48 protein-coding genes and 2 tRNA genes (1 of these 50 only partly in view) are annotated in these 57,460 nt (G+C 65.9%); 33 read left to right on the top strand and 17 right to left on the bottom strand.

What is annotated here, in order from left to right; translation table 11 throughout:
• Both HMPREF3088_RS04630 and HMPREF3088_RS04625 read left to right on the top strand, forming a co-directional pair.
• Window positions 1–277: the 3' portion of a DoxX family protein gene (locus HMPREF3088_RS04630; RefSeq protein WP_070758646.1), read on the top strand. 146 nt of this gene lie to the left of the window's left edge; 277 of the gene's 423 nt are visible here — the last part of the coding sequence; the start codon falls outside the window, past its left edge; the stop codon is at window positions 275–277.
• A 79-nt stretch (window positions 278–356) separates the two neighbouring features.
• A complete protein-coding gene (locus tag HMPREF3088_RS04625) occupies window positions 357–1,172 on the top strand; it encodes a zf-HC2 domain-containing protein (RefSeq protein WP_070758645.1) in 816 nt (271 codons plus the stop codon).
• Window positions 1,173–1,201: 29 nt separating this feature from the next.
• Here HMPREF3088_RS04625 and HMPREF3088_RS04620 read toward each other — a convergent pair whose 3' ends face one another.
• Complete coding sequence (locus HMPREF3088_RS04620) at window positions 1,202–2,704, bottom strand: dolichyl-phosphate-mannose--protein mannosyltransferase (RefSeq protein ID WP_246818051.1); 1,503 nt, start codon at window positions 2,702–2,704, stop codon at window positions 1,202–1,204.
• 125 nt (window positions 2,705–2,829) lie between these two features.
• Between HMPREF3088_RS04620 and rsmI the strand changes: the two genes are divergently transcribed.
• The 10 genes from rsmI (at window position 2,830) to HMPREF3088_RS04570 (ending at window position 15,744) form a co-directional block, all read left to right on the top strand.
• Window positions 2,830–3,762 carry a 16S rRNA (cytidine(1402)-2'-O)-methyltransferase gene (gene rsmI / locus HMPREF3088_RS04615; RefSeq protein ID WP_371441297.1) on the top strand — a complete coding sequence of 311 codons (933 nt, stop codon included), beginning with the start codon at window positions 2,830–2,832 and terminating at the stop codon, window positions 3,760–3,762.
• 182 nt (window positions 3,763–3,944) lie between these two features.
• A complete protein-coding gene (locus tag HMPREF3088_RS04610) occupies window positions 3,945–5,888 on the top strand; it encodes a BCCT family transporter (protein WP_070758643.1) in 1,944 nt (647 codons plus the stop codon).
• A gap of 108 nt (window positions 5,889–5,996) precedes the next feature.
• Complete coding sequence (gene metG, locus HMPREF3088_RS04605) at window positions 5,997–7,832, top strand: methionine--tRNA ligase (protein WP_070758642.1); 1,836 nt, start codon at window positions 5,997–5,999, stop codon at window positions 7,830–7,832.
• Window positions 7,833–7,853: 21 nt separating this feature from the next.
• On the top strand, window positions 7,854–8,711 hold the full coding sequence (locus HMPREF3088_RS04600) for a TatD family hydrolase (protein ID WP_070758641.1): 858 nt from the start codon (window positions 7,854–7,856) through the stop codon (window positions 8,709–8,711).
• 306 nt (window positions 8,712–9,017) lie between these two features.
• On the top strand, window positions 9,018–10,178 hold the full coding sequence (locus tag HMPREF3088_RS04595; RefSeq protein ID WP_070758640.1) for a resuscitation-promoting factor: 1,161 nt from the start codon (window positions 9,018–9,020) through the stop codon (window positions 10,176–10,178).
• A 94-nt stretch (window positions 10,179–10,272) separates the two neighbouring features.
• Window positions 10,273–11,241, top strand: coding sequence for a 16S rRNA (adenine(1518)-N(6)/adenine(1519)-N(6))-dimethyltransferase RsmA (gene rsmA, locus HMPREF3088_RS04590; protein WP_246818046.1), 969 nt, complete (start codon window positions 10,273–10,275; stop codon window positions 11,239–11,241).
• A complete protein-coding gene (locus HMPREF3088_RS04585; RefSeq protein WP_070758638.1) occupies window positions 11,238–12,290 on the top strand; it encodes a 4-(cytidine 5'-diphospho)-2-C-methyl-D-erythritol kinase in 1,053 nt (350 codons plus the stop codon). Before rsmA ends, HMPREF3088_RS04585 begins: the two co-directional genes overlap by 4 nt.
• A 57-nt stretch (window positions 12,291–12,347) precedes the next feature.
• Window positions 12,348–14,192: an ABC-F family ATP-binding cassette domain-containing protein gene (locus HMPREF3088_RS04580; protein ID WP_070758637.1), complete on the top strand. Its 1,845-nt coding sequence runs from the start codon at window positions 12,348–12,350 to the stop codon at window positions 14,190–14,192.
• 58 nt (window positions 14,193–14,250) lie between these two features.
• The gene (locus HMPREF3088_RS04575; RefSeq protein ID WP_070758636.1) at window positions 14,251–14,574 is read left to right on the top strand and encodes a putative quinol monooxygenase; all 324 of its coding nucleotides are present in this window, start codon (window positions 14,251–14,253) and stop codon (window positions 14,572–14,574) included.
• A gap of 84 nt (window positions 14,575–14,658) precedes the next feature.
• The gene (locus tag HMPREF3088_RS04570) at window positions 14,659–15,744 is read left to right on the top strand and encodes a 3-hydroxyisobutyryl-CoA hydrolase (RefSeq protein WP_070758668.1); all 1,086 of its coding nucleotides are present in this window, start codon (window positions 14,659–14,661) and stop codon (window positions 15,742–15,744) included.
• Window positions 15,745–15,750: 6 nt separating this feature from the next.
• Here HMPREF3088_RS04570 and HMPREF3088_RS04565 read toward each other — a convergent pair whose 3' ends face one another.
• On the bottom strand, window positions 15,751–16,437 hold the full coding sequence (locus tag HMPREF3088_RS04565; protein WP_070758635.1) for a TetR/AcrR family transcriptional regulator: 687 nt from the start codon (window positions 16,435–16,437) through the stop codon (window positions 15,751–15,753).
• 331 nt (window positions 16,438–16,768) lie between these two features.
• Between HMPREF3088_RS04565 and ppk2 the strand changes: the two genes are divergently transcribed.
• The gene (gene ppk2 / locus HMPREF3088_RS04560) at window positions 16,769–17,644 is read left to right on the top strand and encodes a polyphosphate kinase 2 (protein WP_070758634.1); all 876 of its coding nucleotides are present in this window, start codon (window positions 16,769–16,771) and stop codon (window positions 17,642–17,644) included.
• A 49-nt stretch (window positions 17,645–17,693) separates the two neighbouring features.
• Entirely contained in the window at window positions 17,694–18,359 is a 666-nt protein-coding gene (locus HMPREF3088_RS04555) for a hypothetical protein (RefSeq protein WP_070758633.1), read from the top strand.
• Between the two features lie 107 nt (window positions 18,360–18,466).
• Here the strand turns inward: HMPREF3088_RS04555 and HMPREF3088_RS04550 are convergent, their stop codons facing one another.
• Window positions 18,467–20,113: a peptide chain release factor 3 gene (locus HMPREF3088_RS04550; RefSeq protein ID WP_070758632.1), complete on the bottom strand. Its 1,647-nt coding sequence runs from the start codon at window positions 20,111–20,113 to the stop codon at window positions 18,467–18,469.
• Window positions 20,114–20,204: 91 nt separating this feature from the next.
• On the opposite strand from HMPREF3088_RS04550, the gene HMPREF3088_RS04545 reads away from it, so the two are divergent.
• Complete coding sequence (locus HMPREF3088_RS04545; RefSeq protein ID WP_070758631.1) at window positions 20,205–21,179, top strand: hypothetical protein; 975 nt, start codon at window positions 20,205–20,207, stop codon at window positions 21,177–21,179.
• 150 nt (window positions 21,180–21,329) lie between these two features.
• Window positions 21,330–22,817 (top strand): glyceraldehyde-3-phosphate dehydrogenase, encoded by a 1,488-nt coding sequence (locus tag HMPREF3088_RS04540; RefSeq protein WP_070758630.1) that lies wholly within the window; start codon window positions 21,330–21,332, stop codon window positions 22,815–22,817.
• An 89-nt stretch (window positions 22,818–22,906) separates the two neighbouring features.
• Here the strand turns inward: HMPREF3088_RS04540 and pth are convergent, their stop codons facing one another.
• The 7 genes from pth to HMPREF3088_RS04505 form a co-directional block, all read right to left on the bottom strand.
• A complete protein-coding gene (gene pth / locus HMPREF3088_RS04535) occupies window positions 22,907–23,554 on the bottom strand; it encodes an aminoacyl-tRNA hydrolase (protein WP_070758629.1) in 648 nt (215 codons plus the stop codon).
• Window positions 23,555–23,691: 137 nt separating this feature from the next.
• Entirely contained in the window at window positions 23,692–24,330 is a 639-nt protein-coding gene (locus HMPREF3088_RS04530; RefSeq protein ID WP_012359831.1) for a 50S ribosomal protein L25/general stress protein Ctc, read from the bottom strand.
• 376 nt (window positions 24,331–24,706) lie between these two features.
• Window positions 24,707–25,666, bottom strand: a complete 960-nt coding sequence (locus tag HMPREF3088_RS04525; RefSeq protein ID WP_070758628.1) for a hypothetical protein — start codon at window positions 25,664–25,666, stop codon at window positions 24,707–24,709.
• A 181-nt stretch (window positions 25,667–25,847) separates the two neighbouring features.
• A complete protein-coding gene (locus HMPREF3088_RS04520; RefSeq protein WP_070758627.1) occupies window positions 25,848–26,819 on the bottom strand; it encodes a ribose-phosphate diphosphokinase in 972 nt (323 codons plus the stop codon).
• A gap of 163 nt (window positions 26,820–26,982) precedes the next feature.
• Complete coding sequence (glmU, locus tag HMPREF3088_RS04515; protein WP_256374470.1) at window positions 26,983–28,455, bottom strand: bifunctional UDP-N-acetylglucosamine diphosphorylase/glucosamine-1-phosphate N-acetyltransferase GlmU; 1,473 nt, start codon at window positions 28,453–28,455, stop codon at window positions 26,983–26,985.
• A gap of 205 nt (window positions 28,456–28,660) precedes the next feature.
• Window positions 28,661–30,010 carry an MFS transporter gene (locus tag HMPREF3088_RS04510; RefSeq protein WP_246818045.1) on the bottom strand — a complete coding sequence of 450 codons (1,350 nt, stop codon included), beginning with the start codon at window positions 30,008–30,010 and terminating at the stop codon, window positions 28,661–28,663.
• A 1-nt stretch (window position 30,011) separates the two neighbouring features.
• A tRNA-Gln gene (locus HMPREF3088_RS04505) sits at window positions 30,012–30,083 on the bottom strand.
• A 157-nt stretch (window positions 30,084–30,240) separates the two neighbouring features.
• Here HMPREF3088_RS04505 and mfd point away from each other — a divergent pair.
• The 4 genes from mfd (at window position 30,241) to HMPREF3088_RS04485 (ending at window position 37,171) form a co-directional block, all read left to right on the top strand.
• Window positions 30,241–33,990, top strand: coding sequence for a transcription-repair coupling factor (gene mfd / locus HMPREF3088_RS04500; protein ID WP_070758625.1), 3,750 nt, complete (start codon window positions 30,241–30,243; stop codon window positions 33,988–33,990).
• Between the two features lie 47 nt (window positions 33,991–34,037).
• Window positions 34,038–35,558 (top strand): MazG nucleotide pyrophosphohydrolase domain-containing protein, encoded by a 1,521-nt coding sequence (locus HMPREF3088_RS04495; RefSeq protein WP_070758624.1) that lies wholly within the window; start codon window positions 34,038–34,040, stop codon window positions 35,556–35,558.
• A 10-nt stretch (window positions 35,559–35,568) separates the two neighbouring features.
• The gene (locus HMPREF3088_RS04490) at window positions 35,569–36,252 is read left to right on the top strand and encodes a metal-dependent transcriptional regulator (RefSeq protein ID WP_070758623.1); all 684 of its coding nucleotides are present in this window, start codon (window positions 35,569–35,571) and stop codon (window positions 36,250–36,252) included.
• A 151-nt stretch (window positions 36,253–36,403) separates the two neighbouring features.
• Entirely contained in the window at window positions 36,404–37,171 is a 768-nt protein-coding gene (locus HMPREF3088_RS04485) for a lytic transglycosylase domain-containing protein (protein ID WP_070758666.1), read from the top strand.
• A 31-nt stretch (window positions 37,172–37,202) separates the two neighbouring features.
• Here the strand turns inward: HMPREF3088_RS04485 and HMPREF3088_RS04480 are convergent, their stop codons facing one another.
• The gene (locus tag HMPREF3088_RS04480) at window positions 37,203–37,838 is read right to left on the bottom strand and encodes an 8-oxoguanine DNA glycosylase OGG fold protein (RefSeq protein ID WP_070758622.1); all 636 of its coding nucleotides are present in this window, start codon (window positions 37,836–37,838) and stop codon (window positions 37,203–37,205) included.
• A 198-nt stretch (window positions 37,839–38,036) separates the two neighbouring features.
• Between HMPREF3088_RS04480 and eno the strand changes: the two genes are divergently transcribed.
• From eno to HMPREF3088_RS04455, 5 genes are all read left to right on the top strand, one after another.
• Window positions 38,037–39,314, top strand: coding sequence for a phosphopyruvate hydratase (gene eno / locus HMPREF3088_RS04475; RefSeq protein ID WP_070758621.1), 1,278 nt, complete (start codon window positions 38,037–38,039; stop codon window positions 39,312–39,314).
• A 25-nt stretch (window positions 39,315–39,339) separates the two neighbouring features.
• Entirely contained in the window at window positions 39,340–40,053 is a 714-nt protein-coding gene (locus HMPREF3088_RS04470; protein ID WP_070758620.1) for an FtsB family cell division protein, read from the top strand.
• A 74-nt stretch (window positions 40,054–40,127) separates the two neighbouring features.
• Entirely contained in the window at window positions 40,128–40,727 is a 600-nt protein-coding gene (locus HMPREF3088_RS04465) for a DUF501 domain-containing protein (RefSeq protein WP_070758619.1), read from the top strand.
• A gap of 4 nt (window positions 40,728–40,731) precedes the next feature.
• The gene (locus HMPREF3088_RS04460) at window positions 40,732–41,733 is read left to right on the top strand and encodes a Ppx/GppA phosphatase family protein (protein WP_070758618.1); all 1,002 of its coding nucleotides are present in this window, start codon (window positions 40,732–40,734) and stop codon (window positions 41,731–41,733) included.
• Between the two features lie 30 nt (window positions 41,734–41,763).
• Window positions 41,764–41,837: transfer RNA gene (locus tag HMPREF3088_RS04455), tRNA-Leu, on the top strand.
• Between the two features lie 85 nt (window positions 41,838–41,922).
• Here HMPREF3088_RS04455 and HMPREF3088_RS04450 read toward each other — a convergent pair.
• Window positions 41,923–42,846: a PPK2 family polyphosphate kinase gene (locus HMPREF3088_RS04450; RefSeq protein WP_246818044.1), complete on the bottom strand. Its 924-nt coding sequence runs from the start codon at window positions 42,844–42,846 to the stop codon at window positions 41,923–41,925.
• Window positions 42,847–42,921: 75 nt separating this feature from the next.
• Here HMPREF3088_RS04450 and HMPREF3088_RS04445 point away from each other — a divergent pair, with 75 nt between their 5' ends.
• Window positions 42,922–43,674, top strand: a complete 753-nt coding sequence (locus tag HMPREF3088_RS04445; RefSeq protein WP_070758616.1) for an SDR family oxidoreductase — start codon at window positions 42,922–42,924, stop codon at window positions 43,672–43,674.
• A gap of 119 nt (window positions 43,675–43,793) precedes the next feature.
• On the opposite strand, the gene HMPREF3088_RS04440 is transcribed toward HMPREF3088_RS04445, so the two are convergent.
• Window positions 43,794–45,392 carry a succinic semialdehyde dehydrogenase gene (locus HMPREF3088_RS04440; protein WP_070758615.1) on the bottom strand — a complete coding sequence of 533 codons (1,599 nt, stop codon included), beginning with the start codon at window positions 45,390–45,392 and terminating at the stop codon, window positions 43,794–43,796.
• Between the two features lie 274 nt (window positions 45,393–45,666).
• Between HMPREF3088_RS04440 and HMPREF3088_RS04435 the strand changes: the two genes are divergently transcribed.
• Window positions 45,667–46,563: a Bax inhibitor-1/YccA family protein gene (locus HMPREF3088_RS04435; protein ID WP_070758614.1), complete on the top strand. Its 897-nt coding sequence runs from the start codon at window positions 45,667–45,669 to the stop codon at window positions 46,561–46,563.
• A 212-nt stretch (window positions 46,564–46,775) separates the two neighbouring features.
• The gene (locus HMPREF3088_RS04430) at window positions 46,776–48,737 is read left to right on the top strand and encodes a BCCT family transporter (RefSeq protein WP_070758613.1); all 1,962 of its coding nucleotides are present in this window, start codon (window positions 46,776–46,778) and stop codon (window positions 48,735–48,737) included.
• Window positions 48,738–48,847: 110 nt separating this feature from the next.
• On the opposite strand, the gene greA is transcribed toward HMPREF3088_RS04430, so the two are convergent.
• A complete protein-coding gene (greA, locus tag HMPREF3088_RS04425; RefSeq protein ID WP_012359850.1) occupies window positions 48,848–49,372 on the bottom strand; it encodes a transcription elongation factor GreA in 525 nt (174 codons plus the stop codon).
• 227 nt (window positions 49,373–49,599) lie between these two features.
• Window positions 49,600–50,076 carry a DUF4307 domain-containing protein gene (locus tag HMPREF3088_RS04420; protein WP_246818043.1) on the bottom strand — a complete coding sequence of 159 codons (477 nt, stop codon included), beginning with the start codon at window positions 50,074–50,076 and terminating at the stop codon, window positions 49,600–49,602.
• 134 nt (window positions 50,077–50,210) lie between these two features.
• Here HMPREF3088_RS04420 and mca point away from each other — a divergent pair, with 134 nt between their 5' ends.
• From mca to HMPREF3088_RS04405, 3 genes are all read left to right on the top strand, one after another.
• Window positions 50,211–51,188 carry a mycothiol conjugate amidase Mca gene (gene mca, locus HMPREF3088_RS04415; protein ID WP_070758612.1) on the top strand — a complete coding sequence of 326 codons (978 nt, stop codon included), beginning with the start codon at window positions 50,211–50,213 and terminating at the stop codon, window positions 51,186–51,188.
• 70 nt (window positions 51,189–51,258) lie between these two features.
• Window positions 51,259–51,738, top strand: coding sequence for a hypothetical protein (locus HMPREF3088_RS04410; RefSeq protein ID WP_070758664.1), 480 nt, complete (start codon window positions 51,259–51,261; stop codon window positions 51,736–51,738).
• Between the two features lie 45 nt (window positions 51,739–51,783).
• Entirely contained in the window at window positions 51,784–52,572 is a 789-nt protein-coding gene (locus tag HMPREF3088_RS04405; RefSeq protein WP_246818048.1) for an isoprenyl transferase, read from the top strand.
• A 68-nt stretch (window positions 52,573–52,640) separates the two neighbouring features.
• Here the strand turns inward: HMPREF3088_RS04405 and coaA are convergent, their stop codons facing one another.
• Window positions 52,641–53,588: a type I pantothenate kinase gene (coaA, locus tag HMPREF3088_RS04400; protein WP_070758610.1), complete on the bottom strand. Its 948-nt coding sequence runs from the start codon at window positions 53,586–53,588 to the stop codon at window positions 52,641–52,643.
• Window positions 53,589–53,764: 176 nt separating this feature from the next.
• On the opposite strand from coaA, the gene glyA reads away from it, so the two are divergent.
• Together glyA and HMPREF3088_RS04390 are read left to right on the top strand one after the other, a co-directional pair.
• The gene (gene glyA, locus HMPREF3088_RS04395) at window positions 53,765–55,066 is read left to right on the top strand and encodes a serine hydroxymethyltransferase (RefSeq protein ID WP_070758609.1); all 1,302 of its coding nucleotides are present in this window, start codon (window positions 53,765–53,767) and stop codon (window positions 55,064–55,066) included.
• Between the two features lie 2 nt (window positions 55,067–55,068).
• On the top strand, window positions 55,069–55,743 hold the full coding sequence (locus HMPREF3088_RS04390; RefSeq protein WP_070758608.1) for an isochorismatase family protein: 675 nt from the start codon (window positions 55,069–55,071) through the stop codon (window positions 55,741–55,743).
• A 123-nt stretch (window positions 55,744–55,866) separates the two neighbouring features.
• On the opposite strand, the gene HMPREF3088_RS04385 is transcribed toward HMPREF3088_RS04390, so the two are convergent.
• A complete protein-coding gene (locus tag HMPREF3088_RS04385; RefSeq protein WP_070758607.1) occupies window positions 55,867–57,036 on the bottom strand; it encodes an acyl-CoA dehydrogenase family protein in 1,170 nt (389 codons plus the stop codon).
• Window positions 57,037–57,460: the final 424 nt, after the last annotated feature.

Raw genomic sequence — 57,460 nt, 5'->3', positions numbered from 1 at the left:
GGGGATCCCGCAGCCCGAGCTCTCCGCCTGGCTGGCCACCGGGCTGGAGCTCATCGGGGGAGCGCTTCTGGTCGTGGGCCTGCTGGCGCCGCTGATGGCTGGCCTGCTGATCTTGCACATGATCGCCGCGATGTACCTGGTGCACTGGTCCCAGGGGCTCTTCGCCGCCGATAACGGCATCGAGCTGCCGCTGGTGCTGTGCGCGGGGCTGCTGGCGATCGTGGTCTTCGGTTCCGGGCGGGCCAGCCTGGACCGGGCATTCTCCCGCTTCGGGTGAGCCGTCGGGTGAGCGGGGTGGAAAGGGCTAGCGCCGCCTCTGCTTGGCAGCGCGAGGCTTTTAGGGGAGCATAAGGTCTGTGGAATGCGCAGAAGTTCGGGCAGCGCTCTCGGCGCGGCTAGACGGCGAGGACGCCGCGGTGCCGGGAGAGATCGTGGACGCCCACGTGGCTCAGTGTGAGGAGTGCCAGGCGTGGTACGCGCAGGTGACCGCGATCGGGCGCGACCTGCGGCTGCGGGCCAACCCGCCCGCGCCGACCCAGGGGGCTGGTGCGGATCTCGCGGCCAAGGTGCTGCAGGTGGCCGAGGAAACCCCCGAGGTTGGTGGCGACATTCGTCGGCGGCAGCTGCCGTTGCTGGGGGCCCGCATCGCGCTGGCGGTGCTTGCGGTCGTCTATTTCCTCTGGGCGATCCTCCTGTTTGCTGGCTCGACCGCGGGTACCGCGGATCCCGCGCAGCTCTACGAAGCCATCCGGCCGGGGGAGGGGCCGCAGGCGGGGGCCGCGGACCCGGAGCTCGCGAAATACATGATTGATGCGGCCATCAGCCGCTTCGCCTTGGGCGCGGGCCTAGCCTGGGCATCCTGGGCGCCTCGCGCTGCCGGCGGGCTGCTGCCCGTCTACCTGGGGATGTGGGCCTTCGGCGGGGGCTTCGCCACCCGAGACATCATTATGGGGCTGGCGGGTGGCACCGGGGTCGATCCGGCACTCATCGGCAACCTCGCCATTCACCTCGCTGCGGTGATCGCGCTGGTGACCTGCTGGCTCTCCCGGCACCATACGATTCGGCCGCTGCGCGATTCCTGGCACGTGCTCTCAGCCAAGCCGATGAACTTTTCCGCGGTGGATGCCGAGGAGCATTCTCGCTACTATCCCGGCGATCATCGCCGCCACTAGCCGACCGATTGCCCTAGTTCCAGGAAGCCCTAGTGCCAGGAAGGCAGCCACATGCGGGCTGCCCACTCGGCGGGGCTCAGCGGCATGGCCGTGTACAGCGGCAGGAAGAATAGGAAATTCCACACCGCAAAGCCCATGTAGGCCACGACCAGTACCAGGCCGGCGTGGGACTGCAACCATGCCACCGGGCGGTGCGTGCTGCCGGGCGCCATGCGCCACCCCAAGACACGGCCGCAGATCAGCGCCAGGCCGATGATGAGGAAGGGCGCGAGGTTCAGCGCATAGAAGAGGTACATCTGGCGGTCGGTGTTCAGCAGCCACGGCAGGAATCCTGCGGCGAAACCCACGACCGGCACGACCCACACCAGATCCCGGAACCGGGCCAGGCGGTAGCAACCATAGGCCAGCACCAGCACGGTGGGGAACCAGATCGCCGGCGTCCCAACCAGTAGCTCCACGGTGCGGGTGCCGTCCTCGTGGCTGGGGTTGTAGTACATCAGGCCGCGGGTGGAGGCCAGCCAGGACCAGGGCTTCGACTCCCACGGGTGGTTGTGGCCGTTCGAGTTGGTCAGCTCCGAGTGAAAGCGAAGCACCGACACGTGGTAGTAGAGGAAGTTCAGGACAGAATCCGGCAGGAATCCCAGCGGGGATTCGGCCAGCGCGGTGGCGTCCTCGACGAGGCCAGATTCCACCGCGTGCCGGTACACGGAGGTCTCGCTGCCGAACCACGCCCGCCAGGACAGCAGGTAGCAGCACACCGGGATGATGACGACCGCGAAGAAGTGCGGCGGGGCGTCCCGAAGCAGCGCACCCAGCAGCGGGCGGCGCACGCCATAACGCCAGCGACGGTGCGCATCCAGGGCCACGAGGACCACGCCGAAGAAGGCCATGTAGTAGAGCCCGGACCACTTGATCGCCAGCGTGCCACCGAGCGCGATGCCGGCGGCGAAGCGCCACCAGCGGAAGCCCGGCCGCGGCCCAGCCGGGAAGTCCCCGATTCGGCCCTCACGAAACACGGCCCGGTAGCGGCGCTCCATCTCCTCGTGGTCGCGGACCAGGAAGTACACCGCGGCCACCAGGAAGAGCGTTTGGAAGTGATCCAGCATTCCGGAACGGCTGGTCAGCAGCAGAATGCCATCGGAGAGGGCGAGCACGCCGGCCAGCAAGCCGACCAGATCCGAGCGGGATAACCGCCGGGCGATGCCCGCGATCAGGCAGACCACCGCCACGCCCGCTAGCGCGGAGCACACCCGCCAGCCGAAGGGGGTGTAGCCAAAGACCCCCATTCCGGCGGCCATGATCTCCTTGGCCAGCGGCGGGTGCACGACCAGCCCATAGCCGGGGTTATCCTCGATGCCTCCCAGCACCAGGTGGTCCCAGCCGCGCAGGATCTGCCAGGCCTGGGGGACGTAGTGCTTTTCGTCGAAGACCGGGGTACCGCCGTCAGTGGGGGAGCCCAGATTGACCATCCGAAGGAGGGCAGCGAAGGCGGCCAGCAGAAGCTGAATGAGAGCCCAACGGCGTTGGTTCATCCGCTGCTTCGGCTGGCCCACGCGGGGCTCGGCTGGCCCGGTGGTCGGCGCCGGGGTGGTCTTCGTTGTCACAGGGAAAGCTTATCCGATGTGGATTTTGCTTTAAGCGGTGCCATGCTGGTGGCATGAGCTCCGCACCGACGCACTCCCGCACCATTGACGCCCCAGCCCCGGACTTCGGCCACCTGTGGGAACAGGCCTGTGCCAATCCGCCGCTGCCGGACGGTGGCATCATTCTGGCTGCCACGCCCCTGGGCAACCCGCAGGATGCGTCGATCCGGTTGCTCCACGCCCTGGCCACCGCAGACGTGATCGCGACGGAGGATACCCGCCGCAGCCGGGCGCTCGCCGACGCGCTGGGGGTCAGCATCCGTGGCAAGGTGCTCTCCAATTTCGACCACAACGAGGAGCACCGCGCCGAGGAGCTCGTCGAAGCCGCGGCCACCGGCCAGCGGGTGCTGGTCATCACGGACGCGGGCATGCCCTCCGTGTCGGACCCGGGTTTTCCTGCCGTCGTCGCAGCCCACCAACGCGGCGTCCCGGTGACCTGCCTGCCGGGTCCGTCCGCTGTGCCGACGGCACTGGCGCTCTCCGGGATCGGGGTCGGTCACTTCCGCTTCCTGGGTTTTGCGCCGAGGAAGGACGGCCAGCGCCGCCAGTTCTTCGACGCCGCCCGCAGCGGGGACGAGGCCGTCTGTTTCTTCGAGTCACCCCACCGGCTGGCCTCGACGCTCGGGATTGCCGCCGAGGTGCTGGGGCCGGAGCGTTCGGCGGCTGTGTGCCGGGAGCTCACCAAGACCTTCGAGGAGGTCAAGGCGGGCACGCTCGGTCAGCTCGCCGAGTGGGCGGAGGCCGGGGTCAAGGGGGAGATCACTGTTGTGATCGAGGCGACCGCGGCCACCGCGGAGGTCGCGCCCGAAGACGTCGTGGGCGAGGTCGAGGAATTGGTATCCCAGGGGCAGCGGCTGAAGGCCGCCGCCGGGGAGGTGGCTGCCTCCCACGGTCTCGGAAAGCGGGACGTTTACGAGGCGGTACTGGCCGCCCGGGCGGAAAAATAGGCCACAACCTGCGCATCAAAGCGAATTTGTTATCAGATTGTTATCTCTTGGTAGGGAAGAGCGCCCTGAACAGCGCTATAACAATTCTGGCAGCCACCTAGAAAACCGCTGTGAGCCCGTTGCGAGCTCGATAACGGCGCCAAAAACTAGCAAAACGCAAAAATCCCACGCACAGTGGGGCAATGAGCAATTCTGAGAACACCCTTGACCAGCTGAAGGAAGGCAGTATCTCGCCGCAAGAGGCCCAAGACGCCGCGCGGCTGAGTGAACCCGCGGATAGTGCCGCGGCCAAGGACGAGCGCGCAGGCATCGACTGGGTCGTCACCGGCCCCGCCGCCGCGCTCGTCCTCGCCGTGGTGGCCTGGGGGCTCGTGGGTTCCGAGTCCTTCGCCAACTTCGCCAGCCAGGCGCTGGACTACGTCGTCGTCGACTGGGGTTGGCTGTTCGTCCTCGCCTCGACCGTGTTCGTCTTCTTCGTGCTCTTCGTGGCCTTCTCGAAGTTCGGCCACATCAAGCTCGGCAAGGATGATGAACAGCCGGAGTTCTCAACATTCTCCTGGGTTGCGATGATGTTCGCCGCCGGCATGGGCATCGGCCTGATGTTCTACGGCACCACCGAGCCGCTGACCCACTTCCGCACCGGCGTGCCGGGCCGCCCGGAGGGCAACGTGGGCGAGGCCTTCGCCTCCACGCTCTTCCACTGGGGTCTGCACCCATGGTCGCTGTACGCCATCGTCGGCCTGGCCATCGCCTACGGCACGTTCCGTCTGGGCCGCAAGCAGCTGCTGAGCTCCGCGTTCATCCCGCTGATCGGCCACCGCCTGGCCGAGGGCTGGCTCGGTAAGCTCATCGACATCCTGGCTATTTTCGCCACCGTCTTCGGCACCGCCGCCTCCCTGGGTATTGGTGCTCGCCAGATCGCCTCGGGCATGGAAATCGTCGACTGGGTCGATAACCCCGGCAACACCCTGATCGTTGGCATCATCGTCGTGCTCGGCATCGCCTTCCTGATCTCCGCCGCATCCGGCGTAGGCAAGGGCATTCAGTGGATCTCGAATACGAACATGGTGCTGGCATCGATCATCGCCCTGTTCGTCCTCGTTGTTGGCCCGACCGTCGTCATCATGAACATGGTCCCGACGACGCTGGGCAACTACCTGCAGGACTTCTTCGCCATGGCCTCCCGCACCGCCCAGTCCTCCGAGGACGCCGGTGACTGGCTGTCTAGCTGGACCATTTTCTACTGGGCATGGTGGGTCTCCTGGTCCCCGTTCGTGGGCATGTTCCTGGCTCGTATTTCCCGCGGCCGTACCGTCCGCGAGTTCATCATGGTGATCCTGCTCGTCCCGACTTCCGTGACGATCCTGTGGTTCTCCATCTTTGGCGGCACCGCGATCCACCTCGAGGAGACCGGCAAGTCCATCTGGGGCGACGGTGATGCCACCAAGATGCTGTTCAACCTGCTGTACGAGTACCCATTCGGCGCGGGTGTGTCCATCATCGCGATGCTGCTGCTTGGTACCTTCTTCATCACCTCGGCGGACTCCGCCTCCACGGTGATGGGCAGCATGTCTCAGCGCGGCCGCCTCGTCGCATCCCCGGTTGTCACCGTCCTGTGGGGTGTTCTCACCTGCGCCATCGCGGTGATCATGCTGACCACGGGTGATGCGGACTCGCTGGATAACCTGCAGAACATCACGATTATCGCGGCCTCCCCATTCGTGTTCATCATCATCGCCCTGATGTTCGCCGTGGTGAAGGCCCTGGGCGACGATCCGCTTTACCTGGACCAGAAGAACCAGCGGAAGATGGTGCTGCGCGTGGCCCGCGAATACCGGGAACGCGAAAACCGCGAGCTCGTGAAGCGCGCCCTCCGCACGAAGAACCGTCGCGAGGACGTCACCGGCACGACGGCAGCCACCGCACCGCACGCCCCGGCGACGGCAGACGCCGAGGCCGCGGTCGAGGACTCCACCGCCGCTCAGTCCTACGTCGCCGAGGACCTCGACGGCCTGGAGACGATGAGCGTCTACGACGGCGGGAAGGTCGTTGAGGTCGTCGACGCCGAAGACGTCGCCGACTACATCAACAACCGCAACGGCGAGGACGCCAGCGGACGCAGCTAAGCCGCCACGGTCCCTCGCAGAACTCAGCCCCACCTACCCGGTCGGAACTAGCCCCGGGAGGTGGGGCTTTGTTCGCGCAGCAGGCACGGATCTAATAGGGTTTAAGGCATGTCAAAGCGCGTACTCACCTCTGTTGCCTGGCCCTATGCCAACGGCCCCCGTCACATCGGCCACGTCGCCGGCTTCGGCGTCCCGTCCGACGTTTTTGCCCGTTATCAGCGAATGATCGGCAACGACGTGCTGATGGTCTCCGGCACGGATGAGCACGGCACCCCGCTGTTGGTGCAGGCGGATAAGGAAAACACCACGGTCCGCGAGCTCGCAGACCGCTACAACCGCATCATCGTCGAGGACCTCGTGGGACTGGGCCTGTCCTACGACCTGTTCACCCGCACCACCACCCGCAACCACTACGCGATCGTGCAGGAGCTGTTCCGCGGGCTCAACGACAACGGCTACATGCTCAAGCAGACCACCCGTGGTGCCGTGAGCCCGTCCACCGGCCGCACCCTCCCGGATCGCTACATCGAGGGAACCTGCCCGCTGTGTGGCGCCACCGACGCTCGCGGTGACCAGTGCGATAACTGCGGCAACCAGCTGGACCCGGCCGACCTGATCGACCCGCGCTCCAAGATCAACGGCGAGACCCCGGAGTTCGTCGACGCCGAGCACTTCATGCTCGACCTGCCCGCCCTGGCCGAGGCGCTGGAGGAATGGCTGAAGGGACGCGATGACTGGCGCCCCAACGTCCTGAAGTTCTCCCTGAACCTGCTGAAGGACATCCGGCCCCGCGCGATGAGCCGCGACATCGACTGGGGCGTGCCCGTCCCGATCGAGGGCTGGCAGGATAACAACGCCAAGAAGCTCTACGTCTGGTTCGACGCGGTCGTCGGCTACCTCTCCGCATCCATCGAGTGGGCCTGGCGCACCGGCGACCCGGAGGCCTGGCGCAAGTGGTGGAACGACCCGGAGGCCGTGTCCTACTACTTCATGGGCAAGGACAACATCACCTTCCACTCCCAGATCTGGCCAGGCGAGATGCTCGGCTACGCCGGCAAGGGGAGCAAGGGCGGCGAGCAGGGCGAGCTGGGCGAGCTGAATCTGCCCACCGAGGTCGTCTCCTCCGAGTTCCTGACCATGTCCGGCTCCAAGTTCTCCTCCTCCAAGGGCGTCGTGATCTACGTCCGCGACTTCCTCAAGGAGTTCGGCCCCGACGCGCTGCGCTACTTCATCGCCGTCGCAGGCCCCGAGAACACAGACACGGACTTCACCTGGGACGAGTTCGTTCGCCGCATCAACTCCGAGCTGGCCAACGAGTGGGGCAATCTCGTTAACCGCACGGTCTCCATGGCGCACAAGAACTTCGGCGAGATCCCGCAGCCGGGCGAGTTCACCGCCGAGGATCAGGAGCTGCTGGACGAGGCGAAGCAGGCCTACACCGTGGTCGGCGACGCGCTGCAGCTCTCCAAGTTCAAGGCAGGAATGACCGAGGCCATGCGCATCGCAGCGCGAGCCAACCAGTACATCGCCGCCCAGGAGCCGTGGAAGCTGGCGAAGGACGAGACCCAGCGCGAGCGCCTGGCTACCGTCCTGTACGTTGCCCTGCAGGTTGTCGCGGACGTCAACACCCTGATGACCCCGTACCTGCCGTTCTCCGCTCAGAAGGTCTTCGAGACCCTCGGTGGCGAGGGGATCTGGGCAGCCCAGCCGGAGATTGTTGAGGTCAAGGACGAATCCCCGCGCACCCCGGTCGGTGTGGGCCTGCCGGAAGAGGGGAGCACCTACCCGGTCATCATGGGTAACTACACCGAGCAGCAGGCCACCTGGCAGCGCATCGAGCTGACCCCGGGCACCCCGCTGAGTAAGCCGAAGCCGCTGTTCCAGAAGCTGGACCCGGAGCTGGCGGAGACCGGCCCGGAGTGGGCGCCGGTCGCCAAGGACTAGCTGACCGGTAGCGTGGGGGATATGTCTAAAAAGAAACGCCCCACGCCTGTCCTGCCGGAGAGCATCGGAGCTCTCTTCGACTCCCACACCCACCTGGCCTCCACCGTCGCCAAGGGGGCACGGGAGGGGCAGGATCGCCGTGCTGCTACCGCGGAGATCGTCGCCCGCGCCGGACAGGCCGGGGTGGAGCGGATCTGCACCGTCGGTGATGGACTGGCCGAGACCGAGCTGGCGCTGGCGGCGGCCCAAGAGTTCGACAATGTCTGGGCCGCCTGCGCGATCCACCCGACCCGCGCCAACGAGCTGGATGAGGCAGCCAAAACCAGCCTCATCGAGATGGCCGCCAACGAGCGTTGTGTGGCGATCGGGGAGACCGGCCTGGACGCGTATTGGATCAAGCACGACGACACCACGCCCTCGCTCGAGGTACAGGAAGCCGCGCTGCGCTGGCACATCGACCTTGCGGTCAGCGCGCGCAAGCCGCTGATGATCCACAACCGCGAGGCGGACGAGGATCTGATGCGCATCCTCGCGGATGCCCCGCAGCCCACCGACGTGATCCTGCACTGCTTCTCCTCTCCGCTGGACGTGGCCCGCGAGGCCATCGACCGCGGCTACGTTCTCTCCTTCGCGGGCAATGCGACCTTCAAGCGCAATGAGGAGCTCCGGGAGGCTGCGCGCCTGGCCCCGGCCGAGCAGATCCTCGTGGAGACCGACGCCCCCTATATGACGCCCGAGCCCTTCCGTGGTGCGCGCAACGAACCCGGGTTCGTGGGATACACAGCCCGGGTGCTCGCGGAGGCGCGCGGCCAGTCGCCGGCCGAATTCGCGGAACTGGCGTGGGCGAATGCCAACCGCGTCTTCGGCCTCCCTGGTTAGGGGCGAGCCAAGCCACGTTATCTTCAGGTCGGGCTCCCCGGATCAGGGCGAGTCAAACCCCGTTATCTTCCTACGCGACCCAGGGAACCGCAGGCGCGTCCGGCGCTTACGGTCCTGGTGCGCAAGCGTGCTGCCGTTGCGCGTGTGACGGCCTGTTATTGCTGTTACAGTGCGCATTCCCCGACCTGGGGTGATTTTGCCCACGTCTCTGGATTCTTCTGGCTTTAACTTCATCGTTATCGTATTGTGATAAAGGTTCAGCCCCGCTGGGGGCGAAGCGATCACAAGAAAATCGAGAGGTTTCGAGTGTCTCCTAAGAAGAAGTCCAGCCTGCACCGCATCAACAACACCAACTCCACGCCACTGCGCCTGGCCACCGGCGGCATGCTGGCGACCCTGGTTGTTGGCGGTGGCGTTGCCGCGGCGGCGCACAAGAACATCACGCTGGACGTCAACGGCGAAATCATCGAGGCCAGCTCCGTCACTGGCAACGTCGGCGACATCCTGGAGAAGAACGGCGTCGAGGTCAACGCCAAGGACCTCGTCAGCCCGGCACCGTCCGAGTCCGTCTCCAACAACGACACCATCAAGGTGCGCTCCGCCAAGCAGGTCGCCCTGATCATCGACGGCAAGCGCGAGAACGTCGACACCACCTCCGTCACCGTCGAGGAGATGCTGCGCCAGGTCGGCAAGTACGACGAGATCGCCACCGGCTCCCTCTCCGCCGGTATGAACACCAAGATCCCGGCTGAGGGCATGGATCTGGACGTCACCACGTCCAAGTACTTCACCCTCAACGACGGCGGCAAGCAGGGCCGCATGAAGCTGCCGGCCCGCACCGTCGCCGACATCTTCGAGCTGCGCGGCACCCCGCTGGGCAAGGACGACATCGTCACCCCGTCTGCTGATACCCCGCTGCGCGAGGGCATGCACATCGACGTCGTCCGCGTCTCCAAGAAGGATCACACCTTCGAGCGCGCTGTGAGCGCACCGGAGCGCGAGATCGAGGATGCCAACCTGCCAGAGGGCGAGCGCAAGGTCGTCAAGGAGGGCAAGGACGGCAAGGAGCGCGTCAAGCTGCTGGTCACCCGCCACAACGGCAAGGTCACCGACCGCAAGGTTCTGGAGCGCGAGGAGCTCGAGGCCCCGGTTGAGGCAGTGGTCAAGGTCGGCACCAAGCCGAAGAAGCCGGCTGGCCCGGATGCCCCCGCAGTCGCGAACGGCTCCGTGTGGGACGAGCTCGCGCAGTGTGAGGCGACCGGCGACTGGTCCATCAATACCGGCAACGGATTCTCCGGTGGCCTGCAGTTCACCCCGTCCACCTGGGCTGGCTTCGGTGGCACCGAGTACGCTCCGGCAGCCCACATGGCCACCCGCGAGCAGCAGATCGCCGTGGCAGAGCGCGTCCAGGCCGCGCAGGGCTGGGGCGCTTGGCCTGCCTGCACCGCGAAGATGGGCCTGCGCTAAAGCCCAGCGTTCGCAGAACACAAGCACTCACCGGCAGCCGTAGCGGGGGAAGCATTTTCGCCCGCTACGCTGCCGGTCGTTTATATTCGAAGGCGTGAATGATGACGTGCGTGCCCAGGATGCCCCGGCGCTAGACGGGGGAGTATCGCTGCTCGGGCCGGTGGAGATCCGCCAGCTCGCTGAGGAGCTGGGGGTTAACCCCACCAAGAAGCTCGGCCAGAACTTCGTCCACGACCCAAATACGGTTCGTAAGATCCTGCACGCCGCGGATGTCGGCCCGCAGGACCACGTGATCGAGGTTGGCCCCGGGTTGGGCTCCCTGACGTTGGCGCTGCTGGGCGCGGTGGGGGAGGTCACCGCCGTCGAGATCGACCCGCTGTTGGCAGGACGGCTGCCGCACACCGTCGCCGAGCAGGCCGCTCCGGTCGCCGATAAGCTCCACCTCATCCTCCGCGACGCCCTCCAGGTCACCGCCGCTGATTGGGCTGAGCAGGGGCTGGCGGCACCCACCGCGCTGGTGGCGAACCTGCCCTATAACGTCTCCGTCCCGGTGCTGCTGCACCTGCTGGAGCAGTTCCCCACGATCAGTCGGGTGCTCGTGATGGTGCAGCTGGAGGTCGCGGACCGGCTGGCCGCCAAGCCGGGCAGCAAGATTTACGGGGTGCCCAGCGTGAAGGCCCGTTACTACGGCGATACCTTCCGCGCCGCGACGATCGGCAAGAACGTCTTCTGGCCCGCCCCGAAGGTGGACTCCGGGTTGGTGCGCATCGACCGCTGGGGTGTGGGGGACAAGCCGGCTGCGCCGTGGGCCGAGGCCGTTGCCGCGTCCGGATTCGCGGAGGAGGACGTGCGGCGGGAGACCTTCGCCCTGGCGGACGCGGCCTTCCTGCAGCGGCGCAAGACCCTGCGCGCCGCCCTCTCCGGACACTTCGGTGGTGGACAGCAGGCCGAGGAGGTCTTGCGTGCGGCGGGCATCGACCCGAAGCAGCGTGGGGAGAAGCTCGGAGCCGAGGAATTCGTGGCGCTTGCCCTCGCCAGCCTCGTCAGCAAGGAGGGGCAGTGAGCACGCAGCGAACCGGTGACGAGCGCGGGGACACCCCGCGCATCAGCGTGGCCGCCACCGCGCACGGCAAGATCAACCTTCACCTGGCAGTCGGCGACGTCCGGCCGGACGGCTACCACGAGCTGGAAACCATCTTCCAGTCCGTGAGCCTTAAGGAGACCGTGACCCTCACCGCGGTTCCGCGCGGAGAGGAACCCGAGCTCACGGTCGCGGGACCGGATGCCCACCTCGTGCCGCGCGACCCCAGCAACCTCGCCTGGCGGGCCGTCGAGCTCGTCCGCGACCTGTGGTGCGAGCGCGCCGGGCTGCTGGAGGACCCAGCCGCGGACCCGACGACCCGCGCGCCGTCGGTGAGCATCCACATCGATAAGAATGTGCCCGTGGCCGGCGGGATGGCCGGTGGCTCCGCGGACGCCGCAGCCGCCCTCGTCGCCGCCGTGGAGTTCTACTTCGGCCGTCAGCCCCTGCCGTATCCCACCCCGCGCAAGGCCGCGGCGCCCAGCCAGGCGGAGTTACTGCAGATCGCCGGCACCCTGGGCGCCGACGTGCCCTTCTGCGTGCTCGGCGGCACCGCGCTCGGGACCGCCCGCGGGGACGAGCTGATCAGCATTATGTCCCAGGGGCCCTACCACTGGGCGATCGCCACCGATAAGCGCGGGCTGTCCACCCCGGAGGTCTTCGCGCAGCTGGACCGCCAGCGGGAGGCCGCGCGCACCAGCAACCGGCCGGATATCCGCGCCCAAGGCACCGAGGAGTTGATGCGCGCGCTGGTGACCGGCGACCCCCATCAACTCGCCCCGCTGCTGGTCAACGACCTGCAGGCGCCCGCGATCAGCCTACTGCCGAGCCTGCGGCAAACGCTGGCGGTGGCCAAGGAGGCCGGCGCGCTCGCTGCCATCGTCTCCGGCTCCGGGCCATCCATCGCCATGCTGTGCGAGGACGAGGCCAGCGCCGTGGAGGTCGCCACCGCCGTATCCGTGGCGGGCAAGGCCAGCGCCACGGTCGTGACTAGTTCGCCCGCGCCGGGGGCGCGCGTAGTCCGCAGCTAGCCTGGAAAACACAAGAAAAACAGCACAACAGAAATTAAAGGAGAGCGAAAACCCACCGTGGTGAACCTCATCAACCTGGAAAACGTCGAGAAGTCCTATGGCCTGAAAACCCTGCTGGACAAGGTCAGCCTCGGAGTCAACGAGGGCGACCGCATCGGCGTCGTGGGCCTCAACGGTGGCGGCAAGTCCACCCTCCTGAAGGTGATTTCCAAGCAAGTGCCTGCCGACGCGGGGCGGGTGTCCCATAACAACGATCTCCGCCTGGCGATGGTCACCCAGGACGTCCTCCGGGAGTGCCTCACCGACCCGGAGAAGAAGGACCTGACGGTCGGGCAGGCTGTCCTCGACCCGCTGGGCATGGAGACCTACGAGTGGGCCTCCCAGCCGAAGGTGCGCCGCGTGCTGCACGGCCTGGGCATCGTGGAACTCGGCCTCGACACCCCGGTCTCGCAGCTCTCCGGCGGTGAGCGCCGCCGCACCGGCCTGGCCGCCGCACTGGTTCAGGACCTCGACCTGCTCATCCTTGACGAGCCCACCAACCACCTCGACGTCGAGGGCGTGCAGTGGCTGGCCGAGCACATCCTGTCCCGCAACACCGCGCTGCTCGTCGTCACCCACGACCGTTGGTTCCTCGACACCGTCGCCACCTACACCTGGGAGGTCCACGACGGGAAGGTGGACGTTTACGAGGGTGGCTACAACGACTGGACGTTCGCCCGAGCCGAGCGCACCCGCCAGGCCAACGCCGCCGAGCAGCGCCGCCAGAACCTCGCCCGCCGCGAGCTCGCCTGGCTGCGCCGCGGGGCACCCGCCCGCACCTCCAAGCCGCGCTACCGCATCGAGGCCGCCGAGGCCATCATCGCGGACGTCCCGCCGCTACGCGACAGCGTGGAGCTGATGAGCTTCGCCGTCCGCCGGCAGGGTAAGAAGGTCATCGACCTGGAGGATGCCAGCATCAGCACGCCGGACGGTCGGCGCCTCATCGAGCACCTCACGTGGCGTCTGGGGCCCGGTGAGCGCATCGGCCTGGTGGGGGTCAACGGCTCCGGCAAGACCACCCTGCTGCGCACCCTGGCGGGCGACTACCCGCTGGACTCAGGCAAGCGCATCGAGGGCAAGACCGTGCGCATCGGCTGGCTCCGACAGGAACTCGACGACCTTGACCCGGAGCGACGCCTGCTGGACACCGTCACGGACGTGGCCAGCTACGTAACGATCGGGGAGAAGGAGATCTCCGCCTCCCAGCTGGCCGAACGGTTGGGATTCAGCCCGAAGCGGCAGCGCACGCCGGTGAAGGACCTCTCCGGTGGTGAGCGCCGCCGTCTGCAGCTGACCCGAGTGCTCATGAGCGAACCCAACGTGCTGCTGCTCGACGAGCCCACCAACGACCTGGACATCGACACCCTCCAGGAACTGGAGACGCTGCTGGACAACTGGGCTGGCACCCTCGTGGTCATCTCCCACGACCGCTACCTCATCGAGCGGCTCTGCGACTCCACCTGGGCGCTCTTCGGCGATGGGGAGCTCACAAACCTCCCCGGCGGCATCGAGCAGTACCTTCAGCTGCGCGCCGAGCAAGCCAAGGCCGACGGCACGGATGAAAACTCCATGAACCTGGGTGGCCAGGGCGGCGACGTCGAGAAAGCAGAAAAGAAGGAATCTAGCGGCCTGAGTGCCCAGGAGGACCGCGAGCTGCGGAAGCAGATGAACGCCGCGGAGCGGAAGATGGCGAAGCTGGCCGAAAAGATCGCGGGGCTCGAGGAGGAGATGGCCAAAGCTGCCGAGGCCATGGACCACGAGAAACTCGCCGAACTCAACGAGGCGCTGCAGGCAGCCAAGGACGAGCACGAGGAGCTCGAGATGGAGTGGCTGGAGGCCGCGGAGCGCCGCGAAAACGCCTAGCCGGGTGGGGAAATAAAAACCTGGCGAGGGTCGCGGCTGCATGGCTAGCATTGGGGTCATGATTCTCATTAACGTTCGATTCAAGCCCCTGGACGAGCACGTCGAGAACTTCCGCGAGCACGTCGCGGAGTTCACCGAGGCCACCCGCAAGGAGCCGGGTTGCCTGTGGTTCGACTGGTTCCGCAACACGGACGACCCGAGCGAGTACATCCTCATCGAGGCCTTCGAGGACGACGCTGCGGAGGCGCACGTGAACTCCGAGCACTTTAAGAAGGCCACGGAGCTCTTCCCGACGATCCTCAAGGAGACCTCGCAGATCATCAACACGCAGATCCCGGGGAAGACCGAGTGGGACCGCATGGCGGAGTTCCAGGTCGACTAAAACTATCGTGGCGGCGCGCCGGGAAACCCGGCCCGTCGCCACAGGTATATCTAGCGAAGAAAAAATCAATTAAGGGTGGGTATCGTGACGCAGTTTATTTCCACAGTGGTTGAAGGCCGGACGGGAATCATCGAACTCGACCGTCCGAAGGCGCTGAACTCCCTCAATCAGGAGATGATCACGGGGATCCGCGAGGCCGTGGATGGTTGGTTGGACGACGCCGCCGTCGAGCAGGTTCTCATCCGGTCCAGCAGCGAGCGGGCGTTCTGCGCTGGGGGCGACGTCCGTTCCGTCGCCAAGGACGACGCCGCCGGTTTCCACCAGTCCGGTGACGAGTTCTTCGAGGAGGAGTACGGGCTGAATCGCCGCCTGGCCACCTACCCGAAGCCCATCGTCGCCGTCTGGCAGGGCGTGGTGATGGGAGGTGGGTTCGGAATCTCCGCCCACGGCTCCCACCGCGTCGTCGGGCCCAAGGTGCTGGCTGCGATGCCGGAGGCAGCAATCGCTTTTGTTCCGGACGTCGGCATGACCCACCGCCTGAACAACCTCACGCCCCCGGAGGGCTACGCGGAGCAGCTCCCGGAGGCTGGGGCGTTGGCCGTGTTCCTCGGTACCACGGGGTGGCGGATGAATAGCGCCGACCTGCTGGCCACTGGGCTGGCAACGCACTTCGCGCCCGATCCGCAGGCCTTTGGCGATGCGGTGGGGGCGAAGGGGCTGGCCCGCGCGCTGCGCGAGGATGCTCAGGAACCAGCCACGGCGCTCGCTGACGGCGTGGCGGGTGAGCCATCTACGCTCATCGCGAATGCGCAGCTGATCAGCGAAATCTTCGGTGAGGAGTCTTGGCTGGAGATCGAACAGGCGCTCGCTGCAGCCAGCGCCCCGGACGAGGCGGGGGAGAAGTTCCTCGCAGATGCTCGCGCGGCGGTGAAGAACGCCAACCCGACGAGTCTGGTAGCGATCACCGAGATCATGCGGCACGCCCGCCACACGGACCTGGCCACCGCGCTGCGCAACGAGTTTGCGGTGGGGGCTGCCCTGCGGCGCGAGCCCAACTTCCCGGAGGGCATCCGGGCAGTGCTGGTGGAAAAGGATCAGTCGCCCCACTTCGAACCCGCGGCTGCCGCCGACGTGGACCCAGCCGTGTGGCGGGAGATGCTGGAGTCTTAACCCGGCTTAGTTGGTGCCGAAACCACGCTCGAGGCGGTCGAAGCCGGTGTCGAGGATGGTCTCGAGCGCCTCTTCACCGGCGTAGCCGGGGTTGTTGGCGATCTCGGTGGCCGCGTTGACCATCGCCGTTACCGAGTTGATCAGCAGGTGGATCTCCACGAGGCTGAGCGCGCCATCGCAGTAGCGGTGTACCGCGTGGGTGAGGCTGCCGAAGATCTCGAGCAGCACGCCCGTGCCCTCGCGGTCCATCTGCACCGTCATGTGCTCACCGAGGGAGGATGCGAGGTTGATCGCGGGCAGCGGGTTCTCGCCCGAGGTCATGATCTCATGGGTGATCTGGCGCAGCAGCTGCACCGGGGTCAGTCCCGGTTCGGTCCGGTCGATCCACTCGGCGATCTGGCGGACGTAGGTCTCGATGAAGTACAGGAACGCTGCGTCGCGGTTGGGGAAGTAGTTGTGGAAGGTGCGGGAGGAGACACGGGCGCGCCGGGTGATCGCCCGGATGCTGGCGCCGTCGGAACCCTCCTCGAGCATGAGCTCGGCCGCCGCGCGGGCGAGGGCGTCACGGGTATCGGCCTTCTTCCGGTCCCGCAGGGTACGTAGCTTCTTCGCAGATCTCTCGGCGACTGAGTGCCACTGGCCTTCAGAGCCTCCGCCGAAGGGAGAGCGTGAGTTGTTCTGGGTTTCGCTCAACTCGAACCACCTAAATGAAAAATTCTTTGCCCTTACGAGCGGGGCAAACCTTTTAAGGGATTATTCCCTATCTGGTGCAAAACTACGTGAAATTCTGTTCATCAATTATAGCTGAATATGTAGCCGACCTATGGAATAAGGACACTTTCATTGATCGCTGCTTCGTGGTGAGGGGGCTCGTGGGACCGTGACGCAGTAAACGCGAGTGCTGCGGCGGTGAGCGCAGCCGTCAGGAAAGTTCGGCCAACAGGGGGTGAAGGGTGTTCAAAATCACGGCCCGCAGGCTCCTGCGGATGCGCGTTGTCAGCGTGTTCCCAGTATTCTATTAACTATGAACAACGCCATCGCCTTTCAGGGCCCGCACAATCCCCACCCGAAGAAGCTGAAGAAGAAGGCTTATGAAAAGGAGCTCAAGCGCCTGCAGGCTGAGCTCGTCGAGATGCAGCAGTGGGTCGTCGAGACCGGCGCCCGCGTCGTCATCGTCATGGAAGGCCGTGACGCCGCCGGTAAGGGGTCGGCTATCAAGCGCATTACCCAGTATCTCAACCCGCGCTCCTGCCGCGTCGAGGCGTTGCCAGCGCCGACTGAACGCGAGAAGGGCCAGTGGTACTTCCAGCGCTACGTCGAAAAGCTGCCCACCGCTGGCGAGATCGTGATCTTCGACCGCTCCTGGTACAACCGCGCCGGTGTGGAGCGCGTCATGGGCTTCTGCACCACCGACGAGTACCGCCGTTTCCTGCACCAGGCCCCGATCTTCGAGCGCCTGCTCGTGGAGGACGGCATCATCCTGCGCAAGTACTGGTTCTCCGTCTCCGATGAGGAGCAGTACGCACGCTTCACCTCTCGCCTCGAGGATCCGCTGCGCCGCTGGAAGCTCTCCCCGATGGACCTGCAGTCGATCACCCGCTGGGAGGACTACTCCCGCGCCAAGGACGCCATGTTCGTCCACACGGACATCCCATCGGCCCCGTGGTACACGGTGGAGAGCGAGGACAAGAAGCGCTCCCGCGTGAACGTCATTGCTCACCTGCTGGATTCCATCCCGTACCACCACATTGAGCGCGAGCTGCCGGAGATCCCGGAGCGTCCGGTCTCCGAATCCAACTACCAGCGCCCGCCGCGCGAAGAGTTCCGCTACGTGCCGGATTACGCCGCCAAGCTCGAGGTCGATGAGGAGCCCAAGGGCAAGGACTCCAAGAAGTCCTAAAACCCGCCGATGGGGTAGTGGGGGCGAAGTGCGAGTAGCCTAGGGCGTCATGCTGCATGCCGTTTCCTTCGCGCTGGTTGATTCGCTCAACGCGCTGCTCATCGGAGTCATCGTTGCCCTCGGCGTGATGCTGCCGTCCGCCGCGCCCTACCGGCGTATCGCCACGCTCGTGGTGGGCGGGGACTGGCTCGGCGTGCTTGTTCTCTCCGTGGTGACCATGCTGGCCTTCGACGGGCTCGGCGACGCGGTGACCCGTGCGCTTGACTCCCCGGTCTTCGCGATCGTCCTCATCGCTATCGGTGTGCTCACCCTCGTGCTCACGCTGCGCAGCAAGCCGGGTGCCGAGCAGTCCCAGCTGCTCAACCGGATGGTGGGGCCGCTGACCACCCCATCCGCCGCGACTTTCGGCCTGGGCTTCCTGCTCGGCGTGATCCAATCCGCGACCTCGGCGCCTTTCTTCACCGGCCTGGCCTACCTTTCGGCCGGGGATTATTCCGCGGTCTTGCGCTACGTTGGGCTGTTTTTCTACGCCAGCCTGGCGCTCAGCCTGCCCGCCGTGAGTGCGGTGTTCGTCGGCCTCGTGCGTGCGTACCCGAACGGTGTCTTCGGCTCGGCGATGGCAGCCATGCGGGAGCGCAAAGCCGCGATGGCCAAGGCCGCCGGCTACCTGGTCGCGGCGGTTCTCATCCTCTTCGGCGCCTCGCTGCTGCTCTAGATTCTTTTTTGAGGACGTCAACGGCCCCGCTGCAAAAGCAGCGGGGCCGTTGGTGGTTCCGGCTGGGCGGCGGGATTGCTGTCGCGCCCACGCCCACCAGGGCGGGGCTAGTCGGCGACCAGCGTCTCCAGCGTCAGATCCGGGAACTCCTTCTCGATGAAGGCCAGCTTCCACTTATCGCCGAACAGGGCGATCAGCTCGCCGTCGCCGCGGGTGAAGATCTCCACGCCACGCTGGCGCCCCAGCTGCGGGGCGGAGGCCTCGTCGGTGCGGCGGGCCACCGAATACGGCACCGGTTCGGTGACGGTCTCCACGTTGTACTCCGCGGCCATACGCCCCTGCATCACCTCGAACTGCATCGGGCCCACCGCGGCCATCACCGGGGCGGCGTCGCCGCGCAGGTCGTTGCGCAAAATCTGAACAACGCCCTCGGACTCCAGCTGCTCCAGCGCCTTGCGGAACTGCTTGTACTTGCCCAGGGACTTCGCGCGCAGCGTCTGGAAGTGCTCCGGGGCGAACTGCGGCATCGGTGGGAACTGCACCTTCTTGCCGGTGTAGATCGTGTCACCCGGCGCCAGCGCGCCCGCGTTGACCAGGCCGATAATGTCGCCCGGATAGGCGGTCTCCACCGTCTCACGGGTCCGGCCAAACATCGTCAGTGCGTGCTTGGAGGAGAAGCTGCGGCCCGACTGGGCGTGGGTGACCTGCATGCCGCGCTCAAACTCGCCGGAAATGATCCGCATGAACGCCAGGCGGTCGCGGTGGTGGGCGTCCATGCCGGCCTGCACCTTGAACACCACGCCGGAGAAGTCATCTCCGGTATCGCGGAACTCCTGCACCGCGGCGGAGGCGCCGGACTGGGCGGCCAGCGCCTTCTCGTCGGATGTCCGGCCGGCGGGGGATGGGGCGAGCGCGCACAGGGTGTCCAGGATCTGGTGCACGCCGAAGTTCAGCATCGCGGAGGCGAAGATCACCGGCGAGGTCACGCACTGCAGGAAGAGCTCCTGATCGTGCAGTGCGCCGTCGGCAGCCAGCAGCTCGGCCTCCTCGACGGCCGTCTCCCACACATCCCCCTCACGGTCGGCGGCTTCATCCGGGGTGTAGTGCTCCTCCGGGGCGATCGTGGAACCACCGGCGGTGCGGGTGAAGTGGATGTACTCCTCCGCGTTGCCGTCTTCGTCGATGCGGGCGAGTCCCCGGAAGTCCCCGGCCTCACCGACAGGCCAGAACAGTGGAGTGGGCTGCAGATCGATCTCGCTGACGATCTCCTCCACCAGGTCCAAGGCGTCCCGGCCCACCCGGTCCCACTTGTTAATCACCGTGACGATGGGCAGCCCACGGGCCTTACACACCCGGAACAGCTTCAGGGTCTGCGGCTCCAGGCCCTTACCGCCGTCGACGAGCATCACCGCGGCATCCACGGCGGAGAGCACGCGGTAGGTGTCCTCCGAGAAGTCCGCGTGGCCCGGAGTATCCACCAGGTTGATGACGTAGGGCTCGCCCTCGTGCCCCTCCGGTGCGTAGTCGAACTGCAGCGCCGAGGAACCGATCGAGATGCCGCGGTCCTTCTCCATCTCCATCCAGTCGGAGACGGTGGACTTGCGCCCCGCCTTGCCGTGCACCGCGCCGGCCTCCTGGATGACGTGGGCGTGCAGCGCCAGCGCCTCGGTGAGGGTGGACTTACCTGCGTCCGGGTGGGCGATGACGGCGAAGGTACGGCGTCGGGTGGCTTCAGCAGCAGCGTGGGCGTTCATGAGTACCCAGGGTAGCGCCCCACAAGCCCCCAGCCCGAATCCCTCCAGCCGCTGGGCAGGAGGCGGGGCCAGTGGGCTAAACTTTCACACCATGTCCAGCACTGACCCCCAGTACATCGCGATCGATACGGTCGTGCCCGCAGTACTTGGGATCGTGCTGATGATCTTGATCTGGTCGACCCTCCGCTCCATGCTGGTGCTCTCCTCGGAGAACCGGATGCTGGGGGTGCGCATCCCCCGGATTAAACGCCTCAACCCTGTTGTCTTGGCGGCGAAGTCCGACTTCAAGAAGGCCAACACGCGGGTGCTGCTGCTGTTCGCCATCGCGGTGCTGATCGCGCTGGCACAGGAGGCGCACCGCCTGGTGGTGTGGGGTTGCGTGGTGCTGCCCGTGCTCCAGATCTGCGCGGGCTTGTGGTTCTGGGCAAAGGGGCGCCGAGCCATCCGGCAGGAGCGCCGGCTTTCGCGGTGGTGGGAGATCGGCGATGAGAATGCGGATTTCGCGGACGCGGAATCGGCCTCCGAGTCCGCCCGCAAGCAGTACGCCCACTATCAACAGCAGCCCGGCACCGTGCCCCGCTCCTTCGACCAGCTGGTGTACCCGAAGTTCGCGGGCTGGTTGTTTATCCTCGCTTACGGTGTGGTGGTCGCCGCCGGTGTGGTGGTGTGGTGGAACACTGACGTGCACAGCGGCCGGGAACTGTGGCAGGTCTACCGCACCCCGTTCTGCGCGGCGCTGCTGGCCCTGGTGGCCTTCGTCGCTTCCTACTGGCTGAGCTTTTACAACCCTTCGGCTCCCGGTCAGCGCCGCGGCCCGGAGCTCATTGTGTGCATGGCAAGGCTGCAGCGGGGGATCGCGTTGTTGACGCTCATCGGCCTCATCGTGGTGAACGTGGGCGTGATCACACCAGTCGTTCCAGCGCTCTCCGATTACGCGGATATGCTGGGCATCCTGCGGTTCGCCGGTTGGGTGTGCGCCGCCGTCGTGGCCGCTGTGGATATCCTCTGGCCTGCGCTGACGCTGTTGAGGCTGCGCCAGAAGGCGGCGGAGAGCCAACGCTCCTAACGCCCCGAAGGGCCGGTCCGCCTCGCTGTGGCTGGAGACGGCAGCGAGAGAAAAAAGGGGGCAACACTAGGGGTGGAATCCCACTTTCAATCCCAAGACAATTAGGGTTTAGGGTGGTTAATCTTTGCCCCTTTAATTTTTGGAGGTCTCATGTCCGCTTCTGCGTCCATCGACAAGCAGCAAGCTGATTGGAACGAGCGCGTCGCCCTGGCGGAAAAGATGATCCCGCTGCTCGGGCAGCTCCGCCGCGAAAAGAACGTCGTGACGTCCATCTTCGGTCGCCAGCTCATCAACGTTGCTGAGACCGACATTCTGAAGCAGCACCGCTTCGCACGTCGCATCACCAAAAACGACCTGCCGATCGCGCACACCATGCCGATCCTCGAGCGCATCGCAGAGCTCGACCTGAACACCGTCGCTGCGGACCTCGGCGCCCTGGCCACCGCATTCGATGACAAGGGTGGCGACTTCGAGGACACCGCCGCCATCGACGAGTTCCTCAAGGAGCAGTTCGCCGACGTCATCGGCACTCGCGGCGACACCCCGACCACCGACGTCGTCCTCTACGGCTTCGGCCGCATCGGCCGCCTCCTGGCCCGCATCCTGCTCGCCCAGAGCTCCGAGAAGGCCGGCCCGCGCCTGCGCGCCATCGTCGTCCGCAAGAACTCCGAGGACGACCTGCAGAAGCGTGCCTCCCTGCTGCGCCGCGACTCCGTCCACGGCAGCTTCGACGGCACCATCTGGGTCGACGAGGAGAACAACGTCATCTGGGCCAACGGCACCCCGATCCAGGTCATCTACGCCAACAAGCCGGCCGAGATCGACTACACCCAGTACGGCATCGATAACGCCATCGTCGTCGACAACACCGGCGTGTGGCGCGACCGCGAGGGCCTGGGCCAGCACCTGCAGGCCAAGGGCGTTGCCCGCGCACTGCTCACCGCACCGGGCAAGGGCGACATCAAGAACCTCGTCTTCGGCATCAACCACACCGACGTCGACCTGGACTCCGAGGACGACCGCATCCTCTCCGCCGCGTCCTGCACCACCAACGGCATCACCCCGGTGCTGAAGGTCGTCAACGACAAGTGGGGTGTGGACCACGGCCACGTCGAGACCGTCCACGCCTTCACCAACGACCAGAACCTCATCGACAACTTCCACAAGGGCGAGCGCCGCGGCCGTGCCGCAACCCTGAACATGGTGCTCACCGAGACCGGTGCCGCCAAGGCCGTCTCCAAGGCCCTGCCGGAGTTCGAGGGCAAGCTGACCGGTAACGCCATCCGCGTCCCGACCCCGGACGTCTCCATGGCCGTGCTGAACCTCAGCATGTCCCGCGAGGTCACCAAGGACGAGGTCAACAACTACCTGCGCGATGTCTCGCTCGTCTCCGAGCTGCGTCAGCAGGTGGACTACATCGACTCCCCGGAGGTCGTTTCCACCGACTTCGTCGGCTCCACCCACGCTGGTGTCGTCGACGGCCGTGCGACGATCGCTGCCGGCAAGAACCTCGTGCTCTATGTCTGGTACGACAACGAGTTCGGTTACTCCTGCCAGGTGGTCCGCATCATCGAGCAGCTGGCCAGCGCCCAGCACGCTGTGGTGCCCACCCGCGCCGCACTGGATACCCTGAACTAAGGGAGTTCCCGGGGCCGGGCAGCGCGGCCCCACAAGCGAGCTAAAGGGCCCGCGACCGATACTGGTCGCGGGCCCTTTCACGTTGCCTGTTAGCGGCTGCGCCCGTGAATCTCATTCTGGGCGATGGCCACCCCGCGGCTCACGATGAGCCGCACCGCGTCTGCCGCATCCCCCAGGGAGAGCGGCAGCCATTCGAGCTCCTGCTTGCTGAAGGGCTTGAGAACGAAGCTCGCCGGGTCCATGCGCCCCGGTGGGCGACCGATGCCCATCCGGATGCGTACGTAGTCCCGGGTGCCCAGCGCCTGGGTGGTGGACTTCAGGCCGTTGTGGCCGTTCTCGCCGCCACCGACCTTGATGCGTACCGCTGCCGGGTCGAGGTCCAACTCGTCGTGGATCACGATCACGTGCTCGGCCGGGACCTTGAAGAACTTCGCCAAAGCCCCGATCGCCCCGCCCGAGAGGTTCATGTAGCTGCGGGCCCGGGCGATGATCACCGACTGGCGATCGATCTTCGTCTGGCAGATCAGCGAGTTGGTGCGCTTGTGGGCACTCAACGTGCCTGGCATGGGAGTGAGGTCGTCCAGCAGCTCGTCGACCGCCAGATAGCCAATGTTGTGGCGCGTGGTCTCGTACTGGGCACCCGGGTTACCGAGCCCAACGACGAGCCACGGGGCATCCGCGCTGCCAGCAGCCTTCGGGGACTTCTTGGGGGAGGAGTTCTTCAGCTTTCCACACACAGTTGGAATCCTTCCATAGAAAGACCCGCCGCGCTGGGGCGCAAGGTATGGTTCATGCCTCGTGCCCGGCGCAGCGGGGGAAAGTTGCGACCCCGGCCATGAACTTGCGTTCAGCGGCCGGCGTGCAGGGGAGGGGATTAGTCCTCGGACTCTGCCGGAGCCTCGGCCTCTTCGCCTGCAGCAGCGTCCTCACCCTCGGCAGCAGCCTCGTCGTCCTCAGGCAGCTCTTCCTCCTCCGGCTCGACAATGTTGATGACGAGCTCCTCGGCGTCGGAAACCAGGACAGCGTTGGACGGCATCTTGACGTCCTTCGCCAGGATCTGCTCGCCGATCTCCAGGCCGTTGATGTCCAGGACGATCTCTTCCGGAATGTCGAGGACGTCGACCTCGAGCAGCAGGACGTCGACGTCCTGAACAACCATTGCGCCCGGTGCCGGGAGGCCCTCGTGGATGACCGGAACCTCGACCTCGACGCGCTCGCCGCGCTTGACGTTCAGCAGGTCAGCGTGGTCGATGTCCAGGGTCAGGACGTTCTGGTCGATGGCCTTGACCATCACCAGGTTGTCCTCGCCGTCGATATTCAGCTCGAACACGGCGTTGACGCCCTCATTACGGACCAGTGCGTGCAGGTCCAGGGTGTCGACGTGGACGTGGACCGGGTCCAGCTCGTTGCCGTAGACAACCAGTGGGATCCGGCCGTCGCGACGCAGGCGACGGGATGCGCCCTTACCGAACTCGGTGCGCAGAACGCCTTCGATACGAGTCAATTCAGCCATGAGTGCTCCTTAGAGTTAAGAAGTTGAAGTGTAAATATTGCGGTTGCCACTGCTTTTCTCTTCGCCCGGGATCGTTGGCCGGAAAAGAAAAAAAGCCGCGGTTTCTCGCGGCGGGTGTCCACCCCGCCCACGTGAAGCCCCTCGAATACAAGGAAGCCGCATGGCCGGGTAGTTCATCGCGCCGATAACGGCCAGCTTGTTTAAGAGCCAGCCCTCGCCGAGATCAACCGACATCTTACAAGGTGGCAGCCCACGTGGGCAAACCCCTTTTTCGGGCGCAGCGCTGCAGTGTGGCGCCTGATGCGGGTGGGGCGGTGGCGTGACGTGGGGACGGGCGGGGTGGGAAGATTGGCGACGGGGACGTCGCAGACGCGAATTAAACGAACTCGATGGTGAAGGACGAGTACTGCCCGCGGTTCTTCTCAGTGCAGGAGCCGTCTCCCTTCTGGCCTTCCGCGGTGGCTCCGAGCATGCAGCGATAACCGGTGCTCACCTCGCCGGGGCCGTGGTTGCTATACCCGCCATCCGCATATTCCTGCAGGGTGGCGCGCATCGTCTTGCAGTCGTTGTCGCCACGAGTCAACCGAGCAACCAGCTTCTTGCCATCCTTGGCCTTCACCGGTGCACACGTCCCGCCGAGTGGTACCTCGCTGTCATCTACGTAGATCTCTTTATCCGTCACACGTATGCGGTGGGGCTTGGTGCTCCTGAAATCCGGACCAGTTTTGGACTCGCACTCCAGGTCCTTTCGGCCTGCCGTGCAGGTGACCTCGCCAAGGGTAACCCGCTGTCCGGGCTTCAACTCCTTCGGAGGCTGCATGCTTCCACCGCCCGGGCTGGTGAGCGAAGTACGAGACGTCCACGCGGGACCCGTGGGGCCAGTGGCGAGCCCAAACTCGTTTTGCGGTTGTGGTCCCAAGCCGCTGGCGGGTTCCGAGTACAGCCCCGGCAGACGCTCCTGCATGTTCGAACACAGCAGCTGGTAACCCTCCGCGCCGCGCTCCTTGCGGCTGTTATCTACGCAGACGGTGCCCAGGCTCTTGACTAAGAACATGCGCACGCCTTTGTCCCCAACGTCGAATGTGGAGGCCGGAACGTCCGTCACTCCGCGTCCGCCCGGCTCCGCGTTGCCGTCTTCGTCGCCTCCGTTGCTGCCTTTCGAGCTCTTCCCCTCGGAGCCCTTGCCTCCCGTCGGCTTCGGGGCCTTGCCCGGCTTCGTGGTGGTCACCGTCACCGTCGGCGGGCCGGAGGCGTCGTCATCGGACTGGAGGCTGGAGCAACTGCTCAGGGCGAGCAGACCGGCGACCAGGACGGCGGGGATGGCGGAGCGGCGCATAGAAACCTCCACTGCATGCCGGGGCGACTGCCCGCAGCCATAAGGAACGTGATCGAAGCTAAAGATTAGCTGAGAGGTCGCTCGGGGTCCTGCTAAACCCGCCCTGCAACAGCAAACCACCCCCGGTTCCGCCCACAGGCGGGCGGAAACGGGGGTGGAGCGCGCAGGCAGGCGCAGGGGACTACTCGAAGAGAGTGGTCACCGAGCCGTTCTCGAAGATCTCGTGGATCGTCTTTGCCACCAGCGGGGCCACGGAGAGAACCGTGAGGTTATCCCAGCCTTCGGTGCTCTGCGGCAGGGTGTCGGTGGTGATGATCTCACGGGCACCGCACTCGCTGAGGCGCTCGCGGGCCGGGCCGGAGAAGACACCGTGGGTCGTGGCGATGATGACGTCGCCCGCACCGGCGTTCTTCAGCACCTGGACAGCGCCAGCGATGGTGCCGCCGGTGTCGATCATGTCGTCCAGCAGCACACAGGTGCGGCCCTCGACGTCGCCGACCACGCGGTTGGAGGTGACCTTATTGGCCACGTCGATGTCGCGGGTCTTGTGGATGAAGGCCAGCGGGGCGCCGCCCAGCTGGTTGGCCCACTTTTCGGACTCCTTCACGCGGCCGGCGTCCGGGGAGACAACCACGATGTTGTCCAGGTTGTAGTTCTCCTTGATGTGCTTGGTCAGGATCGGCAGCGCGTGCATGTGATCGACCGGACCATCGAAGAAGCCCTGGATCTGGTCGGTGTGCAGGTCCACGGAGACCAGGCGGTCCGCGCCGGCGGCCTTGAAGAGGTCAGCGATCAGGCGGGCGGAGATCGGCTCGCGGCCGCGGTGCTTCTTATCCTGACGAGCGTAAGGGTAGAACGGGAGGATCGCCGTGATCCGCTTCGCCGAGCCGCGCTTCAGGGCGTCGATCATCAGCAGCTGCTCCATCAGCCAGTCGTTCAGCGGCTGTGGGTGGGACTGCAGGACGAAAGCGTCGGAGCCACGGACGGACTCCTCGAAGCGCACGAAGATCTCGCCGTTGGCGAAGTTGCGCGCCGTGGTGGGAGTCAGCTCGACACCAAGCTCGCGGGCTACGGCCTCACCCAGCTCCGGGTGCGCACGACCCGAAAACAGCATGAGGTTCTTTTGGTTGTCGATCCAGTGAGTGGTGGACACAGATCAGCCTTCCCGAGAATTTGTTTTCTTGTTTCGCCGGTACGTTGCCGCCCGTCGATCCTTGCGCAGGATCTTTGAGGGCGCCACCCGCTCGCCGCAGTGACCAGCTTTACATGAACTGATGATAATTGCCCCGTGTTTAAAGAACCAACGAGGGCTAGGGCTACTGCCCCTGCTCCGGGGTCTCACCCTCGGGCTGCGGGGTAGCAGCCTCGCTAGCTGCGCGCTGCGCGGCCTCCGCCGCCGGGGTGCCGGGGCGGCGCTTGGCCACCCAGCCCTCGATGTTGCGCTGCTGGCCACCTGAGACGGCCAGGGCGCCGGCGGGGACGTCCTCCTTGATGACGGTTCCGGCCCCGGAGTAGGCGCCGTCGCCGACGGTGACGGGCGCAATGAACATCGTGTCCGAGCCCGTGCGCACGTGCGAGCCGATTGTGGTGTGGTGCTTGTTCACCCCGTCGTAGTTGACGAAGACGCTGGAGGCCCCGATGTTGCTGTACTCGCCGATGGTGGCATCACCCACGTAGGTCAGGTGCGGCACCTTCGAACCACGCCCGATGGTGGCGTTCTTCGTCTCGACGAAGCCGCCCAGCTTGCCCTCCTCGCCGAGCTCAGTGCCGGGGCGCAGGTAGGTGAACGGGCCGACGGTGGCGCGGGCACCGATGGTGGAGCTGAGGGCGTGGGTGCGCACCACGGATGCGCCCTCGCCAACGGTGGTGTCCTGCAGGGTCGTATCCGGGCCCACGGTGGCGTTGTCCGCGATCCGGGTGCGGCCCAGCAGTTGGGTGCCCGGCAGGATCGTGACGTCCTGGCCGACCTGAACATCTACGTCGATGCGGGTGCTGTGCGGGTCCACGATCGTCGCCCCGCCGCGCATCGTGCGCTCCAGTACGCGGCGGTTGAGCTCCTCACCGGCGCGGGCCAGCTGAACTCGGTCGTTCACGCCCGCGAGTTCCGCGGCATCGTTGGCGGTGTGGGCGCGCACCGGGTGGCCATCGGCCCGGGCGATGGACAGCACGTCGGTGAGGTAGAGCTCGCCCTGCGCGTTATCCGTGTTCAGGCGGCTCAGCGCGTCCCGCAGGATCTCGGCGTCGAAGGCGAAGACACCGGAGTTGACCTCGGTGATCGCCCGCTGTTCCTCGGTGGCGTCCTTTTCCTCGACGATCTGCATGACGTCGCCGTATTCGGATCGTACGATGCGGCCGTAACCGGTCGGGTTGTCCTGCTCGACGGAGAGTACCGTCACCGCGGTCGGTACCTCGGTGTGGGAGCGGTACAGCGCGGTGATCGTCTCACCCGTCAGCAGCGGGACGTCGGCGTTGGTGACGATGACGGTGCCCTGGAAGTCCGCCAGCTCCTCCATCGCGCACTGGACGGCGTGCCCGGTGCCGTTCTGCTCCTCCTGGACGGCCAGGTGGATCTTCCGGCCCAGGTCTTGGGCCACCTGCTCGCAGGCCGGGCCGACCTGCTCGCGGCCGTGCCCGATCACGGCCACCATGTTGCTTGGCTGCGCGCCCGCCGCGGCGTGGAGGCTGTGGGCCAGCAGAGTGCGTCCGCCGATGGCGTGCAGGGTCTTCGGCGTGGCCGACTTCATGCGCGTCCCGGCGCCCGCAGCGAGGATGACGACCGCCAGGTCCACCCCCGCAGACGTCCCACCAGCTCCCGTGGTCTGGGTTTGCGTTGGCTGGTCGGTGGCTTGGTTCCTGTTCGGAGTGCGCGACACGGCGGCAGCCCCTCCTTGAAAATCGGGTGTGGACGGTCTTGGTAGTACACCAGCATAACCGCCGCGCCGGACAAAGCTTCGCGGGCTGCGGGGCTGTGTCGCGCGCCTGATCAGGTGGGGCCTAATTCTGCCGGGCGGAAACCTCGGGCAGCTTCGCCGCGAGCAGGGAGCCCAGCGCGCCGAACGCAGCTAGAGCGCCGAGCGCCCAGAGGGTCCCCATGAGGCTCAACAGCGCGGTCAGCGCACCGATGAGCAGCAGGATGATGCCCATGAGCGTGTTGGAGACCGAGACATAGCGGGTGCGTTGATCGCCCTCAGCCATGTCCACCACATAGGTCGACCGGGACACCCGGATGGCCGCGTGTGCCACCGAGATACCGAAGAAGGCTACGGGTAGCCACCAGTACAGGGCGTCCTCCCAGGCCAGGGCCAGGCCGATGGTGATCAGCAGCAGAACGACGGCAAACAGCGCGCCGCCCGAAAGGGTGTTCTTCGAGGATTTATCCGACAATGCGCCAGAGACCCGGCCGGCGGCCAGCGAGGCCAGGCCCGCGGCCACGACGAACAGGCCCAGGCCGGTCACGCTCGAACCAGCCCGGCCCTGCAGCGTGACCAGGAAGGTGGGGGAGAGGGCGGAGGCGAGCATGAGGGAACGGACCAGCACGAAGTTGCGGAAGGGCTTGTCGTCCCGCACCAGGCCCCACACGTCGTCCCAGATGGCGCGATTCATCTCGACGAAGGAATGGGGCGGCTCAGCGAGATCTTCCTCGTCCACCAGCGGCTCCTGGATCCCCTTGAAGAGCAGGAAACTCACCAGCCAGGCACCGGCACCGGCCGCGAAAAGCACGCCGAAGGTTCCGGGGCTCAGGCTGTCACGCAGGGCGGCGATGATCAGGCCCACCACGATGGTCACCGCACCCGCGAGCGTCGTCGCGAAACCAGTGACCCGGCCGCGGTAGCCCTTCGGCATCGTGCGGCCCTGGATGTCCTTACTCGTCAGCGACACCAGCGAACGGGAGGCGGCGAGCAGCGCGAGGCCGAAGAGGATCAGCAGGCCAGCTGCCGTGCCGGAGGTGAACAGGGCAGCGCACATCGCGATGATGCAGCCCAGCGCCTGGCCCAGCGTGCCCAGCAGCAGGATCGGCAGCCGGCGGGAGCGGGCCTGGATCCATGGGCGGAGCCCCGCCTGCGGCAGCATCGACCCGGACTCCCGGATCGGCACCAACAGTGGCGCGATCCACGCGGGCGCGGCCAGCATCTGCAGCAGCCACGGCAGCGTCGTCTTCGCGCTCATGATCTGGTCGCCGATGTTTTGAAAACCAAAGGCCGTGGAGAAGCGCAGCCCGTTCTGCTCCACATTCGGCAGATCGGACTGCGGTGGCTTACCGATCAGCTTGTGGGACAGGCGCGTCGAAAAAGGCCCCTGCTCGGAGTGAGTAGGGGCCTGAGCTTGTTGGTCTTCGCTCGTCATGCTCCCCCACCAGGACTCGAACCTAGAATGACGGTACCAAAAACCGCAGTGTTGCCAATTACACCATGGGGGAATGCGCTAGCCGTCGAAGATCCCGCAGGACGACGCTAACGGCTTAACACCCTACCCCATGGCGCGCGAGGGGTGGCAAACCACCGAAGCATCAGGGCGCCGGGAGTCCGCAGGCCGCGGGGTAGGGATGTCTGCCCCCACGGCTACACTGGGGCGCTATGAGTACCACGGTCCGCCCATCGGCAAGCCAAAATACGTCCGCACCAGGGAATAGGGGGAATGCAGCCCCCGCGCTGTCGGGTGTGCTGCGGGCCGCCGCGCGCGACTCGAAGCTCAAGGGGCTGGTCACCCACATCGGTGCCGCGCAGTTGGCGATCCAAGGCCCGGACGCGGTGTGGCCCTTCGCCGTCGGCACGATCGCCCAGCACGCCCCAGTGCTGGTGATCACCGCGACCGCCCGGCAGGCCGAGGACCTCACCGAGCAGCTCAAGGCCATGCTGGGCGACGAGGTGGAGCTCATGCCCGCCTGGGAGACCCTGCCACACGAGCGCATCTCCCCGAACGTGGAGACCGTCTCCCAACGGATGAAGGTGCTCCGCCGACTGCACCGGCAGACCGCCGGCGAGCTGGGGGAGTCCGAGACCCGGATCCGGGTGGTTGTCGCGCCAGTGCGCACGCTGGTGCAGCCCATCCAGGACAGCCTCGGCGCCGTGGCCTCCGTCCATCTCGCCGTCGATCAGGAGGTGGACTTCGAACAGATCCAGCACGAGCTTGTAGAGCGTGGCTACTCCGCGGTGGACGTGGTCGCCAAGCGCGGTCACTTCGCGGTGCGCGGCGGCATTCTCGACGTCTTCCCGGCAACGGGGGAGCTGCCCGTGCGCGTGGAATTCTGGGGCGACGAGGTCTCCGACATCCGGCCCTTCAGCGTCGGCGATCAGCGCACCATCCCAGGTGTTGAGCTCGACGAGGTCACCGTCTATCCAGCCCGCGAGCTGCTCATCACCGACTCCGTGGCCACCCGCGCCGCGGAACTGGCTAAGGAAAACGCCAGCTATGCCGAGCTGGCGGATGTGTACCACAAGATCAGTGAGAAGATCGCGGTGCCCGGCATGGAAGCACTGATCCCGAGCCTCCACGACGGTGAGCTGAAGCTCCTGCCGGAATTCCTGCCCGATGGCACGCACACCATCGTGCTGGCCCCGGCCGCTGTCGAGCGCCGCGCCGCAGACCTGAAGGAGACCGGCGAGCAGTTCCTCGAGGCCGGCTGGGAGGCCGCGGCCATGGGAGCGGACGCTCCTGCCGACGGCGTGGCCTACGTGTCCGTCGCCGCGGCCCGGCATGCCCAGGCAGCACTGGAGAGGCCGTGGTGGACGCTATCCCCGCTCGGCATGTTGGATTCCGACGAAGGCTTCGACGGCGACGCCCTCCTGCTGGATTACGACGCCGCGCCCCAGCCCCGCGGTGAGATGGAGGCCATCGAGCAGATGATGGCCGATATCCGCACCCGCGTGGAGGCCGGTGGCAGGGTCGCCTTCGCCGCCCCAACGCCCACCGTCGCTGCCCGCATGCTGCGTCGCTTCCACGAGGCAGGCATCGCCGCCGAAGCTGTGGGGGTGGACCTGCGCGGCCAGCGCGGCATCGGCCGCCAGGCCACATCCAAGGCGACCCCGGACCAGGAGCCGGCACCGAAGAAGGTCAGCATCTACCACGCGGTCGCCCACGATGGCCTCGTCTTCCCAATGGCTGGGGGAGAGCAGCCCAGCCTGCTATTCCTCACCGAAACGGACGTCACCGGCAACCGCGTGGAGGCGGCGGCGACCGGCAAACGCAAGCCAGCCAAGCGCCGCAACCGCGTCGATCCGCTGGCCCTGGAGCCCGGCGACCTGGTGGTCCACGATTCCCACGGCATCGGCAAGTTCGTGAAGATGACCGAGCGCACCGTCGGCAAGGGGGCGGACGCCTCCCGCCGCGAGTACCTCGTCCTCGAATACGCACCCAGCAAGCGGGGTGGTCCGGGCGACCAGCTCTACGTCCCCATGGACCAGCTCGACCTGCTGTCCCGCTACGTCGGCGGCGAGAAGCCCGCCCTGTCCAAGATGGGTGGGGCGGACTGGAAGAACACCAAACGCAAGGCCCGCAAGGCCGTCCGGGAAATCGCCGGGGAGCTCGTGCAGCTCTACGCCCAGCGCCAAGCCGCGCCGGGCTACGCCTTCGCCCCGGACAGCCCGTGGCAGCGGGAGATGGAGGAGGCCTTCCCCTTCACGGAGACCGAGGACCAGTTCAACGCCATCGAGGCCGTGAAGTCCGACATGGAAAAGCCGGTGCCGATGGATCGCGTCATCGTGGGCGACGTGGGCTACGGCAAGACGGAGGTCGCGGTGCGCGCCGCCTTCAAGGCCGTTCAGTCGGGCAAGCAGATCGCCGTCCTCGTCCCGACGACGCTGCTCGCGCAGCAGCATATGAAGACCTTCCGGGAGCGGATGCAGGACTTCCCGACCCGCATCGCGGAGCTGAGCCGATTCACCACTCCGTCGGAATCCAAGGAGATCCTTAAGGGCCTGGCGGACGGCACCATCGACATCGTCGTGGGCACCCACCGCCTGCTGCAGACCGGAGTGACCTGGAAGAACCTGGGCCTCATCATCGTCGACGAGGAGCAGCGCTTCGGCGTGGAGCACAAGGAGCACATCAAGTCCCTGCGCACCCACGTGGACGTCCTGACCATGTCTGCTACCCCGATCCCGCGCACGCTGGAGATGTCCATGGCAGGCATTCGCGAGATGTCGACCATCCTTACCCCGCCGCAGGACCGCCACCCCGTGCTTACCTACGTCGGTGCGCAGGAGGATAAGCACGTCGCTGCCGCGATCCGCCGCGAGCTGCTGCGCGACGGTCAGGTGTTCTACATCCACAACCGGGTGAAGTCCATCGAGAAGGCGGCGGAGCACATCCGCAGCCTCGTGCCCGAAGCCCGGGTCGTGGTCGCCCACGGCCAGATGAGCGAGGAGCAGCTGGAGACCACCGTGGAGGGTTTCTGGAACCGGGAGTTCGACATCCTGGTGTGCACCACCATCGTGGAGACCGGCCTGGACATCTCGAATGCCAACACCCTGATCGTGGAGAACGCCCACCACATGGGCCTATCCCAGCTGCACCAGCTGCGCGGGCGCGTGGGCCGGTCCCGGGAGCGTGCCTATGCCTACTTCCTCTATCCGAAGGGTGAGGTGCTCACCGAGACCTCCTACGACCGGTTGTCCACCATCGCGCAGAACAACGAGCTCGGCGCGGGCATGGCCGTCGCGATGAAGGACCTGGAGATGCGCGGCGCCGGCAACGTCTTGGGCGCCGAGCAATCGGGGCACATCGCGGGAGTGGGCTTCGACCTCTACGTCCGCCTCGTTGGTGAGGCGGTGGAGGCCTTCCGGGCGATGGCCGACGGCAAGCCGGTGGACGGGCGCGAGGAGGAGAAGAAGGAGATCCGCATTGACTTGCCGGTGGATGCGCACATTCCGGTGACCTACGTGGCCTCCGAGCGGCTCCGACTGGAGGCCTACCGCAAGCTCGCGGAGGCGCAGGATGAGGACCAGATTGAGGAGGTGCTCAACGAGTTCCGGGATCGGTACGGCGAGCCGCCGGCCCAGGTGACCAACCTCGCGGTGCTGTCCCGGCTGCGGTTGATCTGCCGTGACCTGGGGGTCTCGGAGGTTGTGGCGACGGGATCTCGCATCAGCTTCAGCCCCATTGATCTGCAGGACTCCGGCCAGGTGCGGTTGAAGCGCCTATTCCCGGGGGCGACGTACCGGGCCACCACCAAGGTCGTGGTTATTCCGGCGCCGAAGGAGGGTGCGGGGATGCGGGCGGTCGCGTTGCGGGATGTGCCGCTGGCGCAGTGGTGTGCGAATGCACTCACCCAGCTGGCTGGGATCCCGGAACGGGACATCAGGGGAGGTAGTGCCCCGACGCGTTAGCCCCTCGGTGCGAAAACTTCCGAGTCACTAGCGTAAACTTTAGCCCCATGACAGTCGTACTCCTCGATCCTCGATTCCCCTCGATGATTCCCGTCGACGCCGTGACCCTGCTCAGTGGCAAGGTTTCCTATACGGAGGAGGTGCCGATCCGCATCCGCTGGGTCATCGGCGACCTCGGCGGACACACGGTCTACGAGTCCGACGTCCTCGTCACCACCGATCTGCGAAACGACCTGGTCATCGAGCGGATCGAGGAGGGCGACGAGCTGCTGGCAGCCCCGAGCCTGCTGGTGCACCTTGCTCCAGATCGGGAGTTCGGGCCGCGGGATTCCGGTGAGCTCGCCCCGGCGCACACGCCCGCGCTGCCCTCCGCGGAGGCCATCGGCCAGGCGATGTCCGGGATGGGGGAGCAGGACCCGGCGGAGGCGCTGGAGTCTTATCAGCAGTACGCCGATGCCGTGGACGATGCCTATCAGCAGTCCGCGCACCTGTACCACCAGCCGAGCTCCCAGCAGGGGGATGCGGACTACGCCGCCGACGCCGCAGCCTCGGCTGCCTATAGTGGCGAGGGTTTCGTCGAGGGCGAGGTTCTTTCCGCTGATGAGCACACCGCCGCCGTGGCGGGTAGCCGCCGCACCGCGCGCACCGAGGTGCCCGAGTCCGTCATGGATGAGATCGAGGATGCTGTGGCGCTGATGGCCCGCGCACTGCGCCAGGGCAAGTGGGAGCAGTCCATGACCCACGCCGACCTGGTGCCCTTCCTGCGGGAGGAGACCGAGGAGTTGGCGAGCACCATTGAGCTGCGGGACGTCCTCGCCGCCGTGGGCTCCGAAGATCAGGCCGATGGTGATGGCGAGGTCCCCGAGTGGGCCGAGCAGGACCTCTGCGAGGAGCTTTCGGACGTGCTGCTGCAGGTGCTCTTCCACGCGGAGATCGCGAACCGCCGTGGAGCCTTCGACATCGGGCACGTGGCCGGCGCGTTTGTCGCAAAGCTGCGTGACCGCGCACCGTACCTTTTCGAGGATGTCGAGCGCGCGGTGGGTATTCAGGAGCAAAACGACCTGTGGCGTGCCGGTAAGCAGGCTCAGGAGCAGCGCAAGCGTGAGGCACACGGTCCAGCCTTCCGCGATTACCTGGACCGGAAGGCCGAGCTGAAGCAGCAGGCCGCTGAGCAGCAAGCTGATCAGTCGCAGCGTGGCCCGCTGGGTTCGCAGGCCACCGCCAAGGACGATAACGCTGGCCAGGGGGCGTCGGCGAAGTCGGCCAGCCCCGTCTCTCAGCCCGCCCAGACTGCACACGCGACCCAGGCACAGCCGCAGCAGGCAGCGCAGCCAGCCCCAGTCGCTCAGCCAGTTCAGGCAGCCCAGCCGCGCCACACCTCCGCGCTGTCCGCAGCCGATGAGATCATCCGCGAGGCCCGCGAGCGCGGCCTGCGGGATGCAGACATCCCGACGGATATCCGCTACCCGATGGTCGGCCTCGAGCTCGACGAGCCAGGTGGGGCGGAGGACCGCCTGCTCAAGGCGGTTCAGAACTTCCGCCAGCAGCTCGACCGGATGGGACGCTAGAGCCTTCGCCGTGCGCCTTTCCGATCTTCCTTTCCGCTCGCAGGACTACCTCAAGGCGATCTTCGACGTCCAGGAGTGGAGTGGCACCGGAGTGGGGCTGACCCAGCTCGCTGCCAAGGTTGGCCAGCAGAACTCCACCGCCTCCGAGGCCGTGAAGCGGCTAGCGGCCCAGGGGCTGGTCAATCACCGCCCCTACGCGCCCATCACCCTGACGGACTTGGGTCATGAGCTCGCGATTCAGATGGTGCGCCGCCACCGGCTGATCGAAACCTATCTCTGCCGTGAGCTGGGCTATTCCCTCGATGAGGTTCACGACGAGGCCGAGGAGCTCGAGCACGCCGTCAGCGAGAAACTCCTCGCCCGCATCGACGAGCTGATGGGGTACCCGGACCGGGACCCGCACGGCGATCCGATCCCGAACGCGGCGGGCCAGCTCCCCAAAACCGAGTCCTTCCCGCTTTCCGAGGCAGCCGTCGGCGATGTGCTGTGCGTGGAGCGGGTCTCCGACTCCGATCCTGACCTGCTCCGTCACCTGGAGGGCAGTGGCGTGACCCCCGGGGTTTACATTCGCGTCGACCCCCGGCCTTTCGAAGCGCTCGCCGAATTCAGTATCGTGTCCGGTACGCGATCCGGTTCGGTGGTGTCCCTGCCCGCCGCGCAGTTAGCTGCGGTTCGGTGCATCCGTCCCGCGTAGCCCACCGCCACCGGTATCATTCTTTGCCTATGCCCAAATCACGCCGCAAGGGCGCTACTCAGCGCGCCAGCGGGAAGGAAGTCCTGTGAATCACAACCGCTACGAGCCCGCGGCCTCGGTCCCACGCCGTCGCCGCTCCGGGTGCGCTGTGATGGGCTGCGGCGTCGTCGTGGTCGCCCTGCTGAGCATCATCGCTCTGGTGGGTTTTCTGGTGGCCGCCTTCACCGGAAACTCGCCGATCAAGGCCAATCGTCTTCCCATCCCGGACGACGTCCCGCCCGCCGCGGCAGCGCCTGCGCCGACCATTGATATCCATCAGCCGGGACGCACCGCCAACCAGCTGGCCCGTTGGGCGCGTGGTCAGGTGTCGGAGACGAACATCCCCTATCAGGCCCTGATCGCCTACGGGAATGCGGAGAACATCGCCCGCCAGACCCGCCCGGAGTGCGGGCTGCGTTGGAACACCCTCGCTGGCCTGGGCTTTGTGGAAACCAAGCACGGCTCCTACGCCGGCTGGACCCTACGCGGCACGAAGCTCAATGATCAGGGAACCGCGGACCCGAAAATCTTCGGTCCCCAGCTCAACGGGGAGAAATTCGCCCGCATCGAGGACACGGACGGCGGCAAGCTCGACGGGGACAAGGAATTCGACCGCGCGATGGGGCCGATGCAGTTCATCCCCGAAACCTGGCAGCACTACGGAGTGGACGCCAACGGCGACGGGGTGGCGGATCCGCAGAACATCGACGACGCGGCCGCCGCGGCTGCCCGCCTGCTCTGCGACTTCGGCCGCGACTTGAGCACCCCGGAGGGGTGGACGCAGGCGATCCGCTCCTATAACCAGTCGGATCAGTACGTCCGCGACGTGCGCGACGCCGCGGCGAATTACGCGCTGGGGCAGGCCGCCAGCGTCATCTAGCGCACTGTAGCGGCTGGCCCCAGGGTGTGGTTTAACGCACCGACTCGCGCATAGCCCACTCGACGGCGTCGAGCGGCAGCTCCGGGTCGACGCTGTCGCGAGCCTCGCGCACTGCGCCGAGGTAGGTGCCGTAGTCCGCGGCGGACCAGTCGGAATCCTTCTCCAGGCCCGCGATCTTCGCGCGGTTGGAGCAGATCACCAGCGGCTTATCCTCACCGGCAGCCTGAGGGCCGGCAAGGAAGTAGGCGATATAGGAGGCGAACTTCGCCGGCAGGCCGATCTTCGTCAGCGCCTCGTACTGCGCTGCTGGTTCCTTGGACTCCAGGGTCGGGATCGTCTTGAGCAGGCTGGCGGCCTTGGCCTTGTTGCGCAGGAACTGCTGCAACGGCAGCACCGCCTGGGACTGACCCGCCCCGTAGGCGAAGGCAGCACCGATGAAGTCGATGACCCGATCCCGGGCGTAGCCGGAAGCAACGGCGTCTTCCGCGAAGCTAAACACTTCTGCGCGCGTGATGGAGGCGGTGGCGTCGTCCCGGAAGGGTGGGACGTGGCGCAGGTGGAACGGCCAGCCGGACTTCCAGCGGCGAGGGGAGAAGGTGACCGAGTCGTTCATGACCTTCTCGGTGGTGGGGGACACTTTATTTACAGCATCAACGATCTGATTCATGGCCCCATTGTGGCAGAACGTGGCTCGGGGGCGAGGCGTGTGGGTCGATCGGAGGTCAAATGGCGGGCGCATGGCAAAATAGAGGTGGCTAGAATAGTTCCTGGCTTTCGGGTCCGGGGCCGGTGCGATGGCGCCGGGCTTACCCCGCCCGCGCCAGTGGTCAAAGCAACGTCGAATGTGCCTAGGAGGCAGACACAGATGGCCGGAATCCTTAACGTCAGCGCGCTGGAGATCATGGACTCCCGCGGTAACCCCACCGTCGAGGTCGAGGTCATCCTCGACGACGGTTCGATGGGCCGTGCCGCCGTGCCTTCGGGCGCGTCCACCGGTGTCCACGAGGCGCACGAGCTGCGCGACGGCGGCGATCGCTACCTCGGCAAGGGCGTTGCCAAGGCTGTCGAGTTCGTCAACACCGAGATCGACGACGCCCTGGCTGGCCTGGAGGCTGACGATCAGCGCCTCATCGACCAGACCCTGCTGGAGCTCGACGGCACCGAGAACAAGTCCCGTCTGGGCGCCAACGCCCTGCTCGGCGTGTCCATGGCCGTCGCCCACGCCGCCGCTGACTCCGCTGGCCTGGAGCTTTTCCGCTACGTCGGAGGCCCGAATGGCCACGTCCTGCCGGTGCCAATGATGAACATTCTCAATGGCGGCGCGCACGCGGACTCCGGCGTGGACGTCCAGGAGTTCATGATCGCCCCGATCGGCGCGGCGACCTTCGCCGAGGCACTGCAGGTCGGCGCCGAGGTCTACCACAGCCTCAAGGCCGTCATTAAGGCCAAGGGCCTGTCCACCGGCCTGGGCGACGAGGGCGGCTTCGCCCCATCCGTCGAGTCCACCAAGGCAGCCCTGGATCTCATCGTCGAGGCCATCGAGAAGGCCGGCTATACCCTGGGCGAGGACGTCGCCCTGGCCCTGGACGTGGCTTCCTCCGAGTTCTACGAAGACGGCGTGTACAACTTCGAGGGCGGCAAGCACAGCTCCGCCGAGATGGTTGAGGTCTACGCCGACCTGGTCGAGCAGTACCCGATCGTCTCCATCGAGGACCCGCTGGACGAGGACGACTGGGAGGGCTACGTCACCCTCACCGAGAAGCTCGGCGACAAGATCCAGATCGTGGGCGATGACCTCTTCGTCACCAACCCGGCCCGCCTGCAGGAGGGCATCGACCGTGGGGCGGCCAACGCCCTGCTGGTCAAGGTGAACCAGATCGGTACCCTCTCCGAGACCTTCGACGCCGTGGAGCTGGCACACCGCAACGGTTACCGCACCATGATGTCCCACCGCTCCGGCGAGACCGAGGACACCACCATCGCCGACCTGGCCGTTGCCCTGAACTGCGGCCAGATCAAGACCGGTGCCCCGGCCCGCTCCGAGCGTGTCGCGAAGTACAACCAGCTGCTCCGCATCGAGCGCTACCTGGAGGGTGCAGCAGGCTACGCGGGTCGCTCCGCTTTCCCCCGCTTCAAGAACTAGGGCGAGCGGACTAGAATAGCCCGTTATGACCCACCCCTCCCGCGATCATTCGCCCCGCCCCGCTGGCAGTGACCAGCGCGGTGGGGCGAACGCGGATTCAGCGGATTCCGCGGGCCAGCGGCTGCCGCAGGCGCGCTCCATGGAGCGCAATCAGGCCCGTCGCCGTCGGATGCGGCAGGCGCCCAAGCGCGTGGCACGCCGCTTCGTCGCCCTGCCGTCCCGAATGAGCCCCGTTGCCGCGATCGTTGTGATCCTGGTGGTCGGTCTGATGGCCCTGTCTCTGGCCACCCCGCTGCGCAACTACTACGAACAGCGCACGGAGCTGGCCCAGCTGCAGAGCACCATCCAGGAGCAGGAGCGCCACAAAGCGGAGCTCCAGGCGGAGCTCAACCGCTTCGAAAACGAGGACTACCTCAAGGAGCAGGCTCGCATCCGGCTCGGCGTGATCGAGCCCGGCGAGTCCGCCTACCGCATCATCTCGCCGAAGATCACCGGGGCGGCGGGGGAGGACGCCCCCGGGGCGGGGAAGAGCCCGTCGGAGCAGGAATACGAGAACAGCCCGTGGTTTAAGAAGCTGTGGGACTCCGTGGCCGTCGAACCTGGGGAGGAAGCTCCGGGCGACGCCGGTAGCGCCCCCGCCGGGCAGGGCGAGGATCAGGACCCCGGCGGCAACCCCGAGGGTGGCGAACAGCCAAGCGGCGATATGAAACTTCCGATCCTGCCCGACAATCAGCCATAATCGCCGGAGTCGGCACGCCCCGCGGAAGAGCTTGGAAGGACCCAAGCCCGCGGGCTTTTTCAAGAGGAGAATGAATGACGGTCAGTCGTGAAGACCTGGACATCATGGCCGCCCAGCTCGGCCGAGAGCCGCGCGGTGCGGTGGAGGTCAGCTACCGAACCCCGGACGGCCAGCCAGCCGTCGTGAAGACCCACCCCCGGCTGCCGGACGGCACCCCGTTCCCGACGCTGTACTACCTCACTGACCCCCGACTGACCGCAGAGGCCAGCCGCCTGGAGGTCGCCGGCGTCATGAAGACAATGCAGGAACGCCTCGGTGAGGACGAGGAGCTGCAGCGGGACTACCAGGCTGCCCACGAGCACTACCTGGCCACGCGCAACGCAATGGAGGACCTCGGCACTGAGTTCTCGGGCGGGGGCATGCCCGATCGGGTGAAGTGCCTGCACGTCCTCATGGCCTACGCGCTGGCCGAGGGGCCGGAACGCCTCCGGCTCGGGACCGAGACCGTGGCGCTGGCCGTGGAGCACGACCCGAGCCTGTCCGGCACTGCGATTCCGGCCGATTGGCCGACCTCCGAGGAGCTGGGTATCTCCCTCGTCCAGGCCACTACCGTGGAGGGAGCGGAGAACACCGGCATGTTCCTGCCCGAGCGCGAACGAGACCAGAGGAGCTAGACACATGGCCCAGGCCGACGCCCCACGTCGCTTCGCCGCGATCGACTGCGGCACGAACTCCATCCGCCTGCTCATCTCCGAGCGGGCGGCCGACGGGACGCTGACGGAGCTCAACCGCGATAACATCATCGTCCGGCTCGGCCAGGGCGTGGATGCCACGGGTGGTTTCGCACCGGAGGCCCTCCAGCGTGTCGACGACGCCCTGGCCACCTACGCCCAGCGCATGGTGGATCACAACGTCGAGGACGTGATGATGGGGGCGACGAGCGCCACCCGTGATGCGAAGAACCGCGACGAGTTCTTCGCTATCACCGCCCGCCACCTGGGGCGTATCGTCGACGGCCGCCAGGCTGAGGTCATCAGCGGCGAGCAGGAGGCGGAGCTGAGCTTCGCCGGGGCCGTCGCCGACCTGCCGTCCGGAACCCCGGAGCGCATCTGCGTCATCGACTTGGGTGGCGGCTCCACCGAGTTCGTCGTCCATGACGTTGACGCCGACGGCGCCGTCGCGGACACCGGTACGGTCGAGGCCTACTCCGCGAATATGGGCTGCGTGCGGCTCACCGAGCGCTATCTGCACAGCAATCCGCCGACCGCGGAGGAAATCGCAGCGGCGGAGGACTTCGTCGCCACGCAGCTCCGCGAGGTGGAGGAGCACGTCGACCTCACCGGTGTGACTCGCCTGGTGGGTGTGGCTGGAACCATGACCACGCTCAGCGCGATCACGCAGGGGCTGGATAGCTACCAGCCGGAGAAGATCCACCTGAGTCGCTTGCCGCTGCGCACGTTCCGGGATACCGCCATCGACCTGCGGGATAAGACCGTCGACCAGCGCCTCGAGTGCGGTCCCATGCACCCCGGCCGCGCGGACGTCGTCGGAGGTGGCGCGGTGGTCATCGACGCGGTCGCCAGCCGCTTCCTGGCCCTGGGCGTCGAGGAGATCACGATCAGTGAGAAAGACATCCTCGATGGTATGTTGGCAAAAGTTATGCGCCGAAACGGCGCTTAGAATCCGCGCGCCCTAGCGCGCGGACCCTATGCCCCCATAGCCCAATTGGCAGAGGCAGCGGACTTAAAATCCGCCCAGTGTCGGTTCGAACCCGACTGGGGGTACGAAAAAGCCAGGCCGGAGAGCGTTTCTCCCGCCTGGCTTCGCTAGTAGTGTTCGCTATTGCTGCCGGTGGCTGAGCACCGCCGCCTAGCTGTTCTTCGCTGCCTTCTCGTCTTCCTTGGCAGCCTTCTCCTCGGCCTTGACGGCGGCCTTCTCGACCTTCTTCAGCTGCTTCTCGAGGTTGAAGTCGACCTCTGGCCACTCCAGATTCATGTTTCGCAGCTCGTTGAGCAGCAGGTAGCGCACGACCAGGCGGGCGTAGTCCTGCTTATCACTAGGCACGATGTACCACGGGGCGACATCGTTCGTCTTCTCAATGGCACGGGCATAAGCCTCTTGGTATTCATCCCACTTCTTCTGCACGCCGAGGTCGCTGGGGGAGTAGCGCCAGCGCTGCGCCGGGTTGCGCAGGCGGGAGAGGAAGCTCTTGGTCTGGAACTGCGGGGAAATGTGTAGGAGAACCTTGATGACACGGGTGCCGTCGGCCTCGAGCTTCTTCTCGAAGCGACGGATGGCGTCGTAGCGGCGGTCGATTTCCTCGACGTCGCTGAGCCCCTCCACACGGGAGACCAGGACGTCCTCGTAGTAGGAACGGTCGAAGATCGCGATCTCGCCGTTGCCCGGCAGCTCGTGGCGGATGCGGGCCAGGAAGTCGCGGTTGTCGGTATCGTCGATCGACTCGACCGGTTCCGCGAAGGTGGCGACGTTCACGCCCTGCGGGGACACGGCCTGCAGGATCGCGTTGGTGGCACCGCTCTTACCGGAGGCGTCCACGCCCTGCAGGATGATGAGGATGCTGCCGACCTGCTCATCGCTGGCACCGTTCGCGTAGAGCTTGGCCTGCTCGGCGCGCAGCTCCTCGGCGATCTTCTTATAGGCCTTGTTGACCCGCTTCTCGAACTTCTCGCCTTTGCCCCTCACCCCCGGGGTTTCGCGAGGGTTGAATGACTTGAGGTCGAAGTTGCCCTTGGGCGCGCGCAGCCCGAGAGCGTTGTTCATTCCAAAGCTCATAGCCCCAAGTTTAGCTGCTCCGGAGGCTTTGCTCAGCTCGACGGGGATGGTGCAGCTCGCAGGGTGCTCACTAGCATGGTGAGCATGGATAACGCAGCTTTGAATCAGGACCATTCCACCTCCGGCAACAGCGGCAATCGGCCGCTTGCGCTGATCACGGGTGCGTCCCGCGGCATTGGCCGGGCGATCGCGAATGACCTTGCCCGCGATCACCGGCTCATCCTGTGCTGCTCCTCGGAGACATCCGCGCACAGCCTGCGGGAGGATTTTCCGGACGCCCAGGTGGTCGCTGTGGACCTGTCCGATCCGGCGGCGTTAGCGGAAGCTTTTTCTTCCGACGTCGCCCCGCAGCGTCTCGACCTGCTGGTGCACTCCGCGGGCGTGACGGGGCATGCTCCCATCGCCGAGGCACCGCTTCAGATGTGGCGGGAGGTGCTCGACGTCAACGTCATCGCCGTGGCCGAGCTGACGCGGTTGCTGCTCCCGGCGCTGCGTGAGGCGCGAGGCATGGTGATCGCCATCAACTCCGGGGCGGGGCACAACTCCGGCCCTGGCTATGGGCCCTATGCGGCCTCGAAGTTCGCTCTCAAGGCGATCACGGATGCCCTGCGCGAAGAAGAGCGGGGGAGGGTTCGGGTCAGCTCCGTGCACCCCGGGAAGGTCGATTCGGATATGCAGCGCGAGCTGCAAGCCCAGGCGGGCAACGATAGCTACGACCCGGGTGTCTACGTCCGCGCCGAAGACATCGCCGCCGCGGTGCGGCTGGCCGCCGAGATGGGGCCTGAGGCCTGCCTGGAGACCGTGAGCGTGCGACCGGTCGTGAAATAAGGGCGCGGCACCGCCGCTGAGTACGCCGCGAGCGCCTCTTCGCGGAGCCAGCGTTCCAGCAAGAAGCCCTCCCCGGCGAAGAATCCGTCGGGGAGGGCTGGCGCGCGTGTGCGGCGTACTTAGGGCAGCATGCGCAGCTTCTTGCCTGCCAGCAGTGCGGTGCTCATGATGCGCGCGTAGGCCTTGGCCCCCAGGCTCTCAGGACCGCGCATGGACATCCACCGCTGCTCGGTGATGTTCTGGCTATCGGTGTACTTCAGCAGCCCGGCCGCGCCGTGGCGGCCACCCATGCCAGAGTCCTTCATGCCGCCACTGGTGTTGTCGATGGCCGACCATGCGGCGGTGTAGCCGTCGTTGATGGAGACGGAACCGGCCCGGATCTGTGGGGCGATGCGGTGCCCCGTCTCGGGGCTGGCGAAGACGGAGGCGTTGAGTCCGTAGACGGTGTCGTTGGCGGCGTTGACCGCAGCCACCAGGTCGTCGACAACCTCGACGAAGACGACCGGGCCGAAGACCTCCTCGGTGCGCAGCTTCGCGTCGGCGGGGACATCCGCGAGAACCGTGGGCTCGTAGAAGTAGGGGCCCAGGTCCGGGCGAGCCTTGCCGCCGGCGAGAACGCGGGCACCTTTGGCCACCGCGTCGTCCACGTAGCTGGTGACCGTATCCAGCTGCTGTTGGGAGGCCAGCGAACCCATCGCCACCTCCCAGTCGAAGCCGGGGCCAAGGGTCATGGCGCGCACGGCGTCGGCGAACTTGGCGCTGAACTCCTCGTACACCGGTCGCTCGACGTACACCCGCTCGATGGAGACGCACAGCTGGCCAGAGTTGGAGTAGCAGGCATCCACGACGCCGCGAACCGTGTAATCCATCTTCGCGTCCGCCGCGACGATCAGCGGGTTCTTGCCACCCAGCTCCGCGGAGAAACCGATCAGGCGGGAGCCCGCGGTGGCCCCGAGGATCTTGCCGGTGGCGGTAGACCCGGTGAACATCAGGAAGTCACACGTATTGGCGATCTCGCTGCCCACCACCCGGCCGGAGCCGGTGACCAGCTGCACGAGGTCGCGTGGCAGGCCGGCCTCGAAGAGCAGGCCGAATACCAGCAGGGAGGTAAACGGGGTCGCGGAGTCCGGCTTCGCGACCACCGCATTGCCCGCGATGAGTGCAGGCAGGGCGTCGGAGATGCCCAGGGTCAGCGGGTAGTTCCATGGCGAAATCTGGCCGACCACACCCACAGGCTGGAAGTGCTGGCGGGACTTGGCGAGCACCGGAACCGCGGAGCGTCGGCGCTTCGGGCTCAGGATCTTCTCCGCATTATTGGCGTAGTAGCGGGAGTTATTCGCCACGTCCATGACCTCGTCGAAGGCGGAAGCGCGGTTCTTGCCGGTCTCCAGCTGCACCATGTCCATCAGCAGCTCGCGGTTCTTCAGGACGGCGTCGTGGAAACGCAGGAGGATGGCCTTGCGCTCCGAGAAGGGAACGTGAGCCCAGGAGCGCTGCGCCTGACGGGCGGCGTCGACGGCCCGGTGGACGTCCTCCTCGTCGCCGGAACCCACCCAGCCGAGGTGCTCCGCGGTGAAGGACACCTCGACGTCGATCGTCTTCTCGGGCTTGGAACCATCGGCGGGCAGTTTGTTCGCGGACAGCCCGCGCAGCGCCTCCTGGAAGTCTGCGGGGAGTGCGCCGAGGGACAGTCGCTTGGGGAATCGCAAAGCAGTCATGGGTGGAAATATACCTTTGCCGAGGAATCTATGAGGTGGGTTGAGAAAGAAAATCCGCAGCGTTGGGAACTAAAAGTCCGTCACATGCGTTGGTACATTGTGAAGTAGGAACTTTTAACCGCCTACCAGCTTCGTGGCGCGCCCCGGCAGTGCTGGGAAATCGCGCGTGGCATGTGTCCCGGTCTCCGATCGGGTCGTGTAGACGCACCAGTTGGGTGTGCACATGGCGGCAAGAACAAGTTTTGACGAAGAAATCGAAAGTTGAGGCTTTCAGGTGCAGAAATCTAATCCATTCATGGCCGAACTGACCGGCCAGAACCGCCAGGGCCAGCAGCCGCAGGGCTATGGGCAGCCGGGCTACGGCCAGCAGGGCGACGGCTACGGCCAGTTCGCTACTAGTGCCCGTGGTGCCGCTGCCACGGCGACCTACCAGGACGGGCTGCAGGACGCCGCGAATTACGGTCAGGCCGGTCCGGCCGACCGCCCGATTACCGTGGACGACGTGGTGGCAAAGACCGGCATCACGCTGGGCGTCATCGTCGTGCTGGCTGCGGTGAACTACTTTATCTTCGGCGCGAACCCGGCAACGGGCTCGATCCTCACCGTGGTCGGCGCCATCGGTGGCCTCATCACCGTGCTGGTCTCCGCCTTCGCGAAGAAGTACGGCTCCCCAGTCGTCACCCTGCTCTACGCAGGCTTCGAGGGCCTGTTCGTCGGTGGCTTTAGCTACATGCTCACCGGCATGGCAGTGGGGGACACGAACGCTGGCGCCATGATCAGCCAGGCGATCCTGGGCACCATCGGCGTGTTCGCCGGCATGCTCTTCGTCTACAAGACGGGTGCGATCCGCGTGACCCCGAAGTTCACGAAGTTCATGGTCGCCGCACTGATCGGTGTGCTGGTGCTGGCGCTGGGCAGCCTGGTCATCGGCCTGTTCACCGGCGGTGCTGGCCCGCTGCGCGACGGCTCCCCGCTGTCCTGGATCTTCTCCCTGCTGTGCATCGGCCTCGCAGCGCTGAGCTTCCTGCAGGACTTCGACGCCGCCGACCGCCTCGTCCGCGCCGGTGCGCCGTCCAAGATGGCCTGGGGCGTAGCCCTCGGCCTGGCCGTGACCCTGGTCTGGCTCTACACCGAGATCCTGCGCCTGCTGTCCTACATCAATAGGGACTAGCGCTAGCAGCCAAGGGCCAGGGCGCATGATGCGGGTCGGCCCTTCGAAAATCTTGCCCTTGGGGTTCAACCCCAGGGGCTTTTTCACGCCTCCGAGGTGGGGAACTTTCCCGAGCTGCGCCCGCGTGTCTGTCGATCTTGGTAGCGTGATCAGGTCAACAATTGTAAAACAGCTGGGCGCACAAGAGCTGACCCAGCTAGCAAGGAGCGCCGATGAGCTTCGGCGAAAAACCCCGTCCCACTAAGCCCCAGCCCGCGACCGGGCTGCTCAAGACTGGGAAAAGTTCCCAAGTCGGCTTGTACCCCCACGACCTGCACCCCGGACTGGTCCCGGGCTTAAGCGTCGAGGATCAAAACAAGAACTTCGCGCTGGACCGCGTCGTCTTCTTTGTTACCGCCACCTTCATCGTGGCCTTCATCGCCTGGGGCATCGCCTCCCCGGACTCGGTTTCCACAGCGTCGGCGGCCGCCTACGACTGGGCGATGAATAACGCCGCATGGCTGCTCAACCTCGTGATGAGCTTGGGCATCATCGTCATGCTCTACCTGGCATTCTCCCGGTACGGCCAGATCCCGCTGGGCCGGGACGACGAGGAACCAGAGTTCTCCCGATACTCGTGGATCGCGATGATGTTCGGCGCGGGCATCGGCGTGGGCGTGTTCTTCTTCGGCCCCTCCGAGCCCCTGGCGTACTATCTCTCGCCACCGCCTGAGACCGTCGACGCGGAAACCCCTGCTGCCCTGCACCAAGCGCTGGCCCAGTCCCACTTCCACTGGGGGCTATCCATCTGGGGCCTCTACGCGCTGGTGGGCGGAGCGCTGGCCTATTCCACCTATCGCCGCGGGCGCCCCTCCCTGCTGAGCTCCGTGTTTCGACCCCTGCTGGGAACCCAGCCGAACGAGGGGATCGCGGGCCGGGTGATCGACATGATGGCGATCGTCGCCACCCTTTTCGGCACCGCCGCTACCCTTGGGGTATCCGCCCTGCAGATCGCCCAAGGTGTGGAGATCATCTCCGGGGTAGGCCCGCTGGCCAATAACGCTGTTATCGCCATCATCGGCGTGCTCGGCGTTGCCTTCATCATCAGCGCCGTCTCCGGCGTGGCGCGCGGCATCCGCTACCTGTCGAATATCAACATCACGCTCACACTGCTGCTCGTGGCCTTCGTATTCCTCTTCGGCCCGAGCCTCTTCCTGCTGAACCTGGTGCCATCCGGGGTCGCGACCTATATCGACCAGCTGCTGCCGATGATGGGCAAGTCCCTGTCCTGGGGTCAGGAGACCCTCGAGTTCCAGGGCGCGTGGACAGCCTTCTACTGGGCCTGGTGGATCGCCTGGACCCCATTCGTCGGCATGTTCATCGCCCGGATCTCCCGGGGCCGCACCATCCGGGAGTTCGCGCTGGCAACGATCGCCGGCCCGACCGCCATCCTGGTTCTGGCCTTCACCATCTTTGGTGGTGCCTCCATCACCTTCAGCCGGGAAGGCCGCGAGATGTTCGACGGCTCCGCGAATAACGAGCAGGTCCTCTTCGCCCTCTTTGACCAGTTGCCCTTGAACACGATCACCCCGTTCCTGCTGATCGCAGTTCTCACGATCTTCTTCGTCACCTCCGCGGACTCGGCGTCCGTGGTGATGGGAACCATGTCCTCCCAGGGTAACCCCGCGCCGAACAAGCTGGTCGTGGTGTTCTGGGGTGCGTGCATGATGGGGATTGCCACGGTGATGCTGCTGGCCGGCGGGGAAACCGCGCTGACAGCGCTGCAGAACCTCACGATCCTCATTGCGCTGCCGTTCTCGATCGTCCTGCTGGTGATGACCGTGGCCTTCCTCAAGGACCTGCGCACCGACCCTGCGGCGATCCGTAAGGACTACGCCAGCACTGCGGTGGAAAATGCGGTGGTTCGTGGCCTGGAGGAGCACGGCGATGACTTCGAATTCACCGTCGCCTCCGCCCCGGAGGGCAGGGGAGCGGGTGCCCACTTCGATTCCTCCTCTGAGGACGTCACCGACTGGTACCAGCGCGTGGATGAGGAGGGCGAAGAGATCGCCTACGACCACGAGACCAAGCGGTGGGCGGACCAGGAAGGAAACGCTGCGGATGCACCGGCTGATTCGGTAGACACCGCGTCACCTGATGCTGGTGAGCGCTCGGCGGAGCACCCGGAGCGTTAACACCGCCAGCCGACTCTGGCAGCGGCAGCAAGGCACAAAGAAACCCTCGGCCCTGGAAATCCAGGGCCGAGGGTTTCTCGCTGCCACAGTGGAGCAGTGTCGCGTCAGAACTACTTCTGCATCGCGCGCGGAATATCCAGATCTGGGTTATACGGCTCGGCCTCCACGAGGGTCACCCGGACAGTATCGCCGGTCGGGGTCTCGTACTCGCGGGTCTCGCCGACCTTCGCACCAACCAGGGCGGCGCCCAGCGGGGCGTCGGTGGAGTAGGTCTCCAGCTCCGGGTTGGAGGACTCCAGGCCGCGGGTACCGATCAGGAAGGTTTCCTTGTCCTCCTCATCGTCGTCGTAGTAGACATGCACGACGGTGCCGACCAGCGCGACGCCGGACTCCTGCGGAGCCTCACCGATGGTGGCGTTGTCCAGCAGCTCCTCGAGGTAAGCGATGCGGGCCTCCTCCTGGCCCTGCTGCTCGCGGGCGGCGTGGTAGCCACCGTTCTCCTTGAGGTCACCCTCCTCGCGGCGCTCATTGATCTCTGCGGCCAGGACCGGGCGGTTCTCCTTCAGGGCGAACAGTTCCGCGTTGAGTCGGTCGTAGGATTCTTGGGTGAGCCAGGTGGTCTGATTGTCTGCCATCTGCGCCATCCTCCTTGGAAATTATGTCAGTAATTTTCAGCTAATCCGGGCAATCACGGTCCATGCACCGTCCCCGGCGGTAGCGCCTTAGGCGGCGATAGCTTTGCGGGGCACGCCCCACGGTTTCGCCGACGCCTGCCGGTTCTCGCTTGTCCGGGCGTATTCTAGCACCGAATAGGCGCGAAAACTTCAGCCGACGCGTCGTCGGTTGCCCGTTCTTCGGTGGGCTACTGCTTCAGGTGGGAGGGGATGACCGAGGAGCAGCCGTAGATCTTCCCGGCGTAGCCCGGCACGCGAGTGTTGATATCCACCGAGTGGCGGGAGGTCTTCGGCCCACCGGCTGGGACGTAGAACTCGCGGCGACCGACTTCATTCTTGTCGTAGTCCATCGCGGTGACGATGCAGTATGCCGGCTGCGACGGATCCTCGCGGGTGACGTCGACGCGCATGTTCAGGCGGGTATCGGACACCACGGAACCGCCGGACTCGACCGCGGTGACGTCCGCCGAGGATGCGTTCATGAACTGGTTGACCGCGTAGGCCATCGCGCCGGCGATGAGGACGACCAGCGCGATGACCAGCACCTTGCCGGCGAAGGGACGGTTGCGTTCAGCGCCGTAGCGGGCCTTCAGGGCATCGTCCGCGGGCATCTGCGCACCGCCCGGGCGGGAGTTGGGAACCGAAGGGGAAGCATCAGAGGTCATGGTGTTTTACATTCTAGGCAATACGGCCGTAAAAGCAGATTTCCTCAACCTGGGTCGACCTCCTCTTGTGGTTGAAGTGTGGTGGGTCGGTGCGTTGTGACTTCTCTTCATCGTGCGTGGAACAATATGGAAGTATGACTGATTCGACGACGAGCGGCGCCCAGGACGGTTACCGCGTGCTGGCGATTCACGCCCACCCGGATGATGAATCCAGCAAGGGCGCGGCGACGATGGCTCGCTATATCGACGAAGGCCACCGAGTCCGCGTGCTGACCTGCACGGGCGGCGAGGAAGGCAGCATCCTCAACCCCAGGATGGACCGCCCCGAGGTGCACGAGAACCTGGTGGACGTGCGCCGGGAGGAAATGGCCCGCGCCGCAGAGATCCTGGGGGTGGAGCACCGCTGGCTGGGCTACCTGGACTCCGGGCTGCCGGAATCCGGAAAGCGGGAGGACCTCCCGGACGGCTGCTTTGCGCTGCAAGACGTCGACGAGGTGGCCGCCGACGTGGTTGCACAGATCCGCGATTTCCAGCCGCACGTGATCATCACCTATGACGAAAACGGTGGCTATCCGCACCCGGATCACCTGATGGTGCACGCGGTATCCATGCGCGCCTGGGAACTGGCAGGAGACCCCGAGTATCGACCCAACTTGGGTGAAGCCTGGGCTCCGCTGAAGCTGTACTACACGCACGGTTTCGTGGTGACTCGCTTTAACATGCTCGCCGAGGCAGTGGCGCAGCGGCAGGCCAATGGCGAGATGACCCTGCGCGAGTATCAGCACACCATGACGCAGCTGGCTTTCTGGCGTGCAAAGCAGGACGTCTACCCCCGAGTGACGACCCGCGTGAACGCTGCCGATTGGTTCGATCGCCGTGATGCCGCGCTGACCGCACATGCCACCCAGATCGACCCGGACGGGCCGTTCTTCGGCGTGGATGTGGACGTGCAGCGCGAGACGTGGCCCACGGAGGAGTTCGAATTAGCGAAGACCCGGGTGGCCACTACACTGCCAGAGAGAGAACTCACCGCGGGCTTGCCGCCGGTGGGCAGCGCCGATGAGCTCAGCCAGAGCCAGCCGCCAGAGGTGCCGGTGCGCCCCGAGCAGTAGGATTTCCGCTAGAGAATTTTTAGCCCAGTACTCACACACGGCTTGACCGCCGCCGAAGGGAATGGATGACATGTTCGCAGCTCTTTCGACCCTTGCTCTGCCAGCAGCGGATCTGGTGACCGCAGGGGCGGCGTACACGACCACTGTTATCGCCCAGGGACCAACCCCCAATACGGGCCCGCGCGGCGAGGAATTCGGCAAGGCCTCGCCGGTCGGGCTGTTCGTCATCCTGGGGCTGCTCTTCGTGGTCATCGTCATCGGATTCGGCATGAATCGCAGGCTGCGCCGTTTGGAACGCCGCCGCGCCTTCGCCGAGCAGCACGGCATCGACGTGTTCGATGAGGAGCGGCTCAACAAGGCCATGGAGGAGAGCGGCTACGAGGAGTACGCGAAGGGCGGAGCGATGTTCGCCCGCACCGAGGTGCCGCAGACCGATGCTCGTTTCGAGCCCGCCTCCGGGATTGGAACGCAGCTCACCGGGCCCGACGCGATCGACGCGGAGCGCGCGAAGGCCGAGGAAGAAGACGAAGACGAGAATCCTGCACGCTAAGCGAGAGGGTTAATTATCGTGCGTCTACCAAAGCTTGCGGCAGCGATCGGGCGAACCGAGCCACTGAAGAGGCTCGCCAGCCTGCTCTATCCCGCCTACGAGGCGCGGCTGGCTCGCTCTCTGCGGGATCTGCCGCGCCCGGCCCACATCGCCATCATGGCCGACGGCAACCGTCGCTGGGCCAGGGAGAACGGCTTCACCGACGTTTCCCATGGGCATCGCGTGGGTGCCCGCAAGATCGCCGAGATGTGCAATTGGTGCGACGAGATGGGCATCGCCTCGGTGACCGTGTACCTGCTCAGCACAGAGAACCTCAAGCGTAAGCCGGAGGAGCTCGAGCTCCTGGTCAAAATCATTGGGGACGTCACCGACGAGCTTGGGCAGGCGAAGGCTGGCTTCCGCGTGCGCTCCGTGGGGCACCTCGAGCTGCTGCCGCAGCAGCTGCGGGAACGCCTGGAATACAACGAGCAGCTCACCGCGAATAACACGGGCGTGTGCGTCAACGTCGCCGTCGGCTACGGCGGACGTCAGGAGATCGTCGACGCGGTGCGAGACACCGTCGCGGAACTCGCTGCGGATGGCACGCCGGCGGACGAGATCGCCGAGAGGATCACCGTCGACTCCCTGGGTAATCACATGTACACCAAGGGGCAGCCGGACCCGGATCTGGTGATTCGGACCTCGGGGGAGCAGCGGCTCTCGGGCTTTCTGCTGTGGCAGTCCGCCTACTCCGAGATTTGGTTCACGGACACCTACTGGCCGGCCTTCCGGCGGGTGGACTTCCTCCGGGCGCTGCGGGAGTACTCCCAGCGTCACCGCCGTTTCGGGCTCTAGACCAGCGCTGTACTGGTCGCCCGGCACAGTCACAGACGGGCCGGGGCAGTGCCAGCTGGGGAGCGAGGCTAGATCTTGCGCATCCGCACCCGGTCGACGAGATGATCTGCGCCCTTGCGCATCACCAGGCTGGCCCGGATCCGGGTCGGCAGGATGTTCTCCATGAGGTTCGGCAGGTTCACCGTCTGCCAGATCTCCCGGGCCACCTGGGAGGCCTGTGCATCGCTCAGCCCAGCGAGGTGGTGGAAGTGGGCGTCCGGGTCCTTGAAAGCGGTGTTTTTCAGCCGCAGGAATCGGGAGATGTACCAGTCCTCAATGTCCTCGACCCGGGCGTCGACATAGACGGAGAAGTCGAAGAGGTCGCTGACCATGAGGGTGGGCCCTGTCTGCAGCACGTTGAGCCCTTCGACGATGAGGATGTCTGGCTGGTCGACGACCTCGAACTCGCCGGCAATCCGGTCGTAGGCCTCGTGCGAGTAGACCGGTGCTTTGACGTTGCGGGCTCCTGATTTCACCTTGGTCACGAAGTTCAGCAGCGCCTGCTGGTCATAGGACTCGGGGAAGCCCTTGCGGTGCAGCAGGCGGCGGCGTTCCAGCTCGGCGGTGGGGAAGAGGAAGCCATCCGTGGTGATCAGATCCACCCGGGGGCTGGACTCCCAGCGCTGCAGCAGCACCTGGAGCACACGCGCGGTGGTGGACTTTCCGACGGCCACAGAGCCGGACACACCGATGATGTACGGCGTGGGAGGCATCGGCTCGCCGATGAAGGTCTCGGTGGCCTGATTCAGGCTGCGCTGTGCCTCGACCCGCAGGTTGATGAGGCGGGAGAGCGGCAGGTAGACCTCGCTGACCTCGTCCAGGTCAATCTCATCGCCGATGCCGCGCAGCTGGTCGAGCTCCGATTCGCTCAAGACCTGTGGCATGGACTTGCGGAGTTCGCGCCACTGGCTCCTCTTGAGCTCGATGAAGGGCGATACAGCCGCGTCCGCGGAGGCGCGCTGGGGCGTACGATTCATGGCCTCATTGTGCCTGTGTGGGGGGAGATAACCCAAATGTGCTAGGTGCGCTGTGACCTGCGTCCGGGGCAGACGCTAAGATGTGGGGCGCAACGCAACAACACCTTCTACCCCCAAGGATCGGTCTGCATTCTTGGTGGTATACACCCTTTTTGAAGGAAGGCCGACGGAAACTTATGTCCGATTCTCCACAGACCATCCAGCACAACGTGCCGCTGGCTGAACTCGACCCGGATGTCGCCCGCGCCATCGACGGCGAGCTGGCCCGCCAGCGCAACACTCTCGAGATGATCGCGAGTGAGAACTTTGTGCCGCGCGCAGTGCTGCAGGCGCAGGGCTCCGTCCTGACCAATAAGTACGCCGAGGGCTACCCTGGGCGCCGCTACTACGGCGGCTGCGAGCACGTCGACGTCATCGAGGACCTGGCCCGCGACCGCGCGAAGCAGGTCTTCGGCGCGGAGTTCGCCAACGTGCAGCCGCACGCTGGTGCGCAGGCCAACGCCGCCGTCCTTATGGCGCTGGCTAGCCCACGGGATAAGATTCTGGGCCTCTCCCTGGCTCACGGTGGCCACCTGACCCACGGCATGCACCTGAACTTCTCCGGCAAGCTCTACGAGGCCATCGCCTACGAGGTGGACCCGGAGACCATGCGCATCGACATGGATAAGGTCCGCGAGCAGGCGCTCAAGGAGAAGCCGACCGTCATCATCGCCGGCTGGTCCGCCTACCCGCGCCACCAGGACTTCGCTGCCTTCCGCTCCATCGCGGACGAGGTCGGCGCGAAGCTGTGGGTCGACATGGCTCACTTCGCAGGCCTGGTTGCAGCTGGCCTGCACCCGTCCCCGGTCCCGCACGCTGACGTCGTGTCCACCACCGTGCACAAGACCCTGGGTGGTCCGCGTTCCGGCCTGATCCTGGCGAAGCAGGAGTGGGCGAAGAAGCTGAATTCCGCAGTCTTCCCGGGCCAGCAGGGTGGCCCGCTGATGCACGCCGTTGCCGCGAAGGCCGTGGCCATGAAGGTTGCCCAGACCGACGAGTTCCGCGACCGCCAGGCCCGCACTCTCGAGGGCGCGAAGATCCTGGCTGAGCGCCTGTCTGCCGCTGACACCAAGGGTGCTGGCGTCGAGGTGCTCACCGGCGGCACCGATGTTCACCTGGTGCTGGCTGACCTGCGCCACTCCGAGCTCGATGGCCAGCAGGCGGAGGATCTGTTGCACGAGGTTGGCATCACCGTTAACCGCAATGCCGTTCCTTTCGACCCGCGCCCGCCGATGGTCACCTCCGGCCTGCGCATCGGTACCCCGGCCCTGGCTTCCCGCGGCCTGGACACCGCCGCCTTCACCGAGGTCGCGGACGTCATCGGTACCGCGCTGGCGCAGGGTAAGAACGCCGACGTCGACGCGCTGCGCGCTCGCGTTTCCAAGGTCGCCGAGGACTTCCCGCTGTACGAGGGCCTCGAAGACTGGAAGCTGGTCTAACAATGGCGGAGTCCGCTGTGAACCCGCAGGACGGCCAGGCTGGCTCCGCGTTCCAGTCCGCTGGGGCGGGGCACGCGCTGATCATCGTCGACGTGCAGAATGACTTCGTTGACGGCAGCCTGGCCACCGAACGTGGTGCGCAGGCCGCCGAGGCGATCAGCAAGCACATCGCTGGCCTGCACCGTTATGACGTCATCGTGGGCACCAAGGATTGGCACATCGACCCGGCCGGGCACTTCGCCCCGGAGGGCGCGGAACCGGACTACCAGGACACCTGGCCGGTGCACTGCGTTGCCGGGACCACCGGCGCGCAGTCGCACCCGGCGCTGGCGACTGATCAGGTCGAGGCGTGGTTCCACAAGGGTGAGTACGAGCCCGCCTACTCGGGCTTTGAAGGCCACCTCGCGGACTCTCTTGCCACCACGGAAGTGAACAGCGCTGCTGCCGAAGCGGAGCGTCCGAAGGTGCTGCTCGCAGAATGGTTGCGCTCTCGCCGTATTGGTCAGGTGACCGTGGTCGGCATCGCGACCGACTTCTGCGTGCGCGCCACGGCGCTGGATGCGAAGGCCGAGGGCTTCGGCGTCACTGTCATCCCGCGCCTGTGCGCGCCGGTGTCAGCAGCGGGGGAGGAAGCGACCCTCGCCGAACTGCGTGAGGCCGGCGTCGAGGTGAAGTAGCCGCAGTCGCGACGTAAAGCTAAAAGAACCCGATGGTGGAAACCATCGGGTTCTTTTATGTCTAACTCGCCCAGGCGGGCGGCTCAGGCTGCGCCCGCCCGGCGAGGGGGCAAGGGGAGTGGCTTACTCGCCCTTAGCCAGCTTGCGGGAGATGATCTCCAGCATGATCTCGTTCGGGCCACCGTAGATCGGCTGGACGCGGGAGTCCAGGTAGTGGGTAGCGATCGGGTACTCCATCATGAAGCCGTAGCCACCGTGCAACTGCAGTGCCTGGTTCACGACCTCGATCTGCAGCTCGGTGGTGTGGTACTTCGCCATCGCAGCGGTGGTCTCGTCCAGCTCGCCCTTGACCTTGGCCTCGATGCAGGCATCGACGAAGGACTGTGCAGCCTGCAGGCCCTGGACCATCTTGGCCAGCTCCCAGCGGTAGGCCTGGTGGTCGACCAGACGGTTGCCGAAGGTCTTGCGGTCCTGGGAGTGCTGGTACACCAGGTCGAAGGCGCGACGGGAGGTCGCGACGGAGCCCACGGCGATGGACAGGCGCTCCTGAGCTAGGTTGTGACGCAGGTAGCCGAAGCCAGCACCGCGCTCGCCCAGCAGGTTCTCAGCTGGGACCTGGACGTTCTCGAAGGAGAGCTCGGCGGTGTCCTGGGACTTCAGGCCGACCTTCTTCAGCGGGCCGGTCTTGGTGTAGCCCTCCATGCCGTCCTCAACGATGAGCAGGGAGATGCCGGCGCGGCCCTTCTCCGGGTCGGTGATGGCGACGATGATGGTGAAGTCCGCCTGGACACCGTTGGAGATGAAGGTCTTGGCACCGTTGACGGTGAAGGAGCCGTCGCCGTTGTCGCGGGCCAGGGTGCGGATGCCAGCCAGGTCGGCGCCGGCCTCCGGCTCGGTCATGGCGATTGCGGCGATCTTCTCACCGGAGCACAGTGGCTTGAGGAAGCGCTCCTTCTGCTCGTCGTTGGCGAAGCGCTGCAGGTATGGGATGACCAGGTCGTTGATGGTCTGGATGCCCACGATGATGGAGCCGGAGTCTGCCTTGGCGAGCTCCTCGGTCAGCACGGCGTTGAAGCGGTAGTCGTTCATTCCGCCGCCGCCCCACTGCTCGTCGACCTCCATGCCCAGCAGGCCCATGTCCCCGGCCTTCTTGAACATCTCGCGGTCGACGTAGCCCTGGTCGTGCCAGCGCTCGACGTTCGGGCGGATTTCGGTCTCCACGAAGCCGCGGACGGCCTCGCGGAACATCTCGTGCTCTTCGTTGAACAGGGTGCGCGGAAGGTAGTTCTTCATGTTGTCCTCTCCGGAAGTCGGGGGATGTTCGGTGAAAGAGCCGGAACAGTTCGCACTGTGATCCAGAACTCTTAATGCTTATGTTCATAGTAACGCTTTGTGGCCTCAGTCACCTATTTATGAAGAAATATTTTTTAAACCCTTGTGTGTGAACTTAGGTAATGCTAACCTCAAATCAGCGCCCACGGGGGATTATCTCACGAGGTGCGCCAGTAGTGGATAGTCGTTTTCTGCCGCGCCGCTCGGGAAGGCTCCTCTTCTCGCCTCGCCCGAGCAACTTGTCACGGCGCGAATGGAAGCGATGGGTTGAAAAGCTGCCGTGGCCTAGTCACCCACGGCGGTAACAAAAGGGGTACACCCGGTGTCGTCGCACGGGTGCCAAAAACTCAGGCGGGGCTTTAAGCATCACAGTGCTTAAAGCCCC

This window comes from Corynebacterium sp. HMSC22B11 (assembly GCF_001815965.1).
Taxonomy (GTDB): Bacteria; Actinomycetota; Actinomycetes; order Mycobacteriales; family Mycobacteriaceae; genus Corynebacterium.
The sequence above is the reverse complement of the archived record's forward strand: the minus strand, read 5'-3'. Positions and strand labels throughout refer to the sequence as shown.

Bases quoted from the DNA above. Each gene is read 5' to 3' on its own strand.
- HMPREF3088_RS04510 (WP_246818045.1), bottom strand. From the start codon at position 30,010: ATGACGAGCGAAGACCAACAAGCTCAGGCCCCTACTCACTCCGAGCAG.
- mca (WP_070758612.1), top strand. From the start codon at position 50,211: ATGACTGATTCGACGACGAGCGGCGCCCAGGACGGTTACCGCGTGCTG.
- HMPREF3088_RS04420 (WP_246818043.1), bottom strand. From the start codon at position 50,076: ATGACCTCTGATGCTTCCCCTTCGGTTCCCAACTCCCGCCCGGGCGGT.
- HMPREF3088_RS04465 (WP_070758619.1), top strand. From the start codon at position 40,128: ATGACGGTCAGTCGTGAAGACCTGGACATCATGGCCGCCCAGCTCGGC.
- HMPREF3088_RS04555 (WP_070758633.1), top strand. From the start codon at position 17,694: ATGCTGCATGCCGTTTCCTTCGCGCTGGTTGATTCGCTCAACGCGCTG.
- HMPREF3088_RS04525 (WP_070758628.1), bottom strand. From the start codon at position 25,666: ATGCGCCGCTCCGCCATCCCCGCCGTCCTGGTCGCCGGTCTGCTCGCC.
- rsmI (WP_371441297.1), top strand. From the start codon at position 2,830: ATGAGCTCCGCACCGACGCACTCCCGCACCATTGACGCCCCAGCCCCG.
- coaA (WP_070758610.1), bottom strand. From the start codon at position 53,588: ATGAATCGTACGCCCCAGCGCGCCTCCGCGGACGCGGCTGTATCGCCC.
- metG (WP_070758642.1), top strand. From the start codon at position 5,997: ATGTCAAAGCGCGTACTCACCTCTGTTGCCTGGCCCTATGCCAACGGC.
- HMPREF3088_RS04540 (WP_070758630.1), top strand. From the start codon at position 21,330: ATGTCCGCTTCTGCGTCCATCGACAAGCAGCAAGCTGATTGGAACGAG.
- HMPREF3088_RS04410 (WP_070758664.1), top strand. From the start codon at position 51,259: ATGTTCGCAGCTCTTTCGACCCTTGCTCTGCCAGCAGCGGATCTGGTG.
- HMPREF3088_RS04530 (WP_012359831.1), bottom strand. From the start codon at position 24,330: ATGGCTGAATTGACTCGTATCGAAGGCGTTCTGCGCACCGAGTTCGGT.
- HMPREF3088_RS04480 (WP_070758622.1), bottom strand. From the start codon at position 37,838: ATGAATCAGATCGTTGATGCTGTAAATAAAGTGTCCCCCACCACCGAG.
- HMPREF3088_RS04460 (WP_070758618.1), top strand. From the start codon at position 40,732: ATGGCCCAGGCCGACGCCCCACGTCGCTTCGCCGCGATCGACTGCGGC.
- ppk2 (WP_070758634.1), top strand. From the start codon at position 16,769: ATGAACAACGCCATCGCCTTTCAGGGCCCGCACAATCCCCACCCGAAG.
- HMPREF3088_RS04450 (WP_246818044.1), bottom strand. From the start codon at position 42,846: ATGAGCTTTGGAATGAACAACGCTCTCGGGCTGCGCGCGCCCAAGGGC.
- HMPREF3088_RS04390 (WP_070758608.1), top strand. From the start codon at position 55,069: ATGGCGGAGTCCGCTGTGAACCCGCAGGACGGCCAGGCTGGCTCCGCG.
- greA (WP_012359850.1), bottom strand. From the start codon at position 49,372: ATGGCAGACAATCAGACCACCTGGCTCACCCAAGAATCCTACGACCGA.
- HMPREF3088_RS04485 (WP_070758666.1), top strand. From the start codon at position 36,404: ATGGGCTGCGGCGTCGTCGTGGTCGCCCTGCTGAGCATCATCGCTCTG.
- HMPREF3088_RS04385 (WP_070758607.1), bottom strand. From the start codon at position 57,036: ATGAAGAACTACCTTCCGCGCACCCTGTTCAACGAAGAGCACGAGATG.
- HMPREF3088_RS04430 (WP_070758613.1), top strand. From the start codon at position 46,776: ATGAGCTTCGGCGAAAAACCCCGTCCCACTAAGCCCCAGCCCGCGACC.
- HMPREF3088_RS04545 (WP_070758631.1), top strand. From the start codon at position 20,205: ATGTCCAGCACTGACCCCCAGTACATCGCGATCGATACGGTCGTGCCC.
- eno (WP_070758621.1), top strand. From the start codon at position 38,037: ATGGCCGGAATCCTTAACGTCAGCGCGCTGGAGATCATGGACTCCCGC.
- HMPREF3088_RS04445 (WP_070758616.1), top strand. From the start codon at position 42,922: ATGGTGAGCATGGATAACGCAGCTTTGAATCAGGACCATTCCACCTCC.
- HMPREF3088_RS04620 (WP_246818051.1), bottom strand. From the start codon at position 2,704: ATGAACCAACGCCGTTGGGCTCTCATTCAGCTTCTGCTGGCCGCCTTC.
- HMPREF3088_RS04575 (WP_070758636.1), top strand. From the start codon at position 14,251: ATGATTCTCATTAACGTTCGATTCAAGCCCCTGGACGAGCACGTCGAG.
- mfd (WP_070758625.1), top strand. From the start codon at position 30,241: ATGAGTACCACGGTCCGCCCATCGGCAAGCCAAAATACGTCCGCACCA.
- HMPREF3088_RS04470 (WP_070758620.1), top strand. From the start codon at position 39,340: ATGACCCACCCCTCCCGCGATCATTCGCCCCGCCCCGCTGGCAGTGAC.
- HMPREF3088_RS04440 (WP_070758615.1), bottom strand. From the start codon at position 45,392: ATGACTGCTTTGCGATTCCCCAAGCGACTGTCCCTCGGCGCACTCCCC.
- glyA (WP_070758609.1), top strand. From the start codon at position 53,765: ATGTCCGATTCTCCACAGACCATCCAGCACAACGTGCCGCTGGCTGAA.
- HMPREF3088_RS04600 (WP_070758641.1), top strand. From the start codon at position 7,854: ATGTCTAAAAAGAAACGCCCCACGCCTGTCCTGCCGGAGAGCATCGGA.
- HMPREF3088_RS04610 (WP_070758643.1), top strand. From the start codon at position 3,945: ATGAGCAATTCTGAGAACACCCTTGACCAGCTGAAGGAAGGCAGTATC.
- HMPREF3088_RS04550 (WP_070758632.1), bottom strand. From the start codon at position 20,113: ATGAACGCCCACGCTGCTGCTGAAGCCACCCGACGCCGTACCTTCGCC.
- HMPREF3088_RS04495 (WP_070758624.1), top strand. From the start codon at position 34,038: ATGACAGTCGTACTCCTCGATCCTCGATTCCCCTCGATGATTCCCGTC.